General features: G+C 72.9%; 49 protein-coding genes, 2 tRNA genes and 2 pseudogenes (2 of these 53 only partly in view). 31 read left to right on the top strand and 22 right to left on the bottom strand.

The genetic code is table 11. The features are described from left to right. Window positions 1-442 carry the 5' portion of a 5-formyltetrahydrofolate cyclo-ligase gene (locus tag ACVW07_RS07480; RefSeq protein ID WP_456818616.1) on the bottom strand. The gene continues 194 nt to the left of window position 1, outside the view, so the window shows 442 of its 636 coding nt (coding positions 1-442); it begins with the start codon at window positions 440-442; its stop codon lies beyond the left edge, outside the window. A gap of 169 nt (window positions 443-611) precedes the next feature. On the opposite strand from ACVW07_RS07480, the gene ACVW07_RS07475 reads away from it, so the two are divergent. The 5 genes from ACVW07_RS07475 to ACVW07_RS07455 all read left to right on the top strand — a co-directional run bounded on the left by ACVW07_RS07475 (window position 612) and on the right by ACVW07_RS07455 (window position 5663). After that, on the top strand, window positions 612-2000 hold the full coding sequence (locus tag ACVW07_RS07475; RefSeq protein WP_456818615.1) for a UTP--glucose-1-phosphate uridylyltransferase: 1389 nt from the start codon (window positions 612-614) through the stop codon (window positions 1998-2000). A 92-nt stretch (window positions 2001-2092) separates the two neighbouring features. Beyond that, the gene (locus ACVW07_RS07470) at window positions 2093-3328 is read left to right on the top strand and encodes a molybdopterin molybdotransferase MoeA (RefSeq protein WP_456818614.1); all 1236 of its coding nucleotides are present in this window, start codon (window positions 2093-2095) and stop codon (window positions 3326-3328) included. An 84-nt stretch (window positions 3329-3412) separates the two neighbouring features. Beyond that, entirely contained in the window at window positions 3413-4021 is a 609-nt protein-coding gene (locus tag ACVW07_RS07465) for a GNAT family N-acetyltransferase (RefSeq protein ID WP_456818613.1), read from the top strand. A 97-nt stretch (window positions 4022-4118) separates the two neighbouring features. Then, window positions 4119-5474 carry a hypothetical protein gene (locus ACVW07_RS07460; protein ID WP_456818612.1) on the top strand — a complete coding sequence of 452 codons (1356 nt, stop codon included), beginning with the start codon at window positions 4119-4121 and terminating at the stop codon, window positions 5472-5474. Window positions 5475-5590: 116 nt separating this feature from the next. Then, window positions 5591-5663 (top strand) — tRNA-Ala (locus ACVW07_RS07455). A gap of 39 nt (window positions 5664-5702) precedes the next feature. Here the strand turns inward: ACVW07_RS07455 and ACVW07_RS07450 are convergent. Both ACVW07_RS07450 and ACVW07_RS07445 read right to left on the bottom strand, forming a co-directional pair. After that, the gene (locus ACVW07_RS07450) at window positions 5703-6872 is read right to left on the bottom strand and encodes an IS481 family transposase (protein ID WP_456818611.1); all 1170 of its coding nucleotides are present in this window, start codon (window positions 6870-6872) and stop codon (window positions 5703-5705) included. A gap of 122 nt (window positions 6873-6994) precedes the next feature. Then, on the bottom strand, window positions 6995-8170 hold the full coding sequence (locus tag ACVW07_RS07445) for an integrase core domain-containing protein (RefSeq protein WP_456818610.1): 1176 nt from the start codon (window positions 8168-8170) through the stop codon (window positions 6995-6997). Window positions 8171-8223: 53 nt separating this feature from the next. Here ACVW07_RS07445 and ACVW07_RS07440 point away from each other — a divergent pair, with 53 nt between their 5' ends. Beyond that, window positions 8224-9129 carry an HNH endonuclease gene (locus ACVW07_RS07440; RefSeq protein WP_456818609.1) on the top strand — a complete coding sequence of 302 codons (906 nt, stop codon included), beginning with the start codon at window positions 8224-8226 and terminating at the stop codon, window positions 9127-9129. 837 nt (window positions 9130-9966) lie between these two features. Here ACVW07_RS07440 and ACVW07_RS07435 read toward each other — a convergent pair. Then, complete coding sequence (locus ACVW07_RS07435) at window positions 9967-10212, bottom strand: YegP family protein (RefSeq protein WP_456818608.1); 246 nt, start codon at window positions 10210-10212, stop codon at window positions 9967-9969. A gap of 5 nt (window positions 10213-10217) precedes the next feature. Further along, a complete protein-coding gene (locus ACVW07_RS07430; protein WP_456818607.1) occupies window positions 10218-10358 on the bottom strand; it encodes a hypothetical protein in 141 nt (46 codons plus the stop codon). A 326-nt stretch (window positions 10359-10684) separates the two neighbouring features. Here ACVW07_RS07430 and ACVW07_RS07425 point away from each other — a divergent pair, with 326 nt between their 5' ends. Beyond that, window positions 10685-11518, top strand: coding sequence for a PASTA domain-containing protein (locus ACVW07_RS07425; protein WP_456818606.1), 834 nt, complete (start codon window positions 10685-10687; stop codon window positions 11516-11518). 380 nt (window positions 11519-11898) lie between these two features. Here ACVW07_RS07425 and ACVW07_RS07420 read toward each other — a convergent pair whose 3' ends face one another. The 7 genes from ACVW07_RS07420 to ACVW07_RS07390 form a co-directional block, all read right to left on the bottom strand. After that, window positions 11899-12069, bottom strand: a complete 171-nt coding sequence (locus ACVW07_RS07420) for a hypothetical protein (protein ID WP_456818605.1) — start codon at window positions 12067-12069, stop codon at window positions 11899-11901. Further along, window positions 12066-12737, bottom strand: coding sequence for a hypothetical protein (locus tag ACVW07_RS07415; protein WP_456818604.1), 672 nt, complete (start codon window positions 12735-12737; stop codon window positions 12066-12068). Before ACVW07_RS07415 ends, ACVW07_RS07420 begins: the two co-directional genes overlap by 4 nt. A gap of 190 nt (window positions 12738-12927) precedes the next feature. Continuing rightward, window positions 12928-13857 (bottom strand): polyphosphate kinase 2, encoded by a 930-nt coding sequence (gene ppk2 / locus ACVW07_RS07410; protein ID WP_456818038.1) that lies wholly within the window; start codon window positions 13855-13857, stop codon window positions 12928-12930. A 256-nt stretch (window positions 13858-14113) separates the two neighbouring features. After that, window positions 14114-14773 carry a DUF4386 domain-containing protein gene (locus tag ACVW07_RS07405; RefSeq protein ID WP_456818603.1) on the bottom strand — a complete coding sequence of 220 codons (660 nt, stop codon included), beginning with the start codon at window positions 14771-14773 and terminating at the stop codon, window positions 14114-14116. 66 nt (window positions 14774-14839) lie between these two features. Next, window positions 14840-15055, bottom strand: a complete 216-nt coding sequence (locus ACVW07_RS07400; RefSeq protein WP_456818602.1) for a helix-turn-helix transcriptional regulator — start codon at window positions 15053-15055, stop codon at window positions 14840-14842. Beyond that, window positions 15049-15306, bottom strand: coding sequence for a hypothetical protein (locus ACVW07_RS07395; protein ID WP_456818601.1), 258 nt, complete (start codon window positions 15304-15306; stop codon window positions 15049-15051). The genes ACVW07_RS07400 and ACVW07_RS07395 overlap by 7 nt, the downstream gene beginning before the upstream one ends. Before the next feature lie 361 nt (window positions 15307-15667). Continuing rightward, window positions 15668-15943, bottom strand: coding sequence for a GlsB/YeaQ/YmgE family stress response membrane protein (locus ACVW07_RS07390; protein WP_456818600.1), 276 nt, complete (start codon window positions 15941-15943; stop codon window positions 15668-15670). 274 nt (window positions 15944-16217) lie between these two features. Here ACVW07_RS07390 and ACVW07_RS07385 point away from each other — a divergent pair, with 274 nt between their 5' ends. Together ACVW07_RS07385 and ACVW07_RS07380 are read left to right on the top strand one after the other, a co-directional pair. Beyond that, window positions 16218-17138: a bile acid:sodium symporter family protein gene (locus ACVW07_RS07385; RefSeq protein WP_456821048.1), complete on the top strand. Its 921-nt coding sequence runs from the start codon at window positions 16218-16220 to the stop codon at window positions 17136-17138. Window positions 17139-17184: 46 nt separating this feature from the next. Beyond that, entirely contained in the window at window positions 17185-18636 is a 1452-nt protein-coding gene (locus tag ACVW07_RS07380; RefSeq protein ID WP_456818599.1) for a beta-N-acetylhexosaminidase, read from the top strand. A gap of 98 nt (window positions 18637-18734) precedes the next feature. Here ACVW07_RS07380 and ACVW07_RS07375 read toward each other — a convergent pair whose 3' ends face one another. Further along, complete coding sequence (locus ACVW07_RS07375) at window positions 18735-20834, bottom strand: phospholipid carrier-dependent glycosyltransferase (protein ID WP_456818598.1); 2100 nt, start codon at window positions 20832-20834, stop codon at window positions 18735-18737. Window positions 20835-20954: 120 nt separating this feature from the next. Here ACVW07_RS07375 and rsmI point away from each other — a divergent pair, with 120 nt between their 5' ends. Both rsmI and ACVW07_RS07365 read left to right on the top strand, forming a co-directional pair. Beyond that, complete coding sequence (gene rsmI / locus ACVW07_RS07370; RefSeq protein WP_456818597.1) at window positions 20955-21812, top strand: 16S rRNA (cytidine(1402)-2'-O)-methyltransferase; 858 nt, start codon at window positions 20955-20957, stop codon at window positions 21810-21812. A 130-nt stretch (window positions 21813-21942) separates the two neighbouring features. After that, window positions 21943-22368 (top strand): hypothetical protein, encoded by a 426-nt coding sequence (locus ACVW07_RS07365; RefSeq protein ID WP_456818596.1) that lies wholly within the window; start codon window positions 21943-21945, stop codon window positions 22366-22368. 75 nt (window positions 22369-22443) lie between these two features. Here the strand turns inward: ACVW07_RS07365 and ACVW07_RS07360 are convergent, their stop codons facing one another. Beyond that, entirely contained in the window at window positions 22444-23058 is a 615-nt protein-coding gene (locus ACVW07_RS07360) for an isochorismatase family protein (protein ID WP_456818595.1), read from the bottom strand. Window positions 23059-23183: 125 nt separating this feature from the next. Here ACVW07_RS07360 and ACVW07_RS07355 point away from each other — a divergent pair, with 125 nt between their 5' ends. The 12 genes and pseudogenes from ACVW07_RS07355 to ACVW07_RS07300 all read left to right on the top strand — a co-directional run bounded on the left by ACVW07_RS07355 (window position 23184) and on the right by ACVW07_RS07300 (window position 36164). Next, window positions 23184-24377, top strand: a complete 1194-nt coding sequence (locus ACVW07_RS07355) for a PQQ-dependent sugar dehydrogenase (protein WP_456818594.1) — start codon at window positions 23184-23186, stop codon at window positions 24375-24377. 90 nt (window positions 24378-24467) lie between these two features. After that, window positions 24468-24821: a YciI family protein gene (locus tag ACVW07_RS07350; RefSeq protein ID WP_456818593.1), complete on the top strand. Its 354-nt coding sequence runs from the start codon at window positions 24468-24470 to the stop codon at window positions 24819-24821. A gap of 285 nt (window positions 24822-25106) precedes the next feature. Continuing rightward, window positions 25107-25274 (top strand): hypothetical protein, encoded by a 168-nt coding sequence (locus ACVW07_RS07345; protein WP_456818592.1) that lies wholly within the window; start codon window positions 25107-25109, stop codon window positions 25272-25274. Between the two features lies 1 nt (window position 25275). After that, the gene (locus ACVW07_RS07340) at window positions 25276-26145 is read left to right on the top strand and encodes a PH domain-containing protein (protein ID WP_456818591.1); all 870 of its coding nucleotides are present in this window, start codon (window positions 25276-25278) and stop codon (window positions 26143-26145) included. Window positions 26146-26154: 9 nt separating this feature from the next. Beyond that, window positions 26155-27939, top strand: a complete 1785-nt coding sequence (gene metG / locus ACVW07_RS07335) for a methionine--tRNA ligase (RefSeq protein ID WP_456818590.1) — start codon at window positions 26155-26157, stop codon at window positions 27937-27939. Window positions 27940-27946: 7 nt separating this feature from the next. Continuing rightward, on the top strand, window positions 27947-28891 hold the full coding sequence (locus ACVW07_RS07330; protein WP_456818589.1) for a TatD family hydrolase: 945 nt from the start codon (window positions 27947-27949) through the stop codon (window positions 28889-28891). A gap of 208 nt (window positions 28892-29099) precedes the next feature. Beyond that, a complete protein-coding gene (locus ACVW07_RS07325; protein WP_456818588.1) occupies window positions 29100-30299 on the top strand; it encodes an aggregation-promoting factor C-terminal-like domain-containing protein in 1200 nt (399 codons plus the stop codon). 327 nt (window positions 30300-30626) lie between these two features. Then, entirely contained in the window at window positions 30627-31985 is a 1359-nt protein-coding gene (locus ACVW07_RS07320; RefSeq protein WP_456818587.1) for a transglycosylase family protein, read from the top strand. Window positions 31986-32186: 201 nt separating this feature from the next. Further along, window positions 32187-33146 (top strand): annotated as a pseudogene (gene rsmA, locus ACVW07_RS07315) (16S rRNA (adenine(1518)-N(6)/adenine(1519)-N(6))-dimethyltransferase RsmA); the annotation flags it as partial. 188 nt (window positions 33147-33334) lie between these two features. After that, window positions 33335-34270, top strand: coding sequence for a 4-(cytidine 5'-diphospho)-2-C-methyl-D-erythritol kinase (locus ACVW07_RS07310; RefSeq protein WP_456818586.1), 936 nt, complete (start codon window positions 33335-33337; stop codon window positions 34268-34270). Between the two features lie 58 nt (window positions 34271-34328). Then, window positions 34329-34794 (top strand): annotated as a pseudogene (locus tag ACVW07_RS07305) (ATP-binding cassette domain-containing protein); the annotation flags it as partial. A gap of 59 nt (window positions 34795-34853) precedes the next feature. After that, window positions 34854-36164 carry an ABC-F family ATP-binding cassette domain-containing protein gene (locus tag ACVW07_RS07300; protein ID WP_456821047.1) on the top strand — a complete coding sequence of 437 codons (1311 nt, stop codon included), beginning with the start codon at window positions 34854-34856 and terminating at the stop codon, window positions 36162-36164. A gap of 22 nt (window positions 36165-36186) precedes the next feature. Here the strand turns inward: ACVW07_RS07300 and ACVW07_RS07295 are convergent, their stop codons facing one another. Genes ACVW07_RS07295 through ACVW07_RS07285 form a run of 3 tightly spaced genes read right to left on the bottom strand, consistent with a single transcriptional unit; the run spans window position 36187 to window position 38603 of the window. Next, entirely contained in the window at window positions 36187-37395 is a 1209-nt protein-coding gene (locus tag ACVW07_RS07295; RefSeq protein ID WP_456818585.1) for an MFS transporter, read from the bottom strand. A gap of 39 nt (window positions 37396-37434) precedes the next feature. Continuing rightward, the gene (locus tag ACVW07_RS07290; RefSeq protein WP_456818584.1) at window positions 37435-37959 is read right to left on the bottom strand and encodes a MarR family winged helix-turn-helix transcriptional regulator; all 525 of its coding nucleotides are present in this window, start codon (window positions 37957-37959) and stop codon (window positions 37435-37437) included. Between the two features lie 44 nt (window positions 37960-38003). After that, window positions 38004-38603 carry a TetR/AcrR family transcriptional regulator gene (locus ACVW07_RS07285; RefSeq protein WP_456821046.1) on the bottom strand — a complete coding sequence of 200 codons (600 nt, stop codon included), beginning with the start codon at window positions 38601-38603 and terminating at the stop codon, window positions 38004-38006. A gap of 195 nt (window positions 38604-38798) precedes the next feature. On the opposite strand from ACVW07_RS07285, the gene ACVW07_RS07280 reads away from it, so the two are divergent. From ACVW07_RS07280 to pth, 6 genes are all read left to right on the top strand, one after another. Next, a tRNA-Gln gene (locus tag ACVW07_RS07280) sits at window positions 38799-38870 on the top strand. Between the two features lie 238 nt (window positions 38871-39108). Then, window positions 39109-40593, top strand: a complete 1485-nt coding sequence (locus ACVW07_RS07275) for a hypothetical protein (RefSeq protein WP_456818583.1) — start codon at window positions 39109-39111, stop codon at window positions 40591-40593. A 364-nt stretch (window positions 40594-40957) separates the two neighbouring features. Next, window positions 40958-42631: a bifunctional UDP-N-acetylglucosamine diphosphorylase/glucosamine-1-phosphate N-acetyltransferase GlmU gene (gene glmU / locus ACVW07_RS07270; protein WP_456821045.1), complete on the top strand. Its 1674-nt coding sequence runs from the start codon at window positions 40958-40960 to the stop codon at window positions 42629-42631. Beyond that, complete coding sequence (locus tag ACVW07_RS07265) at window positions 42628-43611, top strand: ribose-phosphate diphosphokinase (RefSeq protein WP_456818582.1); 984 nt, start codon at window positions 42628-42630, stop codon at window positions 43609-43611. The genes glmU and ACVW07_RS07265 overlap by 4 nt, the downstream gene beginning before the upstream one ends. 320 nt (window positions 43612-43931) lie before the next feature. After that, the gene (locus ACVW07_RS07260; RefSeq protein ID WP_456818581.1) at window positions 43932-44549 is read left to right on the top strand and encodes a 50S ribosomal protein L25/general stress protein Ctc; all 618 of its coding nucleotides are present in this window, start codon (window positions 43932-43934) and stop codon (window positions 44547-44549) included. A gap of 150 nt (window positions 44550-44699) precedes the next feature. After that, the gene (gene pth, locus ACVW07_RS07255; RefSeq protein ID WP_456818580.1) at window positions 44700-45323 is read left to right on the top strand and encodes an aminoacyl-tRNA hydrolase; all 624 of its coding nucleotides are present in this window, start codon (window positions 44700-44702) and stop codon (window positions 45321-45323) included. A gap of 66 nt (window positions 45324-45389) precedes the next feature. Here the strand turns inward: pth and ACVW07_RS07250 are convergent, their stop codons facing one another. From ACVW07_RS07250 to ACVW07_RS07240, 3 genes are all read right to left on the bottom strand, one after another. After that, window positions 45390-47405, bottom strand: a complete 2016-nt coding sequence (locus ACVW07_RS07250) for a right-handed parallel beta-helix repeat-containing protein (protein ID WP_456818579.1) — start codon at window positions 47403-47405, stop codon at window positions 45390-45392. A 357-nt stretch (window positions 47406-47762) separates the two neighbouring features. Further along, on the bottom strand, window positions 47763-48752 hold the full coding sequence (locus ACVW07_RS07245) for a DUF6492 family protein (protein WP_456818578.1): 990 nt from the start codon (window positions 48750-48752) through the stop codon (window positions 47763-47765). Window positions 48753-48861: 109 nt separating this feature from the next. Continuing rightward, window positions 48862-50472: a right-handed parallel beta-helix repeat-containing protein gene (locus tag ACVW07_RS07240; RefSeq protein WP_456818577.1), complete on the bottom strand. Its 1611-nt coding sequence runs from the start codon at window positions 50470-50472 to the stop codon at window positions 48862-48864. A gap of 274 nt (window positions 50473-50746) precedes the next feature. Here ACVW07_RS07240 and ACVW07_RS07235 point away from each other — a divergent pair, with 274 nt between their 5' ends. After that, entirely contained in the window at window positions 50747-52276 is a 1530-nt protein-coding gene (locus ACVW07_RS07235; RefSeq protein ID WP_456818576.1) for a sugar transferase, read from the top strand. 36 nt (window positions 52277-52312) lie between these two features. Continuing rightward, window positions 52313-54391, top strand: coding sequence for an acyltransferase family protein (locus tag ACVW07_RS07230; protein WP_456818575.1), 2079 nt, complete (start codon window positions 52313-52315; stop codon window positions 54389-54391). A gap of 191 nt (window positions 54392-54582) precedes the next feature. Here the strand turns inward: ACVW07_RS07230 and ACVW07_RS07225 are convergent, their stop codons facing one another. Continuing rightward, window positions 54583-56100, bottom strand: coding sequence for a lipopolysaccharide biosynthesis protein (locus tag ACVW07_RS07225; RefSeq protein ID WP_456818574.1), 1518 nt, complete (start codon window positions 56098-56100; stop codon window positions 54583-54585). Between the two features lie 199 nt (window positions 56101-56299). Continuing rightward, window positions 56300-56758, bottom strand: the 3' portion of a protein-coding gene (locus tag ACVW07_RS07220; protein ID WP_456818573.1) for a glycosyltransferase family 4 protein. It continues 672 nt past the right edge of the window; 459 of the gene's 1131 nt are visible here — the last part of the coding sequence; the start codon falls outside the window, past its right edge; it ends in the stop codon at window positions 56300-56302.

Here is a 56758-nt window from a genome sequence, read left to right as displayed (position 1 = left end):
AGGTGTCGACCGCCAGCGCGGGCGCGACGATGACCTCCGCATCGGCGAGGGCTGCGGCGCCGAGCGTCGGGGTGCCGGGCTCGGGCGGGCGGCCGGGCGCGCGCTCGCGCAGGTCGTCCGGGCCGGCGTACTCCGCCCAGTCCCGACGCAGACCGCTGCCCAGCACGGGGAGCAGCAGCCGGACGCCGCGCGCCGCGAGCGCCTCCAGCAGGGGACCCGTGCCGGGTTCGCTGGGTCGGGCGGCGTACACCGACACGCAGCTCGCGCCCGCCACCGCAGGGATGGACGTCACGACGTCGGCCAGTGCGAGGGCGGCGGCCTCCCGCCGCCGGGTGGACCGTTGCGACCGTGCCTCGCGGATCGCCCGTCGCAGCCGCTCCTTCACGTCCTCGACCTCGTCCCCCTCGGAGACGCGCGGATAGGGCTGGGCGACGCTGCTCATGCGCCCAGTGTCGCAAAGAGTGTGTGGCGGCCACCATGGCCACGGTCTGTGAACGTTCCGCAACATTCTGGTGAGGCACGACAACGTCACCTGCGACGACGGACAAAGGTCACAAGTCGCGTGACGCACACCACTGCGCGTCACGACGACACCGACCTAGCATCGCCGCATGAGCGCATCCGGACTCGCACAGGCCCAGCGCAAGATGACCGAAGGGGAGGTCCACCCCACTGCCATCGACGTGTTCTCCCGGTTCTACGGACTCCTGGAGTCCGGTGAGACGGGGGTGATCCCCGAGACCGACGTCACGCCGCTGACGGACGTCCCGCACCTGACCGATCTCGACGTCCCCGACGACGTCGCCCGCGACGCCCTCGCCGTCACCGCCGTCGTCAAGCTCAACGGCGGTCTCGGCACCTCCATGGGCATGGACCGGGCGAAGTCCCTGCTCCGTGTCCGCGACGACAGCACGTTCCTCGACGTGATCGCCGGCCAGGTCCTCGCGGCACGTGCCGCGACCGGTGCCCGGCTGCCCCTCGTCCTCATGAACAGCTTCCGCACGCGGGACGACACCCTGGCGGCCCTCGCGCGGTACCCGGACCTCGAGGTCGACGGCCTGCCGCTCGACTTCGTGCAGAACCGTGAGCCGAAGCTGCGTGCGGACGACCTGACGCCGGTCGAGTGGCCGGCCGACCCCGACCTCGAGTGGTGCCCGCCCGGGCACGGCGACCTCTACACCGCGCTGCACGCGTCGGGCGTCCTGCAGGCGCTGCTCGACGCGGGCTTCCGGTACGCGACGGTCTCGAACTCCGACAACCTCGGTGCCGCGCCGGACGCCCGGATCGCCGGGTGGTTCGCGCAGTCGGGGGCCCCGTTCGCGGCGGAGGTCGCCCGCCGGACGCCCGCCGACCGCAAGGGTGGCCACCTCGTGGTGCGCGGCTCCGACGGCCGGATCGTGCTGCGCGAGTCGGCGCAGACCCTGCCGGACGACGCGGCGGCCGCGAGCGACATCGACCGCCACCAGTACTTCAACACCAACAACCTGTGGCTCGACCTGCGGGCGCTGGCCGACGAGCTCGCGCGCACCGGCGGCGTGCTGGACCTGCCGCTGATCCGCAACGAGAAGACGGTCGACCCGAGCGACAAGACCTCACCGAAGGTCGTGCAGATCGAGTCCGCCATGGGTGCCGCCATCGAGGTGTTCGACGGCGCCGCGGTGCTCGAGGTGGACCGCTCCCGGTTCCTGCCGGTCAAGACGACGAACGACCTGCTGGTGCTGCGCTCCGACGTGTACCGGCTGGAGGACGACCGCCGCCTCACGGCGCAGGTCGAGGCACCGTTCGTCGACCTCGACGAGGAGCACTACAAGACGATCGCGAAGTTCGACGCCCGCGTCCCGGTGGCCCCGTCGCTGGTCGACGCGACGTCGCTGCGGGTCCGGGGCGACTGGACGTTCGGCGCCGGTGTCGTCGTGGCCGGTGACGCCGTGCTGGACGACCCGGGTGCACCGTCGCTCGTGCCGGACGGCGCGAAGGTGGGGTCCGAAGGGATCGTCTGAGCCGACCCGTCCGGCCCGTCGGCACGGGCCGCGTCCGCACACCTGTGCGTGGCCCGTGCCGCGGACCCCGACGTCCGGGGCAGAATGCGCGCATGAGATCGGTCCAGGACCACCTGGCCGCGGTGCTCGCCGCCGTCGGCCCGGTCGCCCCGCTCGACGTCGTGCTGCCCGACGCGGTCGGCTGCATCCTCGCGTCGGACGTCGTCGCCCGGGCCGACGTGCCGGCCCTGACGCTGGCGGCCCGCGACGGGTACGCGGTCGCGGCGCACGACACCGCGAACGCGGGCTACGCGGGCGACCACTCCTTGCCTGTCGCGCACGACGTGCGTCCGGGCTCCGGACGACCGTTGCGCCTCGTCCCCGGTCAGGCGGTGCGCGTCGCGTCCGGCGCTCCGCTGCCGCTCGGCGCGGACGCCGTGGTGCCGCTGGAGGAGACGGACCGTGGTGCGGCGCGGGTCGCCATGCAGCGTCCCGCCGTGCCGGGCCAGCACGTCCGCCCGGCCGGCAGCGAGGCCCGCGCCGGTGAGGTGGTGCTGGCTGCGGGGACACGTCTCGGCGCACGGCAGCTGGCGCTCGCCGCGGCGCTCGGCCGGGGTCGGCTGCGCGTCCACCCGACACCGCGCGTGGTGCTGATGTCGGTGGGCGACGAGCTGCGGGAGCCGGGGTCCGCCGGGTCGGACGACTCGACGGTGTTCGAGGTCGACGGGCACGCGCTCGAGGCAGCGGTCCGTGATGCGGGCGCCTCTCCCGTCCGGGTCGCGATCCTGCCCGACGACCGCTCGACGCTCCGCGAGGCCCTCGACGACCAGCTCGTCCGCGCCGACCTGCTCGTCGTCACCGGCGGCCTGTCCGAGCTCGCGCACGACACCGTCAAGGACGTGCTCGCGCCGCTCGGCACGGTCAGGCTCGACCAGGTCGCCATGACCCCCGGTCAGCGGCACGGTTTCGGCACCGTGGGCGCGGAGCTCGGCCGGGACCGCACGGTGCCGATCTTCGCGCTACAGGGCAGCCCGGTCGCCGCGCAGGTGTCGTTCGAGGTGTTCGTCCGCCCGGCGCTGCGGGCCATGGCCGGTCACACCGAGCTGTTCCGCCCGTCCGTCGCGGCCGAGGCGACGACCGGCTGGGTCTCGCCGCCGGGGCTGCGTCAGTTCGTGCCCGCCACCGTGCTCGGCTCGCCCGACGACGGCTACCGCCTGACACCGGTCGGTGACCCGTCCGCCCCCACCGTCCGTGACCTGTCCCAGGCCAACGCGCTCGCCGTCGTCGGCGAGCAGGACCTGACCGTGCACCCCGGGCAGGTCGTCCACTGCCTGGTCCTGGAGGGTTGAGGTGGAGCGGACCGGACAGCGCAGGACCGCGTCGCGTCGTGCGCCGGAGCGCGGCCCGGACCGGGCCGTCGGGCTGGAGGGGCGATGGTGAACGGCTGGCCTGCGGTCCTCGTCGAGGGCGACGTGCGGCTGCGTCCGCTGCGACGTCGCGACCAGGACGCGTGGCTGTCGCTGCGGGCCCGCAACGCCGACTGGCTGGAGCCGTGGGACGCGACGAGCCCGGTGCCGGTGCTCGGGCCGCGCCCGACGTTCGCGGCGTTCGTCCGGACGCTGTCGGCACAGGCACGGGCGGGCGCGGCGCTGCCCTTCGCGGTCGACTTCGGCGACGAGCTCGTCGGGCAGCTCACCGTCGCGTCGATCACCTACGGGTCGCTGCGCTCGGCGACCGTCGGGTACTGGGTCTCGGAGCACGTCGCGGGCCACGGGATCATCCCGACGGCCGTCGCGCTCGCCACGGACCACTGCTTCGGCGCGCTCGGGCTGCACCGGGTGGAGATCAACATCCGACCCGAGAACCGGCCGTCGTTGCGGGTCGTCGAGAAGCTGGGGTTCCGCGACGAGGGCGTGCGCGAGCGGTACCTGCACATCCAGGGCCAGTGGTGCGACCACCGGGCGTTCGCGCTCACCGCCGAGGAGCTCCCGCACGGTCTGGTCGCGCGGTGGCGGGAACGACGCGGCGCCGCAGCGGGCTGACGGAGTCCCCGCGGAAGGGGACGACCGGGCGGGTTGCGCCAGCCGACACGCCGCGGCGGTCCCGGATTCGTCGTGCAGCGGCACCTACCGTCGTGACGTGAACGATCTCGCAGGCCCCGTCGCCCTGGCGCTCGTGGGCCTGTGGGTGCTGTACCTGGTGCCGCACAAGCTGCGGTACCGCCAGCAGCTGCTCGAGTCCCGGGCGGACGACCGGTTCTCCGAGGCGTTGCGCGTGGTGGCCGTCACCCGCCGGCGCAACCCTCGGGGACTCCGGGCGCACGCCCGGACCGCGGACTCGACCGACGGGACGGCGACCGGCAGGATGCCAGGTCTGCTGACCCCGGGAAAGGGGCTCCCGGCGCTGACCGCCGGGAGCGCGACAGGAGGCGCCACCGTGGACCGACCGACAGCGACCGAGAGCAGGATCACCGCCGATGCGGCGCGCCGGGCTGCGCAGGCCCGCGCCGCCCGTGCGGCGTCCGTCGCGCGCCGTGCCGCCGCCGCACGCCGCCGAGGCGTCCTCGCGGGGGTGCTGCTCGTCGCCTCCGTTCTCGGCTGGACCGTGATCGGCCTGGTCCCGGCCGTCACGTGGGTCGTGGCGGTGGTCCCGACGCTGCTGCTGACCGGGGTCGTCGTGCTGGGCCGCCGGGCCGTGCTCGCGGGCCGCCGCGCGGACGTCGCCTGGGAAGCGCGCGTGGCCGATGAGCGCCGCACGGGGGGCGCGCCCCGCACGGGGTCCACGAGGGTGGTCACCGGGCCGGCGACAGGCTCGACACCGGTCCGCGCGACGACCGGTGCCACCCCGCGCGTCGCCCGGGGGGACGCGACGACCGGTGCCACCCCGCGCGTCGACGGGCGGGACGCGACGACGTCGACGAGGGGCCGGTCGAGCGCCGCCGCGACCACGGCCGCGACGCACGCGCAGGCCCCGAGGGTGACACCGACGCAGCACACCAGGACCGCGACGGCGTCGGCGACGACGGCCGCAACAGAAGCCCCGCTCGCGATCGTGACCGGCCGCGCGGTGCACCCCTCGGAAGCCAGCACCGAGGTGTTCGCCCGCATCGTCGCCGACCACGGCGAGGCCGAGGCCCCGGCACGGCACGCGTCGACGGGTCCGGTCCCGGTGGTCCGCCAGGCGGCGCGCGCCCAGGACCCGGAGCCCGAGCCGGAGGTCGCCGCGGACCAGGCTCCGGCGTCGCGCACGACGGCCCCTGCGAGCGACGACGCCTGGTCACCCGTCCCGGTACCCCGCCCGACGTACACGATGAAGGCGACCGCGCCCCACCGGGAGCCCGCGCCGCTGGACAACCTCGAGGGCTCGACCGCCGTGCGCGCGGCAGAGCCGGTCGCTCCGAGCCAGACCGCGGACGTCGCCGAGCCGGTCGCCGAGACGACAGGCAGCATCGACCTGAACGCGGTGCTCGCCAAGCGCCGTGCAGCGGGCGGGTGACATCGGCCGGGTCACGTCGGCCGGGCCGCCCTGGACGGTGGCAGTGGGCGGTGCCGTCGGCACCCTCCCGATTTCGTGATGGGCCCAGGCGTGGTGTTAGTCTGTAGCCCGCTTGAGGGGCTGTGGCGCAGTTGGTAGCGCGTCTCGTTCGCAATGAGAAGGTCAGGGGTTCGAATCCCCTCAGCTCCACCGTGTGATGTTGCAAGACATCAGCAAGACCCCGAACCCTCAGGGTTCGGGGTCTTGTTGTTTCTGGGGCTGGTAGTCGCGGGTGGGGTCGATGGTGAGCTCGCGCAGGAGCTCGCCGGTGATGGCGTGCACGATGCGGACCTGGAGGTCGGCGATGAGCATGATCACGGGGGTTCGGGCGTGGGTTCGTCCGATGCCGATGTGGTGCAGCCGGCCGGCGATCCGCAAGGTGAGCTTGCCGTTGTCGTCGATGCGGTCGTGGCGGACGCGCTGGTGGGTCCCGGCGCCGCCGACGGGGTGCGCCTTGGCTTTGGCGGTGTAGGCGGCGGTGGGTGTGCGTCCGTGCAGAGAGCTGTGTGGACGGGCGTTGTTGTAGTGCTCGCGCCAGGTGTCGAGCAGGGTCTGCAGCTGGTTCAGGTCGGCGGCTCGGGGTCGTCCGGTGAGCCACTTCTTGAGGGTCTGCTGGACGCGTTCGACCTTGCCGCAGGTGGTGGGGTGGTTGGGTCGGGAGTTGCGTTGCTCGATGCCGAGGCGGGCCAGCTCTGACTCGAAGGCGTTGCGTCCGCCGCGGCCGCCGGCCAGGCGGGTGGTGAAGACCATCCCGTTGTCGGACAGCACGGCGGCCGGGACGCCGTGCTCGCTGATCGCGGCGCGGAACGTGGTCACGACGTCGTGGCCGCCGACCCGGTGGTGAGCGGTGCAGGCCAGCACGAGCCGGGAGTGGTCGTCGAGGAAGGTCAGGACCTCGGTGTCGGTGCCGTCGGCGAGGCGCACGTGGGTGAAGTCGCTCTGCCAGAGCTGGTTGGGCAGGTCGGCCTCGAAGCGGACGTAGGACGAGCGGGGGCGTTTGGACGGGGTCGGTTCGACCAGGCCGGCGGCCTTGAGGTGCCGCCAGATCGTGGCGGGGGCCACGGTCAGGTCGTGCTGGTGGGTCAGGTGCCAGGCGATGGTGTGCGGGCCGGCGTCCAGGCCGTCGGCGGTCAGCTTGGCGCGCAGGTGGACGATCAGCGCGAGGGTCGCGTCCGGGGTGCGGGTCGGGCTGGTCCGCGGGCGCCGGGAGCGGGCTTCGAACGCGGCTTCCCCGTCCTGGCGGTAGCGGGCCACGAGGCGCGAGACCCAGCTCGGTGAGACCCCGTAGGCCCGGGCGACCTCGGCCTGCGGACGGCCCTCGAGCACGACAGCGGTGATGACCAACTGGGCACGCGACATGCCCGAGCATCCCGGTCGACGTTTCCTATGTCCTGAGACATCCGTTGCCTATGTCCTGAAACAGCACACCCTCAGCTCCACCGTGTGTGATGACGCGGGACATCGTTCATAGATGTCCCGCGTCATCGTTCATAGAGGAGAGCCCGGCCTCGGCCGGGCTCTCGTTCGTTGTTGCGCCAGTAGGTGCGGGTGGGGTCGATGGTGTTGCTGGCCAGGATATCGCCGGTGGTGCGGGCGATGATGGTGGTGGTGGTCTCGTCGATGAGGATCAGGACGGGTGTGCCGCGGTGCGCTGCGCCGACTGCGAGGTGGTGCATGCGGCCGGCGCGGCGCAGCGAGATCTTGCCGTTGGTGCCGACGTGGTCGAACCGCAGTCGGTAGTGCCCGGCGATGGTGGTGCCTGCGGCTCGGGCTCGGGGGCGTGCGTGGTAGGCGGTGTGCGGGGTGGCGTGGTCCAGGGCGCGGTGCGGTTGGGCGGTGTTGTAGAGCTCACGGAACGTGTCGAGCTGGGTTTGCAGGGCGGGGAGGTCTGGGGCGGGTGGTTGCTGGGCGAGCCAGCGTTTGAGGGTGGCGTGGAAGCGTTCGATCTTGCCTTGGGTCTGGGGGTGGTTCGGGTGGCCGTTCTTCTGCTGGATGCCCAGGGCGTGCAGCAGGTACTCGAAGGCGTTGCGGCCGCCGGTGAACCTCGAGGTGTAGACCGACCCGTTGTCGGTGAGTGTCGAGGCGGGTGGGCCGTAGGTGTTGATGCAGGTGGTGAGGCTGTCGACGACGAGGGTGCCGGTCACGCGGGGGTGGGCGGTGCAGGACAGCAGGTAGCGGGAGTGGTCGTCGAGCCAGTTCAGGATCTCGGTGTCGGTGCCGTCGGCCAGGGGCCAGTGTCTGAAGTCGGACTGCCAGGTCTCGTTGGGTTGTTCGGCGGCGAACCGGCGTAGTGAGGATCGGGGTCGTTTGCGGGGCTCGGGGGTGACGAGCCCGGCTGTGGTGATGACGCGGCGGATCGTGGAGATCGCCGGGACGTGCAGCCCTTCGGCGTCGAGACCGGTGCGACTTCGCCCCTGTGCCGTGGTCAGTAGCAGCTCGTCGGCGGCCCTGCCGTCGGCGAGGTCGCGGACGATCGGAAGAACGCGGTTCGCAAGAGGAGGTACTCGCCGCGAGGTGCGGCCCTTGGCCGCCTTGCGTCCGACGCCCTCGGGATCCGATCGACGTACGAGCAGGCCAGGTGTCGGCACTTCGACGAAGTCGGCCACGATGAGCGCGCTGGGCCTCGGCCCAGCGAAGGCCAGCACGTCCTGCCCCACGGTGCGCACGGCAGAAGACATGCCGACCACACGGGTGGTGCGACCGCGCGCCGGTGCAGCTGGGACCGCTGTCCGCCGATGGGACTAGGAGCGCCGGGGTGACGCTAGTCGCCCATACCTGCCCGGAGGACGACTCAGTGCCCGCCTATTACGACTTCACCGACGAAGTGGTCGCCACTTACGGGCCGACGTGTCATCTCTGCGCCGGGCCCATCGACCTGACGATCCGCAATGGCGGCGCTGCCCTGCAGCTCGACCACGTGTGGCCTCAGTCCTACGGTGGCTGCCATCACGTCGCGAACCTGCGCCCCAGCCACCGCACCTGCAATGCGTCGCGGGGTAACCGGATCCTCCTGAACGCACGTCGACCGATCTGCCCGTGCGCCCGGCGGCCGGTCACCGAGAGATCCCGGCAGCCTGGCCCGCCCAAAGCCAAGAGGACGCGCCTGTTCTCAGTCGGAAGAATCGTGTACGCCGTGGCCTGTTGGTGGGCTATCGCCGGCGTCGTAGAACTTGCCGGTGGGAGCGGCGCCGCCGTCACCTTCCTAGTGGGCTTGGCGATGACAGCACTGGTCGCCTCATCCGCAAGGACAGCTCGCGCTATCCGAGCCCAGGATGCTGCGGCTGCAACCGCCAGAGGCAACGCTAGTCGGGCTGGCGACTTCGCTGAACAGCCGACCTTGCGGACGAGCACCACCGTCATCGCCCAGGAACCTGGCCCGCCCAAAACGAAAAGGGTGCGCCTGTTCTCAGCCGGAAGAATCGTGTACGCGGTGACCTGTTGGTGGGCTATCGCGGGCGTCGTAGAACTTGCCGGAGCGCGCGGCGCCGCCGTCACAAGCACCTTCCTCGTGGGCTTGGTGATGACCGCTCTGGTCGCCTCGTCCGCAAGAGCCGCTCGCAATATCCGAACCCAGGACGCCGCTGTGACCCCAAAGGGCAACGCTAGCGGTACTTGAGGGCACCCGCGGGAGGGGTGCCCCCCCTCCGTTTGTGCAGGTCAAGGGATCCGGTTCGGCCTCGGCGCTGTTGCGCGTCAGCGCAGGTCAGGGCCACATGCGCAGATCTCCGGCGTGTCCACCGGTACGTTGACGGCCATGGAGTGGTGGCAAGGGCTCACGGCGTGGATCATCTCGACGTCGCTAGCCGCCGTTGCCGCCATCGGTGTCGTGATCGAGATCGTTCAGCGGGTCGCGGCCGAGCAACCGCGCGGCGGAGTCGTGCTCAAGGAACTCGGGACCATGACCCCCCCGACCTCCCCGGACAGCGCGTGTCGCTGTACAGGATCTCGAAGAGCGGCCGGATCATCGCGCACATCGACTTGCTGGGTTTCCGAGGTGCACGCCAGGTATTCCCGGATGGGCTGACGTACTTGACGCCCACGTCGCTGGACGCCGGCGCACACCACATTCTCGCCGCAGTGGACGTCACTCCGCTCGGGCACCTTGGTCGCCTGGCATCCGGGTGTCGAGCGGGGAGTTCGGCTGCGTCGGATGCCACTGGCACGAGAAGGGCCGGCGGGGGATGAGTTGGATCGGCAGGTGGGCACGCGACGGCGGCTCGGGGAGCGGTGGTGGGTAGCTGGCGTCGGTCCCTACGGGAGCATGGGGGCAGGCTCCGATACTGGCATCGAAGCGCTCACACATTCGACAAGCGCCTTGTCGCGGCGCTCACGGAACCGGCCCCAGGAGCCATGAGCCCGAGCGCCGGCCCGGACCTGCTCTCTCGGGTCCGGCGACGTTGGAGTTCAACGAGGTACCGGTCACCCTCGAGGCACTGACGAGCTACCGCTCATCTCACCCGGGTGACGTCTCGATTACCATCAAGGGGCGTCCGTCGGGGTGCTGGTAGGTGTTCCCGGCGATGATCGGGGCGTCGCTGCCGGGGTCGGAGACCAGTCCGAATGCCCGTCCTGCGCCCTTGAGCGCGGCGCGCTTGCGGCGGTAGCCCTCTGCGGAGTCGGCGAGGACGTGGCCGTTGGTGTGGGTGTCGCGCCAGCGGTAATCGCCGTCGGTGCCTGGGTACAGCTCGAGCGTGTCCATCGTGGTTATGCCCCGGACTCGCCGAGGATCACGCAGTCACGGATGGTGACGCCACCTGCGTTGACGACGAAGTGCACGGTGACCTCGACGTTGGCGGGGATCGTGCCGGGCCGGTTCATGAGCACGTTGCCCTCGATGCGCAGCATGGTGGCGCCCCTCGCTCGGTGTTGGTGGTTCCCCGTCGTTGGCATGGATCGCCCGGTGCGTCCGCTCGTGGATGCCGTGAGCGGGGCCCGGTGCGACCCGTCGAGAGGGGGTTCCCGCCGTTCGACGTCTCGCACCCGGCCCCTACCGGGAGTGACGCAATCGCCTGGGATTTCATCCTCCGACTCCTGAGGCGGTCCGGCCAGTGTGTCGATGTCAAGAGAGACATGCGAGCATCGGGACCACGAGCGGGGCGGGCGTGACAGTGCGGTTTGAGCGCAGTGGAACCAAGCAAATGGGGCGAGCCGACCGTGCGCGCGGCGCGACGATGAGGTCGGTCATCGCCGCCGCTTCGATCGGCGTGGTGATGACGCTCGTGACGGGCTGCGCGGGAGACGGCGCGCCCGCCTCCCCGACCACTGCGATGGCGTCGTCCGTGCGGATCCCCGATGTGGTCGGCATGTCACCAAAGGACGCGCGGACGGCCCTCGAGGATGCCGGACTCAAGTCGACCGTGGCGGGCCAGGGATCGCTGATCGTCGGGCAGAGGCCTGCCGCGGGTGGGGAGGCCCGACTCGGGTACGCGATTCAGCTCGACCGCGGCCTGAGCGCACAGGAGAAGGCGGCAGAGGACGCCGCCGAAGCAGCCGCCACGGCTGCCAAGGCAGAGAAACTCGCGGCAGCCGCCGCGGAGTCTGCCGCGAATGCCGCCGCGGCCCTCGCGGCACAGCACGAGGCGAAGCTTTGTGCGCCCTTCCGTGCGGACCTCGCCAATCCCACATGGAGTCCGGTCAACATCGCCTTTCACGCGGTCAGGAAGCAGAGCGTCTTCCTTCCGAGTTCGGGTACCTCCATGCCGCTGACCGACTTCACCGCAGCGTGCCCGGAGTTCGCGCCCTTCTTTGGAGACATGCAGGCGCGAGTCAACGCGGGGGAGGTGTTCGACGCGGGGACCTACGCGGTCGGCACTGACATTGCAGCGGGCACCTATGTCACCGCTGGGACCAGCGCCAAGGACTGCTACTGGTCCCGCACGACCAGCAGCGGCGACATCGTCGACAACGACTTCGTCGGCTTCGCTCCTGGGGTGATCACGATCACCGTCAAGGCCGGGGAGGGGCTCGAGGTCAACGAGCATTGCGGGATCTGGGTCCGTCAGTAACCGCGCTGCGCGGCCGGGTGTTGACGCTCGGCCACGTCCAGCGGGCTGCTACCGAGGAGTGACGCGACCAACGGCACACCCATGCGAACCAGTCGAGCTCGGAGCCCACTCGCTGCCGCACGCAGATGTAGTGGGAGGACTTCGCGACCGCCCACACCGGGAGCGTCGGGGTCGTGCCGTCGCACAGCTCGGTCGTGACGAGGGCGTTCCGGGGCGGCGCGATCGGCTCGACGTCCTTGGGGTCGGCGTGGTTCATGATCCGGTTCCCGTAGTTCATCGAACAAACTACGAGCGCGAAGACGTGCCCTGCGCGGTGCGCAGGCCAGCCTGCGCCGCCCTCCACGCTGCTTGGTGTGCAGGCGTGGAAGGCGGCCGTCAGGTCAGTCGTTCGCGGTGGGCTGCCGCGCGGTCGCGATGAGCAGGAACACGAGGCCGAACGCGCTCAACACAGCGGCTGGCAACGCATTCCAGTCCCACACGAGTGCGCCGAACGCAGTGACCACGGTGGCTGCACCGCACACGATGCCGGCGACGCGGGCGAACTGCTTCATCGCGCCCAGCACCAGCTCATGGGGATGGCGGTGTAGATCTCGACGTGGAGTCCGACGCCGTTACCGTTCCAGTCGCACGCCTTGATGATCTGACCGGTGAGGCCGAGGGCGACGGCCGCAGCCTTCGCCCACGGCAGAAACGCCGAGGTCGCCTTGACGATGAGGGCGGCTACGGTGTTGACGCCTGCGCCCAGGCTCAGCGCGGTGGTCACCTGGCCGGTGGCGTAGTGGTCAAGGTAGATCGACGCGCCCCACCACTCCATGGTGAACGACCCGTGCGGGCCGCTGCTCCGGATCGTCTTGCCACCGGTGGGGTTGTTCAGCGGGTTCGACAGGACGGACCCGTATGTGGCGTTGGTACGGGCCAGCACGGCGATCACGTCGGCGTACCCGGCGGGGTCGGCGGCGGTCACGGACGCGGGCGCGGTCAGGACGTACACGCCGCCGTCCAGAGTGACGTACGGGTCCCACTTGGAGATGAGCGCAGGGCTCGCGTTCGGGTCAGGCACCACGAAAGATTGCGACTCGGACGGTGCCGACGGCGACGTGATCCGTCCCCCGGCGGCGGGTCCGGCGGCCTGCGCGGCCGTCACGGACAGGGACAGGGTGATCGCGGCGGCGATGGTGCCGGCGACGACGGTACTGATCGAGCGGGTGGGGAATCGCACGTTTCCCCCATGGTCAGAACGGGCCTCAACTGAGGTCAAAGGGACCGTATCGGAACAGGTCACAGCCGTGGGCGCGTTTCCACAGGTGGATTTGTGCCGGATCCGTGATGGCAGTGGGTAGGCCGAGTGTGCGGGAGGACCGCGTTCGCGGCGAGCTCGGCGTGAAGCCGACGGCACGCCCCGCATCGTCTCAGTCGCCGGAGGTGATGCGTCCGCGCTGGACGATGAGCGGGTCGACCTCGCCGATGACGTCCTCGTTCTTGCCGTCGTAGTCGAACTGGCTGAGGAAGTGGCGCATCGCGTTCAGCCGGGCGCGCTTCTTGTCGTTGCTCCGGACCCAGATCCACGGCGCATGGTCGGTGTCGGTCCCGGCGAACATGGCCTCCTTCGCCGCGGAGTACTCCTCCCAGCGGCCGAGCGACTCCAGGTCCATCGGCGACAGCTTCCAGCGGCGGACGGGGTCGATCTGACGGATGGCGAACCGGGTGCGCTGCTCACGCCGGGTGACCGAGAACCAGAACTTCGTCAGGTGGGTCCCGTCGTCGACGATGAGCCTCTCGAAGTCGGGCGCCTGCCGCATGAACGCGGCGTACTCCTCGTCGGAGCAGAAGCCCATCACGCGCTCGACACCCGCCCGGTTGTACCAGGACCGGTCGAACAGCACGATCTCGCCCTGCGTGGGGAAGTGCTGGACGTAGCGCTGGAAGTACCACTGGCCCTGCTCGTTGCTCGTGGGCTTGCCGAGCGCGACGACCCGTGCCGCTCGTGGGTTGAGGTGCTCGACGAAGCGCTTGATCGTCCCACCCTTGCCGGCCGCGTCGCGGCCCTCGAACACGACGATGTGACGCTCGCCGTGGTCCTCGGCCGAGTACTGCAGCTTGAGCAGCTCGATCTGCAGGCGGTACTTCTCCGCCTCGTACTCGTCGCGGTCCATCAGCTCGTCGTAGGGATAGTCGTCGCGCCACGTCTCGACCGCCTTGCCACCCGGGTCGATCAGGACCGGGTCCGCACCCTCGCCCCCGGCAACGCTGTACCCCTCCGCAACCAGGCGGTCGATGTACTCGCGCAGGTTGTCCTCGGCATCGGGCTCGACACCGTCGAGATCGAACGTGGGATCCATCGGATCCTCCTGACCGGCAGGATGGCCGGCCGCGATTGTCGAAGCGTCCGGCCATGATGCCGTCCCGATGTCGCAGGGGCGGACGCTGTGGTGCGGCTTCGCCGACTGGCCGCGCTGCGTATGCCGGGTGTTCACCTGCCCCTCGCGAATCGGTGTGTGAGCACCGAGGGCTCCTCTACCTCAACGGGTGGATGCGCCACGTCGGGGAGGGCCAACAGCAGCTCCTCGAGCAGTTCGACGGCAGCCTCGCAGCGGACTAGGACGCAACCAGGGCACGAGCACTTCCCACGCGCTCAGGCGCGCGCACACCTTTGACCAGCAGCCAGCCGAGGAACGCGAGCTCAGAGATCCCGCCCAGCATGCCGAGGTCCAGGATCACGGAGTCTGCGCCCGGCGCGAGCAGCTCGACGACGATGCCGAGCAGGTAGCCGACGCCACCGATCATGAGCGTGTACCCGAGCAGCCGCGGGACCATCCCCGACCGCACCACCAGGTAGCCGAGCGGGATCAACCAGCCGCCGAAGAACACCTGCGCGACCAGGTACCCGATGCCGTGCAGGTCGAGGAACAGCACGGCCAGCTCGTCGAAGCCTCGCTGCACCGCGAGCGCGGCGCCCGCATGGTTGACCAGGTTCACGCTCTGGAGGGCCACACTGACCGCGTTCATGGTGAGCATGGCGACGGCGGCAGCGCGGTTGACGTGCTCGAACAGGCCGTACAGGACGATGCCGACCAGCAGGAAGCAGGAGAACGCGACCAGGTCGGCGGCGAAGGCGACCTTCATCGCCGCGGCGCCGTCGCGGAGCGCGTCGGCGACGTCGTCGGCCGTCGAGATCGGCGATCGGACGGCGAGCTCGGCGTAGCCGCCGCAGACGGCGACGACGAGGTACAGCAGTCCGGCCACTCGTGCGTTCATCGGGAGTCCCTCTCAGGGCATGGGGGATCGCGAGACCTCCTGGTCTCGTGTGGGTGGTGCGGCGAGTCAGCCCGGGTACTGGAAGACGTCGTCGAGCGGGACGTCGAACACGCGGGCGATCTGGAAGGCCATCTCGAGCGACGGCGAGTAGCGGCCCTGCTCGATCGCGATGACGGTCTGGCGGGTCACGCCGATGCGCTGGGCCAGGTCCGCCTGCGTCATCTCGCCGTGCGTGAAGCGCAGCGTCCGGATCGCGTTGGTGACCTGGGTGGGCTTCACCACGGGGAGAAGTCCCGTCGGTAGGCGGCGAGCCTGGTGGCGGACGAGAGGACCGCGGAGAGGACGAAGCAGAGGTAGAGAACGTTCGCGATCCAGAACCAGTCCCCCTCGACGAGGGCGAGGACCATCGCGGCGAGGGCGCCGGTCATGACGAACCACTGGCCGGTGCGCTCACCCAGGCGGTTGATCTCCTTGTCCCGCTGGTCCGTCCTGTGCCCGTCGCGCCGGTTGGCCAGCCGTTCTTCGTACGGCATCGGCTCTCCAGCCTGAAGGTGAGGACCGGCGTGAGGTGCTGGCCGACGAGCAGGTTCGTGACGAGCGCCCGCACGTGCCGTGGCGTCGGCCTGGCGCGAGCATCCATCGATGCTCCCGTGTAAAGAATTGTTGACACGCACAAAGTATGGTGGACCAGACATCGTGTCAAGAGTTCTTTACATCGCGGGCCCTGAGTGATGCCGCCGGCCCGGACGTCTTCGGACGAGACGGTCAGGGTTCGAAGCCCTCCACCTCCACCGCACGACGAAGGCCGGACCCAGACGGGTCCGGCCTTCGTCGTTCAGTGAGGTCGAGCAGCCGGACGCCGGGGGAGATGCCCGGCTGCTCGGGGTGTGTGGCTCAGAGCAGGCTGCGGCGGCGGCCGCGTCGACCGGCCACGGCGGCCACGAACACCGCAGCGAGGCCGACCTGCAGGAGCAGCTCGATCCAGTCGACGCCGTTCGTGTCCCTGACGCCGATGAGCGAGGCGAGCCAGGTGCCGACCAGCGCCGCCACGATGCCGACGACGATGGTGACCAGGATCGAGATGTTCTGGCGACCGCGCACCACGAGTCGGCCGAGGATGCCGATGATCGCACCGATGATGATCGCGCTGATGATGCCTTCGGGGGTCATGTGTGAACTCCTTGACTGAGAGGGGTTCGATCGGGTACGGCAGAAACGTAGGGGACGAATCCTCAGGCCGCGCGTCGAGAGGGCGGAAACTGGACGTTCGTCACACTTTCGCGGTGCACAAACCGGGCGAGACACGGACAAGCCCGACACCGAAAGCCCACCGAGACGGCGACGGGCACGCCGGTGGCATGATGACGGCGTGCCCGAGGAGCCCCCCACCGGAGCTCGGAGGCCGGCGGCGAGGGTGCTCGCCTGGGTGGACCCGCTCGTCGCGATGATCCTCGCGGTGCTGGTGCTCGGCCTGGTCCTCCCGGCGCGCGGCACGTTCGCCGACGTGGTGGACGTGGTCAGGACCGGCGCGATCGTCCTGCTCTTCTTCCTGTACGGCGCGCGGATGCCGACCGGCGAGGTGTGGGCCGGGCTGCGCCACTGGCGCCTGCAGGGCTCGATGCTCGTGGCGACGTACGTGGTGTTCCCGCTGCTCGGCCTGCTCGCGCAGGTGCTGCCCGACGAGGTCCTCGCACCCGACCTGAAGACGGGCGTGCTGTTCCTGTCGCTCCTGCCGTCCACCGTGCAGTCGTCGGTCGTGTTCACGTCGATCGCCCGCGGCAACGTCGCGGGGGCCATCACCGGTGCGACGATCTCGAACGTGGCGGGTGTCGTCCTGACGCCGCTGCTCGTCGGCGTGCTGATGAGCCGGACCGGAGCGACGACCGGTGGGTCCGTGTCCGGTGTCGTCTGGCTGCTCCTCGTGCCGTTCGCCGCCGGCCAGGCCCTGCAGCCGTGGATCGGGCGGTGGGTGCGGGCGCATGCGCGCCTGACCCGGGTGACCGACCGTGCGACGCTCCTGCTGGTCGCGTACGCGTCCGTGAGCGAGGCGCAGGTCTCGGGCGCCTGGGACCGGGTCACGGTCGGTGCCCTCGTGCTGCTCCTCGTGGTCTGCGCGGTGATGCTCACGGTGATGCTGGTGCTCACATGGACGGGCGGTGGACGGCTCGGGCTCTCCCGGCCCGACCGGGTCGCGCTCCTGATGTGCGGATCGAAGAAGAGCCTCGCGACGGGCCTGCCGATGGCGTCCGTGCTGTTCGCACCGGCGCTCGCCGCCGGTGTCGCGCTGCCCGTCATCGTGTTCCACCAGCTGCAGCTCGCGACGTGCGCGGTGGTCGCACGGCGGCTCGCCCAGGACGTGAAGTAGCGTGCCCCGGGTGCCAGTCGCCCGTCGTCAGCGCCCGAGGAGTCCCGTGCCCGACGAGATCGCCCTCATCCCTCGTCCGGCCTCCCTGGACGTGACCGGTGGCGAGCCGTTCCTGCTCGGCGAGGGCACCACGGTCGTCGTCGAGAGCCGGCCCGAGCTCATCGCCGTGGGCGTGCTGGCGGCGGACCTGCTCGGGCGTGTCACCGAGCACCCGGTCGAGGTGCGCTACACCGGGGGCGAGGCACCCGGCACGGTGTGGCTGCGCATCGTCGAGTCGCTGCCGCCCGGTGACGAGGCGTACCGCGTCGTGGTCCGGCCCGAGCGCGTCACGGTCGACGCCCGCACCCCGGCCGGCCTGGTACGCGGGCTGGTGACGCTGCGGCAGCTCGTGACGCCCCGGCTCTCCGTCCCGGCCGTGCGCATCGAGGACTCGCCGCGGTTCGGCTGGCGGGGGCTGTCGATCGACGTCGCGCGGCACTTCGTCGGAGTCCACGACCTCAAGGTCGTCATCGGGCTCATGGCGCACTACAAGCTCAACGTGCTGCACCTGCACCTCACCGACGACCAGGGCTGGCGGCTGCACCTGCCGTCCCGGCCCCAGCTCACCGAGCGAGCGAGCGGCACCGCCGTGGGCGGCGACCCGGGCGGGTTCTACACGGTCGACGACTTCGCCGACATCGTGGCCTACGCCGGTGCCCGTGGCGTGCGGGTGGTCCCGGAGATCGACGTGCCGGGCCACGTCAACGCGGCGACGCACACCTACGGGGACCTCAACCCGGGCGGCGAGCCGACCGACGCGTACACCGGCATCGACGTCGGCTTCAGCAGGCTGCACGCCCACCTGCCCGCGACCGGCAGGTTCCTCACCGACGTGTTCACGGACGTCGCGGGGATGACGCCCGGTGACTTCGTGCACATCGGAGGCGACGAGGTCCTCACGATGGGCGCGGACGAGTACGCCGAGCTCGTCGGCGTGGCGGCCGCCGCGGTGCGGGCGGCCGGCAAGCAGGTCGTCGGGTGGCAGGAGATCGCGCGCACGACGCTCGAGCCCGGCACCGTCGTCCAGTACTGGGACCAGCGTGCCGACCCGGCGCCGTTGGTCGACGCGGCCGAGGCGGGCGCCCTCTTCCTCATGTCGCCCGGGAACAGGGCCTACCTCGACATGAAGTACGACGCGAGCACCGAGCTCGGGCTGGAGTGGGCCGGGCACATCGAGCTGCGCGACGCCTACGACTGGGAGCCCACGGCCGTCGTCGCGGGGCTCCCGCCGGAGTCCGTGATCGGGGTCGAGGCGGCACTCTGGACCGAGACGCTGCGGGACCTGCCGGAGCTGACCTGGATGCTGCTGCCGCGGCTCGCGGCCATCGCCGAGGTGGCGTGGACCGCCCCCGAGCTGCGGGACTGGGACGGGTTCCGCAGGCGCGTCGCCGTGCACGGCCCGTTCTGGGACCGGTTCGGCTTCGCCTGGTACCGCAGCCCGCAGGTCGACTGGCGCTGAGCGCCCCGACCTGAGCACCTGCGACCTGGTCGCTCGGTGCCCGGTCGAGGGCGCTCAGGTCCGGGTCGCTCAGATCCGGGCCGCTCAGGCCAGGTCGCTCAGATCCAGGTCGCGAGCCACATGTGCGCGTGCCAGAACCAGTACGGGACCACCATGCCCGCCCACAGCGGGTAGAAGAACGCCCCGACGAGGACCGCGAGCGCGACGACCGCGGACACCACCCCGATGGCCCAGCGCCGGGCGCTCGGCTCGAGCTCGTCCTTGGGACCGACCACGAGCGTGAACACGTACACGAGCGTGAGGACGATCCACGGCACGAACGCGACCGAGTAGAACGTGAAGATGGTGCGCTCCGGGTACGCGAACCACGGCAGCCAGCCGGCGACGATGCCCGACAGCACCGCTCCCGCGCGCCAGTCCCTGAACCGGACGAGCCACACGAGCGCGACGAGGATCGCCGCGGTCCCGGCGACCCAGACCACGGGGTTCCCGATCGCGGTGATGGCTTGCGAGCACTGCGTCGCGCCGCAGGCGTCCTGCGCCTGCTGGCCGGACAGGCCGGAGATCTCCGTGGGGTAGTACATCGACGTCGGGCGCCACTGCACCAGCCAGCCGAGCGGGTGCGACGAGTAGCTGTGCGGGGTGGTGAGACCGGTGTGGAACGCCCACATGTCCTGGTGGTACTTCCACAGCGACCGCAGCCCCTCCGGCAGCCACGTCACGCCCTGGCCCGGGTTGTCCGCCGCCCACTGCCGCCCGTACGAGAGCGGGTGCAGCAGCCACGACGACCACGAGGCGACGTAGGTCACGGCGGCGATACCGACCATCGCGACGCCGGCGACGATGCCGTCGCGCCGGATCCCCGCCCAGAACCAGCTGCGCACGCCCACGGTCCGCCGGGCGGTGACGTCCCATGACACCGTCATCAGGCCGAAGACCGCGAGGAAGTAGAGGCCGGACCACTTCGTGCCGATCGACAGGCCGAGCAGGACCGCGGCCGCGAGCCGCCACCACCGCCAGCCCAGCCGGGGCCCGACGCCGAGGTCGTCGCCCGCGTCGAGCACGACCGCTGCACGGTCCGCGAGCCTGCGCCGGGCCTGGTCGCGGTCCAGCAGGAGCGCACCGAACGCGGCGAGCACGAAGAACATCAGGAACGGGTCGAGCAGGCTGACGCGGGACATCACGATCGCCTCGCCGTCGAAGGCGAGCAGCAGACCCGCCACGACACCCCAGGCGGTCGACCGGAACAGCCGCCGCGCGATCCGCACGAGCATCAGCACGGCGAGCGTCCCGCACACCGCCGCCGCGAGCCGCCACGCGGCCGAGCTGCCCACACCGCCGCCGAGCTGGATGCCCAGGCCGATGAGCCACTTGCCGACCTGCGGGTGCACCACGTACTCCGCGGCCGTGCCGAGGCCCGACGCGTCACCCGCCTCGAACGCCGCGTTGGGGTCCGTGGGCCACGTCGCCTCATAGCCGCGCTTGATCAGCGACCAGCCGTCCTTGACGTAGTACGTCTCGTCGAACACCAGCTTGTGCGGTCGGCCCAGGTCCCACAGCCGCAGGACGCCGGCGAGCACCGTGACGCCGAGCGCCCACAGCCAGCCGGTCAGCCGCGCGCGCGGGTCCGCGTCGAGGGTGAGGGCCTCGGCGCCGAGGAGCCGGCGCAGCAGCCGGTCGCGGGTCGGGCCCTCGTCCACGGGCTCGGCCACTGCCTCGTGCTCGGGCGCGGCAGCGTCGGGCGTCGCCGTGTCGGGCGCCGGGTCGGTGGCTTCCCCGCCGGTGAGCTCCGTGGCCGGGACCTCCGCGTCCGTGGTGTTCGCGGCGGGGACCTCCGTGGCGGTGGCCTTCGCGCCGGTGACCTCCGTGGCGGTGACGTCCGCGGCGGGGACCTCTGCCTCGGGGACCTCCGCGTCGGGTACCTCCGCGTCGGGGACCTCAGTGGCGGGTACTTCCGTGGCGGTGGCCTCTGCGTCGGGCACCTCCGCGTCGGGGACCTCCGGGGCGGGGACCTCAGTGAGGGAGGGGGCCTTCGGGTCGTCGGTCGTCGTCGGGGTCGCCGGGTCCGACGCGGCGGACGGCTCGGGAGCCTCCGACACGTCGTCTGTCGGCTCGTGGCGGGGTGCGGGGGGCGGGGTCTCGACGTCGTCGTCGGACGGGGCGGCCAGCACGGCGTCGTCGTCTCGGGTGGGCGGCACGCGGTCATCGTAGGGGCGACGACTGTGTCGGGGGAGTGCTCCGGGCAAGGTCGTCGGGCGTGATCACGCGCCGCCGGGCCGCCGTCAGTGCGGCAGGGGCCGAGGTGGCAGGCTGGCGGGGTGAGCGCCACCGCACCCGGACCGGGCCGACTGGTCCTCGCCGCGACCCCGATCGGCAACGTCGAGGACGCCTCGGCGCACCTGCGGCGGTTGCTCGCGGAGGCCGACGTGGTCGCCGCGGAGGACACCCGGCGCACCCGGGCCCTGGCGGCGCGGATGGGCGTCGAGATCGGCGGTCGCGTGGTCAGCCACCACGAGCACAACGAGGCGGACCGCTCCGCGGAGCTGCTCGAGGTCGTCGCCGGCGGTGGCACGGTCGTGGTCGTCACCGACGCCGGGATGCCCGCGGTGTCTGACCCCGGGTTCCGGGTGGTGACCGCCGCCGTCGCGGCCGGGCTGCCGGTCACGGCCGCGCCGGGGCCCAGCGCGGTCCTCACCGCGCTGGCGCTGTCAGGCCTGCCGACCGACCGGTTCTGCTTCGAGGGGTTCCTGCCCCGTCGCCCGGGCGAGCGGGCGCGGGCGCTCGCGGACCTGGCCGACGAGCGGCGCACGCTGGTGTTCTTCGAGGCTCCGCACCGGCTCGGGGACGTGCTCGACTCCATGGTCGTCGCGTTCGGCGCCGACCGGGCCGCGGCCGTGTGCCGGGAGCTGACCAAGACGTACGAGGAGGTCCGCCGTGGCCCGCTCGCCGAGCTCGTGGTGTGGGCGGCAGACGGGCAGGTGCGCGGCGAGATCGTCGTGGTCGTCGCCGGTGCCGTCCGGGCGACGACCATGAGCACGGCCGACCTCGTCGCCGAGGTGCTCGCTCGCACCGACGCGGGGGAGCGGCTGAAGGAGGCCGTCACCGAGGTGGCCACGGTGGCGGGCGTCCCGAAGCGGGAGCTCTATGCCGCGGCTCTCGCCGCTCGCTCCCGCTGACCGCAGCGGCTCCCGCCGCGGCGCGCCGGTGGGCCCGAGCGGCCGGCAGCGGTCCCGGCACCGGCCGTGCCGGCGACGCCGACGTGGCGACCCCCGGCAAGCGCTGAGAGGATCGACGCGGAGGTGCGCCATGCGTCCTGTCGGGTACTGGCTCAAGGTCGTGGACCGGCTCATCGAGTCCGGGTTCGAGGAGGTGCTCGCCCGGGACGGCCTGACCCGCCGGCACTGGCAGGTGCTCAACGTGGTGCACGCAGGCCCCGCCGACGACGAGGCTGTCGCCCAGGTGCTGTCCGCGTTCGAGCCGTCGTTCGAGGCGCCGGTCGGCCGGGCGGAGCTGGTGCTTCTCACGTCGCGACGCTGGCTGCACCGCGAGCCCGCGGGGTACGTGTTCACCGAGGACGGCGAGGAGCACTTCCGCGTCCTCGGGGAGCGCGTGGCGACGTTCCGTCAGGCCGTCGTCGAGGGGGTCTCCGAGGAGGACTACGCCACGGCGATCGGGGTGCTCGAGCAGGTGGCCCGCAACCTCGGGTGGTCGTCCGACGACCAGGCACCCTGACCGCAGCGCCCGACCATTCCCGGCCGGCCGCGCCGTGACCAGCAGTGTCGGCGCCGCCGCGACGGCCCTGCCCGGTCAGCTGCCCGGCCGGTCCAGGTCGGTCGACGCCACGAGCTCCGCGCCGGACGCGCGCATCTGTGCCCGGGCGGCGGCCCCCTGGTCCGGGGTCACGGCCACGGTGAGATCGGTGAGCACCCGCGTCCGCAGGCCCAGGGCCAGGGCGTCGAGGACCGTCGAGCGGACGCAGTGCGACTCCGCGATCCCGACCACGTCCACGTCGGTGATCCGCGCCTCCGCGAGGATCTGCCCGAGCCCCTGACCGTTCGCGTCGACGCCCTCGAACCCCGAGTACGCGGCGGAGTACTGGCCCTTCTTGACGCTGACATCGGGTCCGAGCTCGGACAGGGCGGGGTGGAGCTCGGCCTCGGCGGTCCCGGCGACGCCGTGCGGCGGCCATGTGTCGACGTAGTCGGGCGCTTCACTGAAGTGGCTGCCCGGGTCGACGTGCCAGTCCTGTGTCGTCACCACCAGCGCGTATCGGTCGTGGTGCGCGGCCGCGTACTGCGCGACACCGAGCGCCACGGCGTTGCCGCCCTCGACCCCGAGCGCGCCGCCCTCGCAGAAGGTCGGCTGCACGTCGACCACGACGAGCGCACGGCGTGGGGCGGCGGTGTCCGGTGCCGTGCTCATGGCGCGCCTCCTCGTGTCCCACGTCCTCCCACCTTCGCACCTCCGACCGCGGGCGCGAGCAGTGCGGGCCCACGGGTCGACCTGTCGCGGTGGCGGTGTGCGGCGCCGGTGTGTTCCGCTGGGCCATGGCAGTCGCGCGGTCGCGCCCGACGGGCTCCCGCGGGGCGCTCGCTCTCGTCGCGGCGGCCGGTGCGCTCACCCTGGCGGCCTGCACGCCCGGCGACGGGTCCGGGGCGACACCGACGTCGACAGCGCGGTCCTCCTGGGGCACGCCCGGAGCTCCGACCGGGCCATCGGGACCGTCCGGCCCGCCGTCGCTGGATGTCACCGACGACCGCGAGATCGTCGGTGGTCTCGACGTGCCGTGGGCCCTCGCGTTCCTGCCGGACGGCGCCGCGGTCGTCACGCTCCGGAACGAGGCCCGGCTCGTCGTCGTCGAGGGTGACGGTGTCGCCACCGCCGTGACAGGGCCGGGCGCGGACCAGCTCCGTCACGAGGTGCAGCCGGACGGCGAGGGCGGGCTGCTGGGGGTGGCGGTGCTCGACGCCGACGCCGATGCCGACTCCGACACCGTCGACCTCGCCCTCTACGCCACGACCGCCGACGACAACCGGGTGCTGCGCGGCACGCTCCAGGGCACCACCCTCGGTGACCTGCGTCCGGTGCTCACGGGCATCCGGAAGGCAGGGAACCACGACGGCGGCCGTCTCGCGGTCGGACCCGACGGCGACCTCTACGTCACCACGGGCGACGCGGGCCACCCTCCGGACGCGCAGGACCCGGACTCGCTGAACGGCAAGATCCTGCGGATCACGCCCGACGGCGACCCGGCTCCCGGGAACCCCGACCCACGGTCGCCGGTGTGGAGCCTGGGCCACCGTAACGTGCAGGGCATCGGGTGGTCGTCGGACGGCCGGATGTTCGCCTCGGAGTTCGGCCAGAACACGTGGGACGAGCTCAACGTGATCGTTCCGGGCGGCAACTACGGCTGGCCCACGGTCGAGGGCACGGGCGGGTCCGGCGAGGGCTTCGTGGACCCGGTCGCCACCTGGGCGACCTCCGACGCGTCGCCGAGCGGGCTGGCCGTGACCGACGAGGGCGTGTACCTCGCAGCCCTCCGCGGTGCACGGCTGTGGCGGGTGCCGCTGCTCCCGGACGGTGTCGGCACGCCGCAGGCGCTGCTCGACGGTGACCACGGGCGGGTGCGTGCCGTCGTCGTGGCACCGGACGGGTCGTTGTGGGTCCTCACGAACAACACCGACGGGCGCGGCGACGTCCGGCCCGGCGACGACTGGATCCTGCGGATCGCGGTCGGCTGACTCCCGTCGGTCAGGTCTGTCGATTGCGGTCACCCTCGCCCGTCGCCAGGGTGATCGGGCGAACGCCCCGAGAACACGAGGAGGACTCCCATGCAGTTCCTGATGCTGGTGTGCACCGACCCCGCCGCCGAGCCGGACGCCCCGGAGGTGCAGTCGATCGAGGACTGGGTCGAGGAGAACGACCGCCTCGGCCGGCGGGTGCTGGGCGACCGGCTCCGGCCGGCGGGGGAGGCCCGGGTGGTCCGGGTCCGCCACGGCGGGACGCTGGTGACGGACGGCCCGTTCGCCGAGCTCGGCGAGCAGATCGCCGGGTTCGACCTCCTCGAGTGCCGTGACCTGGACGAGGCCGTCGAGGTGGCCTCGCGGCACCCGATGGCGAGCGGCGGGCTCGTGGAGCTGCGGCAGCTCTGGCGGGACGAGGACGGCGGCTCCACGACGGCGTAGCGGACGGGAGCGGGCCCGAGCGGGCCGGGACGCGCGGGCGACACGCCGTCCCGGCCCGCCTTTCTCGCGCCACGCGGTGAGCGGTGGCGCACGGAGGTTTGCCGGATCAGTACCCTTTGCCCGGCCGGGGGGTTCCGCACTCCGAGCTGAGAGCTGCGCCGAATGTTCCTCGACCGCCGCCTTGACCGCCGCCTTGACCGCCGCTCCGGACACCGTGCCGGCTATCGCGACGCCCACCGTTACTCCCATCGGCCTGACCGCCGCCGACGTCCCCCCGAGGTGACCATGCCCCCGAAGCTGAAGACCCTCCTGATCTGGATCGTCGCGATCTTCCTCGTCTACGCGATCGTCACGAGCCCTGACCGGGCCGCCGACCTGGTCAAGGCCCTGTGGGACATGATCGCGGGCGCGTTCGCCAGCTTCGGCCGCTTCTTCTCGAGCCTCACCGAGTGACATGAGGACGCAGGACCCGCTCGTCGGGCACCACAGCGTGCGGCGGTACGTGCTGCCCGAGGAGCGGGTGGTGCTCGCCGTCCGGCACCACTGGGCCAAGCTGGTCGAGCCGGTCGCGACGACCCTGGTCGCGTTCGTGCTGATCGCCTGGCTCGTGGACACCGCGACGGGCGCCGTCGGCGACGCGGCCGAGTGGATCTGGTGGTTCTGGCTGGTGGTGGCGGTCCGGCTCGGCTGGCGGCTGCTGGAGTGGCGGACCGAGTGGTTCGTGGCGACGGACAAGCGGATGCTCCTGCTGCACGGCCTGGTCACCCGCAACGTCGCGATGATGCCCCTGGGCAAGGTCACCGACATGAGCTACTCGCGGTCCGTCCTGGGCAGGCTGCTGGGCTACGGGGAGTTCATCCTCGAGTCCGCCGGGCAGGACCAGGCGATGCGCCGGATCACGTGGGTCGCCCACCCCGACGTCACCTACCGGGACCTGTGCGCGATCATCTTCACGCCGCCCGAGGCCGGCCCCCCGGCACCAGCTCGCCCCACCGGCCCCCCGGTCGCTGCTCGCCCCACCCGCCCCGGCTCGCCGGGAGCGTCCGGCCCTGCGCAGGGCTCGCCGCCGGCAGGCCGGCCGGTGGACTGGCCGCGCCGCCCTGGTGGGCACCCCACGGAGGGCGGACCGTTCGCCCCGGACGACACCCAGCCGCTCCCGGTCCGGGTGGTGCCCGGCCGGCCCGCCGACCAGGCGACGGGCGACCCCGGCTGGTTCGTCTCGGACCCGCCGGCCACGTTCGTGCCGGTGGACGGCCCGGGGGACCCCGACGGGACGGCGGGACAGGGCGGACAGCCCGACCGGGGGCGCGGACCGCTCACCTAGGATCGGGCCATGTCCCGCATCCTGTCCGCCGTCGCGTGGCCCTACGCGAACGGCCCCCGCCACATCGGTCACGTCGCCGGCTTCGGCGTCCCCTCGGACGTCTTCTCCCGCTACATGCGGATGGCGGGCCACGACGTCCTCATGGTGTCGGGCACGGACGAGCACGGGACGCCGATCCTGGTGCAGGCCGAGAAGGAGGGCGTGACGCCGCAGGCGCTCGCGGACCGGTACAACCGGGTCATCGTCGAGGACCTCGCGCAGCTGGGCCTGTCGTACGACCTGTTCACGCGGACCACGACGCGCAACCACTACGCGGTGGTCCAGGAGATGTTCCGCACGGTCCACAAGAACGGGTACATGGTCGAGCAGCAGGCCATGGGCGCCATCAGCCCGAGCACGGGACGCACGCTGCCGGACCGCTACATCGAGGGCACGTGCCCCATCTGCGGCTACGACGGCGCGCGCGGGGACCAGTGCGACAACTGCGGCAACCAGCTCGACGCGATCAGCCTCGTCAACCCCCGGAGCCGGATCAACGGCGAGACGCCGAAGTTCGTGGAGTCGACGCACTTCTTCCTCGACCTGCCGGCGTTCGCCCAGGCGCTCGAGGCGTGGCTCAGCACGCGCGAGGGCTGGCGGCCCAACGTCCTCAACTTCAGCCTCAACCTCATCGACGACATGCGGCCGCGCGCCATGACGCGGGACATCGACTGGGGCATCCCGGTCCCGCTGCCCGGCTGGGAGGAGAACCCGGGCAAGCGGCTCTACGTGTGGTTCGACGCGGTGATCGGGTACCTGTCGGCCAGCATCGAGTGGGCCCGGCGCACGGGTGACCCCGAGGCGTGGCGGCCGTTCTGGAACGACCCGGAGGCCCTGTCGTACTACTTCATGGGCAAGGACAACATCACGTTCCACTCGCAGATCTGGCCGGCGGAGCTCATGGGCTACGACGGGCGCGGGAACAAGGGTGGCGCGCCCGGCCCGTACGGGAACCTGCAGCTGCCCACCGAGGTGGTGTCGAGCGAGTACCTCAACGTGGGCGGCCAGCAGTTCAGCTCGTCGCGCGGCGTCGTCATCTACGTGCGGGACATGCTGTCCCGCTACCAGCCCGACGCGCTGCGCTACTACCTGTCGATCGCGGGCCCGGAGACGCAGGACGTCGACTTCACGTGGGCGGAGTTCAAGCGGCGCACCAACGACGAGCTCGTCGCGGGCTGGGGCAACCTCGTCAACCGCACGGCGAACCTCATCGCCAAGAACTTCGGCGAGATCCCGGCCCCGGCGGAGCGCCTGCCGGTCGACGACGCGCTGCTCGCGGCGTCGACCGAGGGGTTCACGAAGGTCGGCGACCTGCTCGGCGGGCACCGCAACCGGGCTGCCGTCGGTGAGGCGATGCGCGTGGTGCAGGAGGCGAACCGCTACATCTCCGAGACCGAGCCCTGGAAGCTCACCACGGACCGTGACCGCCTCGGCACCGTCCTGCACACGGCCGCCCAGGTGATCTCCGACGCGAACACGATGCTCGCCCCGTTCCTGCCGTTCGCCGCGCAGTCCGTGCACGAGACCCTGGGCGGCACGGGCACGTTCGCACCGCAGCCCCGGATCGACGAGGTCACGGACCTCGACGACGACTCGCGCCACTACCCCGTCATCACCGGGGACTACCGCGACGGCGCCCGCTGGGCGTCCGTGCCGGTGGTGCCGGGCACGCCGGTGGCCAAGCCGACGCCGGTGTTCACCAAGCTCGACGACGCGATCGTCGAGCAGGAGATCGCCCGCGTCGAGCAGGGCTGACGGGCGGGTGGCACGGTCCCGCAGCCGGGAGCGCGGCTGGCCCGCGCCGCCCGAACCGCTGCCGTCGCCGGTCGTCGACAACCACACCCACCTCGAGTCGGTGCTCGGCTGGGTCGCGTCCGGCTGGGGCGGCGGGCCGGAGACGGCCGGCGACGCGTCGCCGACCCTCGACGACCACCTGGCCCGGGCCGCCGCGGCCGGCGTGACCCGCCTGGTGCAGGTCGGCTGCGACCTCGACGCGGTGGCGTGGACCGACGAGGTCGTGCGCGCCCGCCCCGAGCTCCTCGGCGCCGTCGCGATCCACCCCAACGAGGCGGTGCTGCACGCCGGCGTGCGGGAGGTCGCACCCGACGGCCTCGACCCCGACCCGCAGCCCAGGCACGCGACGAGCCTGGACGACGCGATGACACGGGTGGCGGACGTCGCCCGGGCGAACCCCCGGGTGCGCGCGATCGGCGAGACGGGCCTGGACTTCTTCCGGGCGGGACCACGCGGCCGCGAGGTGCAGCGTGAGGCGTTCCGGGCGCACGTGGCGCTCGCGAAGGAGCTGGGCCTCGCGCTGCAGATCCACGACCGGGACGCCCACCAGGACGTGGTCGACGTGCTGCTGCACGACGGCGCACCGGACCGCACGGTGTTCCACTGCTTCTCGGGCGACGCCGACCTCGCCCGCACCGCGGCCCGGCACGGCTGGTTCTGCTCGTTCGCCGGCCCGGTGTCGTTCGGACCCAACGACGACCTGCGGGCCGCCCTGCGGGAGGTCCCGCCCGAGCTGCTCCTGGTCGAGACTGACGCGCCGTACCTCACGGTGCACCCGTACCGCGGCCGCCCCAACGCCCCCTACCTGCTGCCCGGGACGGTCCGGGTGGTCGCCGAGGTCACGGACCGGTCGCTGGAGTCGGTCTGCACGGGCCTGACGGCGACGTCCGAGCGCGTGTACGGGACGTGGTGAACGTGCCGCCGGGAGGGCCGGACGGTGGACGCCCGCTACCCGCCCGGGTCACGGATCGGTTACCGTCGGACGAGCGTCCACCACGGGCGCCGGCGAGCGGTGCACCTGCACCCGCCCGCAGCCCGTCCCTCGGCCCGGTCCCGGCGCTCGTCGTGCTGGTCGGACCGGTCGGGTGCCCGGTACCGACGACCCACCGGAAGGACCACGCGTGAGTCCCGACCACGAGCGCGCGGCCACCGGTCGCCCCGTGGGTCGTGGCCGTGTGGCCCGTCTCGCCGCGCAGGCGCTCGTCCTCACGCTCGTCGTGGGCGCCACCAGCGCGTTCGCGGTGCTGCACAAGAACGTGACGATCGACGTGGACGGCCGGCCGCGCCAGGTGCTGGCCTTCGGGCGGACCGTGGCCGACGTGCTGGCGGGCACCGGGGTGGAGGTCGGTGACCGGGACCTGGTGGCGCCGGGCCTCGACCAGACCGTCCAGCGTGGTGGCCAGATCGTCGTCCGCCACGGGCACGAGCTGTCGGTCGAGGTCGACGGCGAGGCGCGCACCGTGTGGACCACCGCCCTGACGGTCGGCGAGGCCGTCGACGGGCTGGGGCTGCGGGACGGTGAGGTGCGGCTGTCCGCGTCCCGCTCGGCCAGCCTCGGCCGCGACATGCTGCGCGTGTCGACGCTCAAGACGATCCACCTGGTGGTGGACGGCGAGGTCATCGACGGCGTGAGCAGCGCGGACACGGTCCGCGACGCGCTCCGCGACATCGGTCTGGTGCTCGAGGAGGGCGACCAGGTCTCCGTCCCCCTCGCTGCGACCGCGGTGGACGGCCTCGTCGTCCTCGTCACGCGAGCCAGCACCGGCGGCGAGACGGTGACCGAGGCGATGCCGTTCGAGACCGAGGAGGTCGAGGACGCCGGCCTCGTGAAGGGCAACAAGGTCATCGCGACCAAGGGCAAGGCGGGCGTCCGCACCACCACGTACCAGCTGCAGGTGGTCGGCGGAGTCGTCGTCGGCCGGACGCCGGTGGCCTCGATCGTCACGACGGCGCCCGTGACCCAGGTGGTCAAGGTCGGTACCGCGGACCTGCCGGACCCCACGGTCGTCGCCGTCGAGCCCGGCAGCGCGCAGGAGATCGGCAAGCAGCTCGCCGCACAGCGCGGATGGGGCGACGACCAGTTCGCCTGCCTGCTCGACCTGTGGAACCAGGAGAGCGGCTGGCGGGTCAACGCCGAGAACAGGTCGTCGGGTGCCTACGGCATCCCCCAGGCGCTGCCGGGCTCCAAGATGGCGTCCGTGGGCGCCGACTGGCAGACCAACCCGGCCACGCAGATCACGTGGGGCCTCAACTACATCGGCGGCCGGTACGGCGACCCGTGCGGCGCGTGGGCGCACCACGAGTCGCACGGCTGGTACTGACCTCTCCCGCTGTCGCGCGCGGCGTCTCCGAGCGCCGGAGCGGGTGATGTGACGAAGATCCTGGTCCACCGTCCATCTTGCTCGACACGCGGCGCGACCTGCGCCGACACCACCATGAACCGCGCGCGACAGCTCGGAGCAGCCCGCCGAGGGGTTGGAAAAGTCGTCACGATCCGGTTACGGTCGCGTGTCGCTGTAGCCCGTTCGTGTGGTCGCACCCTCCGGTGCAGGCCGGTCCGGGTCGGCGGCGGGCGACCACCAGAGTCGCCGTGACGGCCGGATCGGGGATCCGGGACCGACGGGTGACGCCCTGCGGGGTGTCCGACCGTGCACCAGGACCACGCACGCCGCCGGGTGCCCTCGCGGGCACACCTCGCCCCCGTGCCCGGGCACCTCGACGGCTGGAGCCTCGTGCCCTTCTCGAACCGCACCCGGAACCCCTTCGCGCGCACCCGCGCCGCGTCCCTCGCCCCCGGTGAGGGGACGCCCCCCGAGCAGGCCGCCCAGTCGGGCATGGCCCGCTCCTCCGCAGCGAAGGGCCACGGGTCCGGACGAGGACGCGTCGTGCCCGTCGTCGCCGCTGCCACGGTGCTCGTCCTCGCCGGCGGCACCGCCGCCTTCGCGAGGGCTCAGAAGTCCGTCACGCTCGACGTGGACGGCAGGATCTCCCACGTGACCACGTTCGCCGGCAGCGTGGACGGGCTCCTCGACGACCAGGGCGTGCCCCTGGGCGCCCGCGACGATGTGAGCACGACGGGCCGCCTCACCGAGGGCGCCGAGATCGTCGTGCGCCACGCCCACCAGGTCACGGTGTCCCTCGACGGGGTCGAGCAGGTCGTGTGGACCACGGCGCTCACCGCCGACGAGGCGCTCGACACCTTCGCGAGCCGCGCGGGCACCGTCGCGCTCGTCGCCTCGCGTTCCGCCGCGGGCGGCCGGCCCGAGATGGCCCTCGACCTCACGCTGCACGGTCCCGCGGACATCCTCGTGGACGGCACCGTGCTCCCCGCGCCCGACGCGGACGCCCGCGTCGCGCAGCTGCTCGGCGAGCTGGGCGTGACACTGTCGCCGCTCGACCGGGTCAGCGTCCGGCACGGCGAGAACGGCCGCGTGCAGGTCGTCGTCAACCGCGTCGTCGTGCAGGACGTGACGTCCACGCTGCCCGTCGAGTTCGCGAGCAGCACGCAGGACGACCCCGAGCGGTACACCGACCAGCGCCGCACGCTCACCGTCGGCGTCCCCGGTGTCCGCACCGTCGTCGAGACCGTCACGACGGTCGACGGCGTCGAGACGAGCCGCACCCCGGTCTCGGACCAGATCACCCAGGCGCCCGTCGACGAGGTGATCGGCGTGGGAACCAAGGCGCGCCCCGTCGCGGCGAAGGCGGCGCCGAAGGCCGCGTCGGGCGGCACGTCGACGACCCCGGTCACCGCGAGCGGCGACGCCGACAGCCTCAACTGGGCCGCGCTGGCGGCCTGCGAGTCCGGCGGCAACCCGGGCTCGGTGTCGGGCAGCGGCAAGTACTTCGGGCTCTACCAGTTCTCCGTGTCCACGTGGGCGGCCGTCGGCGGCAGCGGTCTGCCGTCGGACGCCTCGGCCGAGGAGCAGACCGCCCGCGCCAAGGCGTTGTACGACCGCTCCGGTGCCGGTCAGTGGCCCCACTGCGGCCCGAACCTGTTCAGCTGACCCCAGCCGCCTCCGCGCCCGCCCACCGCTCGTCGGTCGGCGGGCGCGGTCGTGCCCGAGCGTCTGCCCGTCTCCAGGGACGGCGCCGCCCGGGCCCCGGCCCTCCCTGAGCGCCGGCCCGGCCCGAGCGCCGGCCCGGCCCGAGCGCCGGCCCGGCACACCCGTCCTGGGCGTGCGGCGCCACCACCTAGGCTCGTGCGCATGTCGACCACCGCCCTCCTGGGGCCCGCGGAGATCCGTGAGCTCGCCGAGCGCGCGGGCGTGCGACCGACCAAGCAGCTCGGGCAGAACTTCGTGCTCGACGCGGGGACGGTCCGCAAGATCGTGCGGCAGGCGGACGTCGCGGCGGGTGAGCTGGTCGTCGAGGTCGGACCGGGCCTCGGGTCGCTCACGCTGGGCCTTCTCGAGGCCGACGCCGACGTGGTCGCGGTCGAGATCGACCCGGTGCTCGCGCGCCTCCTGCCGACGACCGTCGCCCGGCACGTGCCCGGCCTCACCGTGGCCGAGGCCGACGGGCACGCCGTCCTGCGCGACGCCGCCGGCCGCGACCGGCTGACGGTCGTGACTGCCGACGCGCTCGACGTGCACCGGCTGCCGGGCCCGGCCCCGGTCGCCCTCGTCGCGAACCTCCCGTACAACGTGTCGGTCCCGGTGCTGCTGACCTTCCTGGAACGGTTCGGGTCGCTGGAGCGGGCGCTGGTCATGGTGCAGGCGGAGGTGGCCGACCGGCTCGCCGCACCGCCGGGCAGCCGCACCTACGGCATCCCCTCGGCGAAGACCGCCTGGTACGCCGCCGCCCGGCGCACCGCCACGGTCGGGCGGACGGTGTTCTGGCCCGTCCCCAACGTCGACTCCGCGCTCGTGCGGCTCGACCGCCGCCAGCCGCCCACCACCACGGCGACCCGGCAGGAGGTCTTCGCCGTCGTCGACGCGGCGTTCGCGCAGCGGCGCAAGATGCTCCGGCCCGCGCTGGCCGCCCTCGCCGGCTCCGCGGACGCCGCGGAGCGCGCGCTGCGGGCGGCCGGCGTGGACCCGCAGGCGCGCGGTGAGCGCGTCGACGTCGACGGCTTCGCGCGTATCGCCGAGCAGCTCGCCACAGCGCAGGCCGGTGCGAGGTCGGTGGCGGGGCCGGACATGGCCGGGCCGGGCGCGACCGAGCCGAACGTGGCGGGGCCGGACGGGGCGGGGCCGGATGCGACCGTGCCGGACGGGGCGGGGCCGGATGCGACCGTGCCGGACGGGGCGGGGCCGGATGCGACCGTGCCGGACGGGGCCGGGCCGGATGCGGCCGTGCCGGACCGGGCCGCGTCGGACGGGCCTGCCGCAGGTCGACCTGGCAGGCTGGACCTGTGACGTTGACCCCCGTGGCCCCGCTGCCCGAGCACGAGGTCAGGGTCCGTGCGCCCGGAAAGCTCAACCTGTCGCTCCGTGTCGGCCCTCGTGAGCCGGACGGGTACCACCCGGTCCTCACCGTCTTCCAGGCCGTGTCGGTGTTCGAGGAGGTCGTCGCCACCCCGTCGGACCACCGTGAGCTCACGGTGAGCGGCCCGCAGTCCGAGCTCGTGCCGACGGACACGTCGAACCTGGCGCTGCGCGCCGCCGCCCTGCTGGCCCAGCGCGCAGGGATCGACGAGGGCGTCCACCTGCACCTGCACAAGGGCGTCCCGGTGGCGGGCGGCATGGCGGGCGGCTCGGCGGACGCCGCGGCGGCGCTCGTCGCCTGCGACGCCCTGTGGCGCACCGGGCTGGGCCGTGAGGACCTGTTGGAGCTGGCCGCCGAGCTCGGCTCGGACGTCCCGTTCTCGTTCGTCGGCCACACCGCGATCGGGTCGGGTCGTGGTCACCTGCTCACGCCGGCGCTGAGCCGGGGCGAGTTCCACTGGGCCTTCGCCGTGCAGGACCGCGGGCTGTCCACGGCGGCCGTGTACTCCGCGTTCGACGAGCTGGCGGCCGCCGGCGACCCGCCGGACCCGGAGGGCGACGTGCCGCTGATGCAGGCGCTGCGGGCCGGGGACCCCCGCGCGCTCGGGGCGGCGCTGCACAACGACCTCCAGCTCGCGGCCCTCGAGCTCGACCCCGGCCTCGCCGAGCCGCTGGCCGTGGCGCAGGACGCGGGGGCGCTCGGCGTGGTGGTCTCCGGGTCGGGGCCGACGGTCGCGGCGCTCGCCCGCAGCCGCCAGCACGCGCTGGTGCTCGCCGCGGCGTTCACCGCGTCCGGGGTCGCCGACCGCGTGCTGACCGCGGCGGGGCCGGTGTCAGGTGCCCGGGTGGTCGCCGCGGAGTAGGCGCAGCGACGGGCGCGGGAGCGGGGTGAGCGCGCGCCCGCGGTAGCCTGACGCCCTCATGGCTCACCTTCTCGGCGCTGACCGCGTCACGCTCACGCTGGGCACCCGCACCCTCCTCGACGAGGTCAGCCTCGGGATCGACGACGGCGTCCGGCTCGGCGTCGTCGGCCCCAACGGTGCGGGGAAGTCCACGCTCCTGCGGGTCCTGGCAGGGCTCCAGGAGGTCGACGACGGACGCGTCACGCGCGCCGGCGGCGTCCGGGTCGCGGTCCTCGAGCAGCGGGACGACCTCGCCGTCGGGACGGTGCTCGACGCGGTGCACGGCGACCTCGACGAGCACGAGTGGGCCACCCACCCCGGCATCCGCTCCATCCACGCCGGTCTCCTGGCCGACGTCGACCTCGCCGCGGACGTGAGCACCCTGTCGGGCGGGCAGCGGCGGCGCGTCGCGCTCGCGGCCCTGCTGGTGCGGGACGACGAGGTGCTCGTGCTCGACGAGCCGACGAACCACCTGGACGTCGAGGGTGTCGCGTGGCTCGCCGCCCACCTCGTCGAGCGGTACGCCCGGGGCTCGGGCGCCCTCGTGGTGGTGACGCACGACCGCTGGTTCCTCGACGCGGTGTGCACGCGCACGTGGGAGGTGCACGACGGCGTCGTCGACCAGTACGACGGCGGGTACGCGGCCTACGTGCTGGCCCGGGCGGAGCGCGCCCGCACCGCGTCGACCATGGAGGAGAAGCGGCAGAACCTGCTCCGCAAGGAGCTCGCGTGGCTGCGCCGTGGCGCCCCGGCCCGGACGTCCAAGCCGAAGTTCCGGATCGACGCCGCCAACGCGCTCATCGAGGACGAGCCCGCGCCCCGCGACCAGCTCGCGCTCACGCGGATGGCCACGGCGCGGCTCGGCAAGGACGTGCTCGACGTCGAGGACGTGACGCTCGCCTTCCCGGCGCACGACGGTTCGGGCTCTCGGGTGCTGCTCGACGACGTCACGTGGCGGCTCGGCCCGGGGGACCGGATCGGCCTGGTCGGCGTCAACGGCGCGGGCAAGACGTCGCTCCTGGGCCTGCTCGCCGGGCGGGTCCTGCCGACGTCGGGACGGGTCAAGCGCGGCAAGACCGTGCAGGTGGCCGAGCTGCGGCAGGACGTGGAGGACCTCGACGAGCTCGCGGACCTGCGGGTGGTCGAGGTCGTCGAGCGCGAGAAGCGGTCCGTGGTGGTGGGCGGCAAGGAGCTGACCGCCTCCCAGCTCGTGGAACGACTCGGGTTCACGCGCGACCGGGCCAGGACCCCCGTCCGCGACCTGTCGGGCGGTGAGCGGCGCCGCCTGCAGCTCCTGCGCCTGCTCGTCGGCGAGCCGAACGTCCTGCTGCTGGACGAGCCGACCAACGACCTCGACACCGACACGCTCGCCGCGCTCGAGGACCTCCTCGACGGCTGGCCGGGCACGCTCGTCGTGGTGTCGCACGACCGGTACCTGCTGGAACGGGTCTGCGACCGTCAGCTCGCGCTGCTCGGTGACGGCGCGGTCCGCGACCTGCCCGGCGGTGTCGAGCAGTACCTGGACCTCCGCCGAGCGGCGATCGCGGACGCCGCCGCGGGCCCGTCGGCCGGTCGTGCGCCGTCGGCAGGCGTCCCTGCCGACGTACCGGCGGCCCAGGGCAGCGGCGCGGCGGCGTCCCCGGCCGACGTCCGGGCGGCCCGCAAGGACATCGCCCGCATCGAGCGCCGGCTGTCCCGCATCGCGGAGCTCGAGTCGTCGCTGCACGCGCGGATGGCCGAGAAGGCCACCGACCACGAGGCGGTCCTCGCCCTCGACGCGGAGCTGCGGACGCTCGCGGCGGAGAAGGACGGCCTGGAGGCCCAGTGGCTCGACGCCGCGGAGATCGCGGGCTGAGCGGCCCGCCGGCCGTGGTCGCTCAGCCGTCCTGGACGCCCCGGACCCGCGCCAGGGCGAGCTGCGCGGCGACCGACATGGCGAGCACCGCCCCGAGCACCACGAGCAGGGGCGCGGTCCACCCACCCGAGGCGGTGTGCACCGCCCCGAGCACGCTCGGCCCGAGCGCCGCGCACCCGTAGCCGAACGTCTGGATCGCCGCGGACATCCGTCGAGCGCCCGCCTGCGACCCTGCCGTGGTCGCCACGACCGTGAAGATCACCGCGAAGTTGCCGCCCTGCGCGACCCCGGCGCACGTGCACCACAGCGGCCACCAGCCCGGGGCGACGAGCAGCCCGACGGGTAGCAGGGTCCACCCGACGGAGATCGCCAGGGCGACCGCCCGGACCGGCACCCGCCGTCCGAGCGCGAGCGGCACGCCGACGCCGCCGACCATCCCGAACAGCTGGAACAGCGCGGCCGCACCCCCGGACGCCGTGGGGGCGAGGCCGAGCTCGTCGTGCAGCACCGACGGCAGCCACGCGCTCACGGCGTAGTAGCCGAACGCCTGGCCGGCGAACGCGACGGCCAGCAGCCACGTGACGGACCTGCGCAGGACGTCCGGCCGGTCGTGGCCAGGAGGACCGCCGGCGGGGCGGACCGGCTCGCGTGGCGAGCGTCGCCACCCGTACGCCCGCAGCCAGACCGCGAGCGCCGCGACCGCCAGCAGGCCCCAGGAGGCGAGCGCCCACCGCCAGCCCACCAGGTCGGCGAGGGGTGCGGTGAGCGTCGTGGTGAGGACGCTGCCGCCGTTGAGCGCGGCCGTGTACAGGCCGGTGACGCGGGCGACGTGCCCGGGGAAGTCCCGACCGATCACCACCGGCACGGCGACGTTCCCCGCGGTGATCGCCACGCCGATCAGCACGGTCCCGACGATCGCGGTGGTGAACCCGCCCGACGAGCGGAGCACGGTACCGACCAGCACGGTGGCCAGCGACGCGGCGACGACCAGGGCGGTGCCGAGCCGCGCGAGCAGCACGGACACCAGTGGCGTGGCGAGCGCGAAGCACAGCACCGGGACCCCGGTGAGCAGCCCGGCACCGGCCGCCGACAGCCCGAGGTCGGCGCGCAGGGGTTCGACGACGGGCGCCAGCGCCGTGATCGGCGCCCGCAGGTTCAGGGCGTAGAGCAGGACTGCGGAGAGCAGCAGGCCTCGCGCGGCCGGTCCGACCAGCGGGCGTGCAGAGCTCATCGCCTGCTCACCGCGCGCTCATCGCCGATCCATCGCCCCTCAGGAGGCGTCGAAGGGAGCGACGACCGCACGGAGCAGGTCGGCCAGCCGTCCCCGGTCGGCCTCCGAGAGGTCGCCGAGCAGGCTGCGCTCGACGTCGAGGAGGTCGGCGAACGCGGCGTCGACCCTCGCCAGACCGGCCTCCGTGAGCTGGACGAGCACGCCGCGGCGGTCGTCCGGGGAGGGCTGCCGCTCCACGAGCCCGTGCTCGACGAGCCGGTCGATCCGGTTCGTCATGGTGCCGCTCGTCACGAGCGTCTGCGTCAGCAGCGCGCCGGGGGACAAGCGGTACGGCGCCCCGGCCCGGCGCAGCGCGGAGAGCACGTCGAACTCCCACGTCTCGAGGTCGTGCCGCGCGAAGGCGCTCCGGCGGGCGAGGTCGAGGTGGCGTGCGAGCCGGCTCACCCGGGAGAGCACGGTGAGCGGCCGCACGTCGAGGTCCGGCCGCTCCCGCTCCCACGCGAGCACGATCCGGTCGACCTCGTCGCGCGCCCCCGGCTCTGCGGGAACGGTGCCTGGCGCCATGTCGCGAGATTACTCGACGTCGACAGACCGCTCCGGGACCTCGGTCAGGTCTGCTTCGCCAGCGTCGGTCGGCGCTCCAGCCCGGACAGCCCGTTCCACGCCAGGTTGACGAGGTGCGCGGCGACGTCCGCCTTGCGTGGGCTGCGTGCGTCGAGCCACCACTGGCCCGTCAGCGCGACCATCCCGACGAGCATCTGCGCGTAGATCGGGGCCGCCCGCGGGTCGAGGCCCTGCTTCTTGAACTGGTCGGCGAGCAGGTGCTCCACCTGGGTCGCGACGTCGCCGATGAGGCTGGAGAAGGTCCCGGTGGCCTGGGCGACGGGGGAGTCGCGGACGAGGATGCGGAAGCCGTCTTCGGACGTCTCGATATAGCTGAGCAGCGCGAGCGTGGTCCGCTCGACGAGCAGCTTGGGGTGGCCCCCGACCTCCAGGGCGCCCGTGAGCGCCCCGGTCAGGGCCTGGATCTCACGGTCGACGACGACAGCGTAGACGCCCTCCTTGCCGCCGAAGTGCTCGTAGACGACCGGCTTGGAGACCTCCGCGCGGGCCGCGATCTCCTCCACGCTCGTGCCGTCGAACCCTTTCTCGGCGAACAGCTTGCGGGAGACGTCGAGCAGCTGGGCGCGCCGCTGCGTGCCCGTCATGCGCGAACGGGGTACGCGCTTGGTCTCCGGCGTCACGGGGCCATCATGCCGTGCGTCTCCTCGGGGGTCCTGGTCCCGTCCGCCCCGGTGGACGCGCCGGCGGGCCGCGAGCCGGCCACGACGGCCACGGCGGGGCGGCGCCCGCCTTCGCGCGGGCCTGGCAGACTGGTCCGCCGACGGCGGGACGACCGCCGGTCCGCCCTGGTGTAACGGCAGCACGCCGGCCTTTGGAGCCGTGCAGTCCAGGTTCGAATCCTGGGGGCGGAGCAGGCCGTCGGCGCGCACCGGGCCGCGCCCCGGGCGGCGGGTCGCCCCGTCGCCGGAGGTGCCGCAGCTGTACTGGACAAATGTCCCAAGTGCCCGATGCGGGCGGGTATGTCAGCCTGTGAGGGACATGACACGATTGCCCGGGGCTCGGGTCGACGGTGCATGACGCGAGGATCTCGCACCGCCCCGATCTGCGGGTGTGGGCGGAAGAAGGCCGCCCGTCGAGCGGGGGCGCATCATGAGATCCACCATCAAGGCCTGCATCGCAGCGTGCATCACGGTCATTCTCGGCATCGTCATCGCGACGTGGGCCGCCGCGGCCCCGCCGTCGGACTCGACGGCACCGTCCGATCCGGAGGCTGCGGCGTTCACGTCCGTGCCACCGTCGGACCCGACGTACCCGTCGGACCCCACGTACCCCCCGGACCCCACGTATCCGCCGTATCCCACGTACCCCCCGCACCCGACGGACCCACCGACCCCGACGCCGACACCCACCCCGACGCCGACCGTCCCTGTCGTGCCGGTCCCGGCGTTGTTCGCCGCGGAGCCGACGCCGCCGACGTGCACGGAAGCGGGGTCGTTCGACTTCGGGGGCAGTTTCCCGAACGTGAGCGTGACGGTCTCGCCGGCGTACGACGGGCCGGGCACCTACCAGCTGACGGTCACCGCGTTGAACGGTGCGACGTTCCCGGACGGCACCACCGTCAAGACGCGGGTGATCACCGTGCAGGGCGCCCTGGGCTTCCAGTCCACCGACGCGGCGGCCCCGTGCTACCTGGTGCCCACGCCGACGCCCACCCCGACGCCGACACCCACACCCACACCGACGCCCACCCCCACACCGACCCCGACGCCTACGCCGACGCCGACCGTCCCTGTCGTGCCGGTCCCGGCGTTGTTCGCCGCGGAGCCGACGCCGCCGACGTGTACGGAAGCCGGGTCGTTCGACTTCGGGGGCAGCTTCCCGAACGTGAGCGTGACGGTCTCGCCGGCGTACGACGGGCCGGGCACCTACCAGCTGACGGTCACCGCGTTGAACGGTGCGACGTTCCCGGACGGCACCACCGTCAAGACGCGGGTGATCACCGTGCAGGGCGCCCTGGGCTTCCAGTCCACCGACGCGGCGGCTCCGTGCTACCTGGCGCCCCCGCCGACGCCGACCCCGACCACCACGCCGACCCCGACTCCGACGCCGCTGAACGTCGGCCTCCTCACGCCGACCTGCAACGGTGACGTGCCGATGCTGCGGTACGACATCACCGTGCCGGGCTCGACCGCCACGACGGCGACGATCACCTGGCTCAACCCGGGTGGGGCCGACGTGGTCTACGCGGACCAGCCGCTGGCGGGGACGGTCAGCTGGCCCGGCGCGGTCGCGGTGAACGGCCGCGGCGTCGACTGGCCGGGATGGCGGCAGCTGGCCGACGGCACGTGGGTGGAGGGTGACGAGTTCGACTGGGTGCGCCCGTCCGTGCAGGTGCTGTTCCAGGTGGACCCCCAGTCCGCCACGGTGACGGTCGCCTATCCGCCGTCCAGCCCGAGCTGCCTGACCAACCCTCCGGCGGGCGAGCAGCTGGCGGCGACGGCGGCCGGAGGCCTGTCGGCGACCGGGGCGGACACCGGGCCGACGCTCGCGATGGCGGCCGGGTCGATCGCCCTCGGCGCCGTCCTGCTCGGCGGCCTGTTCTGGCTGCGACGTCGTCAGCCGGGCGTCGAGTGACGGCACGTCACTCGTCCGGAGCCCCGGGCACCGCAGCGGTGCCCGGGTAGCGGCCGGGCCGGCCCCACCGTCCACCGGGGCCGGCCCGGCCGTCCTTTTCCATGGGCCCGACCGTCCTGCGGGACGGTCGGGCCCGAACGGCCTGACGGCCCTGCCGAACCGTCCGGACTGTGCCGTCCGACCGGCCCGACCGTGCGGACGGGACCGTCCGCCAGGTCCGGACGGAGGTGCCTCGGGGGCCGGGCGTGCGCCGCCGGTGGGGCGGGCGGTGGCGTGGGAGGCCGTTCCCACGACGGTAGAGTGCACGGTGCGCACGGTCCGCCGCTCGGAGCACACCGGGCAGATCCGCGAGGAGCACCCGCAGGTGACGTACCCCCGCCCCGCCGCCGTCATCGTCCTCGCCGCAGGTGAAGGTACGCGGATGCGCTCGGCCACCCCCAAGGTCCTGCACACGCTGGCCGGCAGGAGCATGCTCGGCCACGCCCTGGCGTCGGCGCGCGCTCTCGACCCCGCCCGCGTGGTCGTGGTCGTCCGGCACGAGCGTGCGGCCGTCGCGGCGCACGTCGCCGAGATCGACCCTCGGGCGCTCCTGGCCGACCAGGACGAGATCCCCGGCACCGGCCGGGCGGTCCAGGTGGCGATGACGGCGCTCGACGCCGCCGCCCAGGCCGACGTGGCCGGTGCCGCCGAAGGGACGCCGGGCGCCGGTACCGCGGCGGGTGCGCTGCTCGCCGGCGCGGTCGTCGTGGTCGCCGGCGACGTGCCCCTGCTGGACGCGGGCACTCTCGGCGAGCTGCTCGTGGCGCACCACGCGGACGGCAACGCGGTGACGGTGCTCACCACCGAGGTGGACGACGCCACGGGGTACGGCCGCATCCTGCGCCAGGAGGGCACGGGCGACGTGCTGGGCATCGTCGAGGAGAAGGACGCCTCGGAGCACCAGCGCGCGATCCGCGAGATCAACTCCTCGATCTACGTGTTCGACGCAGCTGTGCTGCGGGCGGCCCTGGGCCGGCTCGGCCGGGACAACGCGCAGGGCGAGGTCTACCTCACCGACGTCCTCGCCATCGCCCGGACCGACGGGGGGCACGTGCGAGCCCTGCGGACGGACGACCCGCTGGTCGTCGAGGGCGTGAACGACCGCGTGCAGCTCGCCCGGCTGCGCGCCGAGCTCAACCGTCGGCTCCTCGAGGACTGGATGCGCGACGGTGTCACGGTCGTCGACCCCGCCACCACGTGGGTGGACGTCGACGTGGAGCTCGAGCGCGACGTGACGCTCCTGCCCGGTACGCAGCTGCACGGCGCGACCGTGGTGCGCGAGGGCGCGACCGTCGGCCCGGACACCACGCTGACGGACGTGGAGGTGGGTCCGCGGGCGAGCGTGGTCCGCACGCACGGCACCCTCGCGGTCGTCGGCCGTGGGGCGAGCGTCGGCCCGTTCGCCTACCTGCGCCCGGGCACCGTGCTGGGCGACGACGGCAAGATCGGCACCTTCGTCGAGACCAAGAACGCGCAGATCGGCACCGGCTCCAAGGTCCCGCACCTCTCCTACGTCGGCGACGCGACGATCGGCGAGCACACCAACATCGGCGCGGCGTCCGTGACCGTCAACTACGACGGCGTGAACAAGCACCACACCACCATCGGCTCCTACGCACGGACCGGTGCCGACAACATGTTCGTGGCGCCCGTCACGATCGGGGACGGCGCATACACCGGGGCCGGCAGCGTCATCCGCCGGGACGTGCCGGCGGGCGCCCTCGGCGTCAGCGCCGGGGCGCAGCGCAACATCGAGGGCTGGGTCGCCCGCGCCCGCGCCGGCACCCCGGCCGCCGAGGCCGCCCGCCGGGCGCTCGCGGACGACGACACCGCCGACCTGTCGCCGCAGGCCCGCGCCGAGCGCGAGCGCGCCACCCGCGCCGCGGCCGGCGTGCCCCAGACCCCACCGCCGCACCTGCCCGACCAACCCGCACGCCTCGCGGAGCCCACCACCCCGTCGGCGGCTGCCGGCACGAGCACGAAGGACTCCACGCGATGACCGGGATCGTCTCCTCCGACGGCGAGAAGCGACTGGTCCTGGTCTCGGGCCGGGCACACACCGAGCTCGCGGCGAACGTGGCCGGTGCGCTGGGCATCGAGCTGGTGCCGACCACGGCGTACGACTTCGCCAACGGCGAGATCTACACGCGGTTCGGGGAGTCGGTGCGCGGCTCGGACGCGTTCGTCCTGCAGTCGCACGCGTCGCCGATCAACCAGTGGATCATGGAGCAGCTGCTCATGGTCGACGCGCTCAAGCGGGCCTCCGCCAAGACGATCACCGTGGTCGCACCGTTCTACGGGTATGCGCGCCAGGACAAGAAGCACCGCGGCCGTGAGCCGATCTCGGCCCGGCTGCTGGCGGACCTGTTCAAGACCGCCGGGGCCGACCGCATGATGAGCGTCGACCTGCACACCGCACAGATCCAGGGCTTCTTCGACGGCCCCGTGGACCACCTGTGGGCGATGCCCACGCTCATCGACTACGTCCGCACCCGTGTCGACACGTCGAACGTCACGGTCGTCTCGCCGGACGCCGGGCGCATCCGCGTCGCCGAGCAGTGGGCCAACAAGCTCGGCGGCGGCCCGCTGGCGTTCGTGCACAAGTCCCGGGACATCCGCAGCCCCAACAAGACGATCGCGAACCGTGTGGTCGGCGACGTCGAGGGCCGCTCCTGCGTGCTGGTCGACGACCTCATCGACACCGCCGGCACCATCTCGGGTGCCGTGCGGGTGCTCATGGAGGCCGGGGCGAAGGACGTCATCGTCGCGGCGACGCACGGCGTGCTGTCCGAGCCCGCGGTCGAGCGCCTGCAGGCCTGCGGTGCGCGCGAGATCGTCGTGACCGACACCCTGCCGATCGAGGACGAGAAGCGGTTCCCGCAGCTCATGGTGCTGTCGATCGCCCCCCTGATCGCCCGTGCGATCCGTGAGGTGTTCGACGACGGCTCGGTCACGTCGCTCTTCGACGGCCAGGCCTGACGACGGCTCCCGGCTCGGGTGCCCCGCCGCAGGGTCCGTCCGAGTACACCGGGGTTGGGGGAGTGCCCCCGCACCGGGTAAGATCGTCAGGTTGCCTCGGCGAGGGACGACGGATGGTCCACCGGACGCACGATCTCCGGCGGGCCGCCCTAGCTCCGTGATCGACTGGGCGGTATGCCTCCGCGTGCCCGTCCTGCGCCCCGCGTCGAGGCCACCGTCATCGTCACCACCACATCTTCCGTGCCGTCGTCCTGGCGACGGCCACACCACCATCGCCCGTCCGCGCGTCGTCGTGCGGACGCCTGCACCTGGGAGTCACCGTGTCCGACGTCAAGCTCACCGCCACCGCCCGTTCCGAGTTCGGCAAGGGCGCCGCGCGCCGCCTGCGCCGCGCGGACCAGATCCCCGCCGTCCTGTACGGGCACGGCACGGACCCGCTGCACGTCTCGCTCCCGGGCCACGACACGATGCTGGCGCTCAAGCACGCCAACGCCCTCTTCGAGATCGACCTCGAGGGCAAGGTCACGCTCGCGATCGTCAAGGACGTCCAGCGCGAGCCGGTCAAGAACGTCATCGAGCACGTCGACCTGCAGATCGTCCGCAAGGGCGAGAAGGTCTTCGTCGACGTCCAGGTGCGCGTCACCGGCGAGTCGGCCCCCGGCACCATCCACGTCGTCGAGACGCAGACGCTGTCCCTCGAGGCCGAGGCGACCAACCTGCCGTCCGAGCTCGAGGTCTCCATCGACGGCCTCACCGGCGGGTCGCAGGTCCACGCCGGCGACGTCACGCTCCCCGAGGGCGCCGTGCTGGCCACGGACCCCGAGATCGTCGTCGTCACGGTCTCCGTCCCGCACGCCAGCGCCGACGACCTCGCCGCCGACGAGGCCGCCTCGGAGCTGGCCGCGGCGCAGTCCGCTGCCGCCCACTCGGAGGACTGAGCCGCAGCCGGCGCGCCGGCCCGGTCCCACCCAGGAGGTGCGGACCGCTCCGGCGCCTGAGCCATCCTCAGCAGGGTCGGCGCCCGGTACCGTTCACGCGGTACCGGGCGCCGTCTGCGTCCCACCCCGACCTGACCCCGGAGGGCCTCCATGACCGACGGACCCTGGCTCGTCGTCGGGCTCGGCAACCCGGGCCCGCAGTACGCGGGCAACCGGCACAACGTCGGCCAGATGGTGCTCGACGAGCTGGCCCGCCGCACCGGCGCGTCGTTCGGCGGCGGCAGGTCCGGTGGGCTGCTGCACCGCCGCCCGCAGGCCGCGGTGGCCGAGGCGCGTCTCGGGGTGCTGCCCGGTGGTGCGCCGGGTCCGCGGGTGGTCCTGGCCAAGCCGTCGACCTACATGAACGTCTCCGGTGGTCCGGTCGCGGCGCTGGCGAAGTACTACGACGTGCCGCTCGACCGGATCGTCCTGGTGCACGACGAGCTCGATATCCCGTTCGCCGACGTGCGTCTCAAGCGCGGCGGCGGCGAGGGCGGTCACAACGGCCTGCGCGACACGTCGAAGGCGCTGGGCACGAAGGACTACCTGCGGGTGCGTGTCGGCATCGGCCGCCCGCCGGGTCGGATGGACGCGGCGGACTTCGTGCTCAAGGACTTCGCGAAGCCCGAGGCGAAGGACCTGCCGTGGCTCCTCGACCGCGCGGCCGACGCCGTCGAGGCAGTCCTGGTCGACGGTCTCGAGGCGGCCCAGCTCCGCTTCCACACCAAGGCCTGAGGTCCCCTCGGCGAACGACGGAGCGCCCGCCCGGGGTTCCCCGGACGGGCGCTCGGACGGCTGCGGTCAGGAGCCGCGGTGGACGGTCACGGCCGAGCCGTCCGTGTACGTGTTGCCGGCGAGGCTGAGCACCGCCGCGGTCGTGCTCGGTGCGATGATCGCGCAGTCGTCGACCCGCGTGTCACGGCCGAACACGTTGTTCTTGAACACGAGGCCGGTCGCCGGCCCGCGGCCCTGCTCGGCGATGTTGACGCTGCAGCCGCCGCCGTCGATCCAGTTGCCGGACACGTTCACGTCCGAGATGGGCCCCAGGCCGGGCGAGTACATGAGCGCGGCGTTGTAGGCGCCGGAGATCGTGTTCCCGACCACGTCGATGTTGTTGCCCTTCTGGATCTGGATGCCGTCGTCGTGCGTGCCGTTGGTCTGGTCTGGCGCGACGTCGTAGTGCAGGTTGTCGTGCAGCCAGGACGACTCGATCCGGAAGTTGTCCCCGATGACCCGCACGGTGTCGACGACGTCATGGATGTCGGTGTTGCGCACGGTGATGTTGAAACCGCGCACGCCGTCGATCCAGTACGACGGTGCGGCGGCGAACACCTCGGAGTTCTCGATGGTCAGCGAGCCGCTCGCCGCGTCCTGGACCACCAGGCTGCGCCCCTGGGAGACGGCGTAGCCGCGCACCACCGAGTTGCGGATCGTCACGTTGGCCGCGGACACCTGCACGAACCCGCGGATGTCGAGCGAGTCGATCACGGTGCCCGGCGTGGTGATCCGCAGGTCGCCGTCGTGCACGGTGAGCTGCGTGCCGTCGGGCACGCCGGTGTTCGACGCGCCGGGCTTGCCGCTGCTCGGCGCCTGGCTCGGCGCCTGCGTCGGCGGCACGGTGGCCGGAGGCTGCGTGGTGGTGGTCGGCTTCGGTGTGGCGGAGGCCGTGGCCGTGGCCGTGGGCTTCACGGTCGGCGTCGGCGTCGGCGTCGGTGTCGGCGTGGCGGACGCCGTCGGCTTCACGGTCGGCGTCGGCGTGGCGGTCCCGGTGCCGGTGCTCGACGGCGCGACGACCCAGCCGAGGACCTCGGGGAGGACCCGCGTGCTGGCCCCGCTGTTGACGAGCGTCACGGCACGGTTGCTGCTGCCTCCGAGCGCGACGACGGCGTCGCCGTACGCGACGGGGCCCGGGGACGCGGTGAGCAGCGACGTGGCTCGGCAGCCGTCCGATGGGGCGGTACCGGGGCACACCGAGACGACGGTCGGACGCCAGGCGCCCGAGGCGCGGACGCGCAGGTGCACGGCGGTGGCGCCGGCGGGCGGCGTCAGCATCAGCGTGGTGGCGCTGTTCGGGCCGAGCACGGTCGGCGAGACCGTCGCGGCGGTCGAGGGGTCCTGCAGCCGGCCGCCGGACGGGTTGGTCGACGCACGGACGTAGAACCCGTCGACGTCGACGCTCAGCGTGACGGTGCCGCCGAGGTTGAAGAGCTGGACCTGGTTGCCTGCAGCCCCCCCGAGCGGGACGACCACGGAGGCCTGCCGGGCACGTCGGGGGTGCGGGTTGATCGCCGTGGTGCCCGAGCAGCTCGCCGAGGCACCGGCGGCGCAGGCGGCGACGTTCGTCGAGGTCGCGCCCGCGGCGGTGGTCAGGCGCAGGGCGACCGCGGTCGCGCCGGCGGGGACGGACGGGATCGTGACGACCGTCGTGCCGCGGTCGGTGAGGGTCGTGCCGGTCGCCACCCGCCGGGGATCCTGCGGCGTGTACAGCGAGCTGTCGGCCGACGAGGTCTTCGCGGTGTCCACCGTGTAGCCCCGCAGGTCCGCGTAGACCTTCACGGACGCGGTGGTGGTGATGGAGACGCGCGGGTCGGCGGCCGTGACCGGGACGGACACGGTCAGCGTGCCGAGCTCGTCGGTCGAGGTCTTGAGGGGGGTGCCGGTGCAGGTCCGAGCGGTCCCCGGGCACACGGACACGGTGGCGGCGCTGGCGCCTGCCGACGCGGTCACCTGCAGGGAGGCCGCGATGGTCCCCGTGGGGACGCCCGCGAGGGTGACGGTGGTCGAGCCGCCCCTGTCGAGCGACGTGCCCTTGAGCACCCGCTCCAGGGTCGACGGGACGGAACGCGGTGACCGGTGCAGAGCTGGCGTTCGTCGCGACGAGGCCGGTGAGGACGACGGCGAGGCCGCTGGTGAGCGCGACGAGTGCGGACAGGTGACGGCGGCGGCGCACGGAGTGTCGTCCTCGCATGGGGCCTCCAGAGAGAGAAGGGAGCACGTGGGACATATCGGCACCGGGCGGCGCGGGACATGAGCCGGTACGTGCCGCCACCATAGGAGATTTCACCCGAACGGCGGAGCGCCGGGTGGCGCGGACCCCCTGAGGCCCATCGATGACCCGCTCTGACCTGCACAGGCGCAAATTGAACGTTTGTCCCGGATGCTGAGACGATCGGGTCAGCGGCCCAGGCGCGCGGCGACGGACCGGCGCCCACGGCGAGCCAGCGTGAGGGCCCGCGGCGGGAGATCGCGGACCTGCTGGCGGCGGCGTTGCCGGTCGTGGTCGCGGTGCAGCGCCACGAGGAGGTCGACCCCGGCCGCACGATCCGGCACGAGCCCTCGCTCCGCCCAGAACCCTGCCAGGACCTCGCGCGCCTCGCCATCCAGAAGGGGGATCGCGTCCCGGTGCACGCCGAAGATCGGCGAGCCCGCCGCCGACGCGACGACCGCGCGGACACCGTCCGGTGTGGCCGACCGTGGCCACACCACCGGGTTCACCGCGTCGGTGAGCTCGTACAGACCGTCCAGGGTGCCGTCCCGGCGCACGAGCCATCCGGCGTAGAGGAAGAACTCGGTCAGCTCCTGCGACACGAACTCCCGGGCGAACGGGCGCCCCGCACGTTGCTCCACGTCGGCGATCATCGCCCGGACGACGGCCGCGTCGAGCGTGAACGGGGTCACGGTCGCGGCGAACCGGTCGACGTGGTCGGCCGGGTCGAGGCCCAGGTAGGCGAGGACGCGCTCGAGGGAGCCTCGCAGCGGGTGCTCGCGGTACCCGTAGCCCCGCACGCGGATTCGGCCGTCCGGCGCCTCGAAGAACGACGGGGCCGGCGGCGCGACCACGTGGTTCTTCGCGTCGAGGGTGACGTACCGGGGCGTCTCGACGAGCCTGGCGACGGCCAGCTTGAGCACCTGCTGGCTGCGCCAGCCCGAGACGGTCGGGAGCTCGCACACGTCGGCCGGCCGCAGGATCCGCACCCGCGACGCCCACGGGCCGTACTCGTCGAGCAGCGCCTGCGGCGAGCGCAGGCCGCGTCGGGTGTTGTCGAGGACCACGACCTCGTGGGCCAGCTCGGAGGGCACGTGCACGGCGAACGAGCGCGCCTGCAGGTGCAGGAGCGCGAGCTCCGCCTCGAACACGGGGGTCACGAAGGTCAGTGGCTCCACGGGTGCCCTCTCGCCGGGTCTCGGTCCGGGCGGAGCATATCGGGCGTGCCGGGACGACGACGGGCCCGCCCTCGCACGAGGCGAGGACGGGCCCGGGGTGAGGTGCCGGTCAGCCCCTCTTGACGACGACCGGGTTGCCGTCGGTGTGGAGGTTGTTCACGTACGTGGTCTTCGCGGTCGTGGTGGCGGGCGAGATCACGGCGCAGTTCTTGCGGCTGTCCATCGCGAACGTGTTGTTCGTGAACGACAGGCCGGCGATGGCGCCCTTGCCGGACTCGGCGATGTTGATGGTGCAGGTGCCGCCGCCGAAGAAGTTCTTGTCGACGGTGACGTTCGAGACGATGCCGGACCCCTGCGTGAACATCATGGCCGCGTTGTACGCGCCCTCGATGCGGTTGCCGACGAAGGTCATGTTGGTGCCCTTGACGACCTGGATGTTGTCGTCGTGCGTGCCGTCGGTGTGCGACGGGTCGTCGGCGTAGTGCAGCGTGTCGTGCAGCCAGGACGACTCGAGGGTCACGTTGTCGCCGTACACGTGCATCGTGTCGATGACGTCGTGGATGTTGAGGCGCTTCGCGGTGATGTTGCTGCCGCGCAGGCCGTCCACGTACCAGCTCGGCGTCGCGTTGAAGAGCTCGGAGTCCACGATGGTCAGGGAGCCGGACTCCGCCGTGACGAGGCCCTGGGCCCGTGTCGTCGGGACGCCTCGGACCACCGAGTTCTTGATCGTGACGTCCTTCGCCTTGACCTTGACGAACCCGCGGATGTCCAGGCTGTCGATGACGGTGCCGGGCGTGGTGATGACGAGGTCGCCGTTGTGGACGGTCAGCTTGGTGCCGACCGGCACGCCGGTGTTCGTCGCGTCGGGCATCACGGTGCCGGGCTCGGGGACCTGACGGTCCAGCACGCGCGGTGCGGCGCTGGGGCCGGCCCAGAGGTCGGAGTAGCGGGCGACGGTCTGGCCGGCGAGCGCCGGGGTGTACGTCGTGAAGGCGACGCCGCCGTCCCGCTGCAGGGCTGCCGTCGTGTCGGTGGTGGACAGCGTCCAGTCGGCGGGCTCGGCGGTGCCGACGGCCCAGACCTTGGCACGCAGCGCGGTCGTGCCCGTGCCGGTCACCTGGAAGCGGACCTGCAGGTCCTTGCCGGGGGTGAGGGACAGGGGCGCGGTGGACGTGGCGACGGTCTTGGCCGCGGTGCCGTCGACCCGCAGGATCGAGGCCACGGTCGTCCCGTCCGCCGCGACGCGGAGCTTCACGCGGTACCCGGAGGTGGTGTCGATCGCGCGGCCCACGACGTACAGGTCGGACGTGCCGCCGGCCGGCTTCGACGCCAGCCCGACGCGTGCCTGCACCTCGGTGTCCGTGGTGGGGGCGGTGGCGAGCAGCGACGTGTAGTTGCCGCCGGTGCTCGGCATGGTCATGGTGCCGTAGCCGCCCCCGACGGTGAACGCGGCAGCGCTGCCGGCGTGCGTCCACGTCCCGGCCTGGGCGTCGGCGCCCCAGCCGCCGGTCGACGTGCGCCCGAACGCGTCGAGCAGGTAGGGCTGGAGGCTCGCGTCGACGCCGGGGGACATCGCTGTCGCGGCCTCGGGGGAGCCCCACGCCGATGCGGGGGTGGTGCCGACGGCGATGAAGCCGACGACGAGGGCGCCCGAGCCTGCTGCGACGAGCATGCGGCGGGCGGGGGTGCGGTGGCCGTGGTGACGGCGCGCTGAAGACACGGATGTTCCTCCTGTTGGGGGTTTCTCTGTGCGGACCGCCCCCTGGCCCCTGCGGGACCGGCGTGTCGGTGGCGTCGTGTGCCTCCGAACCGCACGTCCCAACTATGCATCGGTGTATACACGCATACATAGGCACAAGGTCCCGCACAGGTGACCATCCGCCCATGTGAGGAAGCACCCGGGTGAAATCGGGCAAGTAGGGACGGAAGGGGACGAACCGCGGGCTAGCCTCCGCATATCCGTGCAGTTCATGTCGGCGTCGCTTGGGGGACACATGACGCTCACCGCAGACCGAGGAGGTCTCGAGCCGACCGCCGAGCGCGACCGTCGGGCGCGCTCCCGCGAGCCCCGCAGGTCCTGGGCGTCGCCGCAGCCGTTCCTCGCGCGGGCGACGCCGTACAACGGGCCGGCTCAGCGGGCGCACCGGTGGTCCGCGCGCTCGCGCCGCTACCGCGCGCTCATCGCGGTCACGGACGCGCTGGCCGCCGGCCTCGTCGCCCTCGCGCTCCTCCTCCCGCGCCTGGGCGTGGGACCGGCCGCGTTCCGCTGGTCGCTGGTCGCCGCTGTGATGTTCCCGCTGTGCGTCGCCCTCGCGCGCGGCTACGAGACCAAGCGGCTCGGCGTCGGTGTCGAGGAGTTCCAGTCGGTCGTGGCCGGCGGCACGGCCGTGGCCGGACTCGTCGTGGTCCTCGCGTTCAGCTTCAACGCCGACCCGCCCCGCGTCACCGTCTTCCTGGGCGTCCCCCTCGCCACCGCGCTGGCCTCCGGGCTCCGCTACATCGTGCGCAAGCGCCTCCACCACCGCCGCGAGCACGGGCTCGACATGCAGCGCACGCTCGTCACGGGCTCGGTCGCGAGCGCGTCCCGCGCGGCGTACGAGCTGTCCGCCGCGGCCTACGAGGGCTACGACGTGGTGGGCCTGTGCCTGCCCTCCGCCGACGACGAGGCGCCGCTCGCCGACGTGCCCGTCCTCGGCGGGATTGCGGACACCGCGCAGGTGGTCGCCGACTTCGCCGTGGACGTCGTCATCGTCACGGGCAGCGTCCTCAGCGGTGACGGCCTCCGCCGGCTCGGCTGGGCGCTGGACCGCGCCGGCGCCGAGATGGTCGTGATGCCCGACCTCGTCGAGGTGGCCAGCCCCCGCCTGACCCTGCGACCGACCGGCTCGCTGCCGCTGCTCGAGGTCGAGATCGCGCCGCCGCGCACCCGCATGCTCGCCAAGGTCGCCATGGACTACGCGATCGCGCCGCTCGTCGCCCTCGTGTTCCTCCCGTTCGTCGCCGTCCTCGCGCTCGCGGTCCGCCTGACGACCCCCGGTCCCGCCTTCTACCGGAACACCCGCGTCGGCGTCGACGGCCGTACGTTCACCATGTGGAAGCTGCGCACGATGTACGTGGACGCCGACCAGCGGCGTGCCGCGCTCGCTGCGGACAGCGACGGCAACGGCGTCCTGTTCAAGATGCGCGACGACCCCCGGGTCACGCCTCTCGGCCGGGTGCTCCGCAGGTACTCTCTGGACGAGCTGCCGCAGCTGTGGAACGTGCTGCACGGCGACATGTCCCTGGTCGGCCCCCGACCGCCCCTCACCAGCGAGGTCGACGTGTACGAGGACCGCGTCCACCGGCGCCTGCGCGTGAAGCCCGGCCTCACCGGTCTCTGGCAGGTCAGCGGCCGCTCCGACCTGGACTGGACGGAGTCCGTCCGGCTCGACCTGCGGTACGCCGACAACTGGTCCGTCGGGATGGACCTCATGATCCTGTGGAAGACCGCCCGCGCGATCGTCCGACCGAGCGGCGCGTACTGACCCGTGACCGTCGAGGCGCCGTCGACACCCGCACCCGTGCCCGTGCCTGACCCGCCGGGTCCGTCGGGCACGTCGTCCTCGCTGCGGTCACGCGCCGCCCGCGGGGCAGTGCGTCCGGAGATCCAGGCGCTCCGCGCGGCCGCCGTGCTCCTCGTGCTGGCCTACCACGTCGCCCCGCGGGGACTGCCCGGTGGGTACGTGGGCGTCGACGTGTTCTTCGTGATCTCCGGCTTCCTCATCACCGCGCACATCGTCAAGCCGCTGCGGCGCGGCACCTTCACCGTCGGTGGCTTCTACGCCCGGCGGGCCGTCCGGCTGCTGCCCGCCTCGATGCTCGTCCTGGCCTTCACGCTCCTGACCACCTGGGTCTTCGTGCCCCGCAGCCTCTGGCCGCAGTTCGGCCGGCAGATCGCGGCGAGCGCGCTGTACGTCGAGAACTGGCTGCTCGCCGGCAACGCGACCAACTACTCCGCACCCGCCGCCGACGTCAGCCCCGTCCAGCACTTCTGGTCCCTGTCCGCGGAGGAGCAGTTCTACCTCGCGTGGCCCGCGCTGCTCGTCGTCGGCAGCCTGATCGCGGCCCGCACCCCCCGGTGGCGGCGCGCGTACCTCGCGGTGCTGGCGCCGCTGGCCCTGGCGTCGCTGGCGTGGTCGGTCCTCGCCACCGCGAGCGAGTCGGCCTCCGCCTACTTCGTCACCACCACACGGGCCTGGGAGTTCGCCGCCGGCGGCATCCTCTGGCTCGTCGCCCACCGAGCCGCCGCGCTGCCCGACGCGGCGAAGGCCGGCGCGAGCTGGGCAGGCGTCGCGCTGATCGGCGTGGCCGCCTTCGCGTTCTCGTCCCGCACCCCGTTCCCCGGCTGGGCCGCCGCCGTGCCCGTGCTCGGCGCCCTCCTCGTCATCGCCGCCGGCCTGCCACGGGCGCGCTGGTCACCGTCGGCGCTGATGCGCTGGGGCCCGGTGCAGGCGGTCGGGGACATGTCGTACTCCTTGTACCTGTGGCACTGGCCGCTCATCGTGCTGCTGCCGTACGTCGTCGGGCGGCAGCTCGGCCTCCCGGGGCGGGTCGTCGCCGTCCTCGTCGCGGTCCCGCTCGCCTACCTCACGCGGCGCTTCGTCGAGGTCACCGTGCTCGACCGCTACCGGCCGTCGGGCGGGTCGGCCTGGGCCCGTCGGTCCACCGTCGGGATCGCCGTGGTCGCGGGCATGGCGCTCCTCGCGGTGCCGGCGGTGGCGATGAGCGCGAGCGTCCGGCACCAGCAGACGGCCGCGTGGACAGCGCTGCGGGCCGTGGTCGCGGACCCCCCGGCATGCTTCGGCGCCGCCGCCGTCGACGGCACCGCGTGCGACACGGCCGCGACGGGCACGGTGTACCCGGCGCCGGTGATCGGCGACGACGACGACTTCGGCCGCGTCCACGCGGGCTGCCAGGTGAGCGGTGACACGGTCACCGCGACGCCGTGCACGTTCGGCGACCCGGACGGCACCGTCCAGGTGGCCCTCGTCGGCGACTCGCACGCGGCCCAGTGGCAGCCGGCCCTCGCCGCCGTGGCCGAGCAGCGCGGATGGCGGCTCACCACGTACCTGCGGTCGGGGTGCCCGGTGACGGCGACGCCGCCCGAGGACCGGAGCGCCGCGTGCCGTGCCTGGGAGCAGGACGTCATCGACACCGTCCAGGCTGCCGACTTCGACTACGTCTTCACCTCGGCGCTCTCCGCGACGCGCTACGGAGCGGGGGACGGCGCCGACGGTCTGGCCACCGCCTGGGGCCGCATGGCGCAGTCCGGCGCCCGGGTCGTGGCGCTCCGGGACAACCCGGACCCGACCGCCGCGGGCGTCGAGAGCACCCCGGCGTGCGTGGAGGACAGGTCCGCCGCGTCGTGCGCCACGCCGCAGGACGTGAGCCTCCTGACGGATCCGCAGGTCGCCGCCGTCGAGCAGACCCCCGGTGCCGCGCTCGTCGACCTCACCCGGTACTTCTGCCAGGCGGGCACCTGCCCGGCGGTCATCGGCGACGTCCTCGTCTACCACCAGGACCAGCACGTGACGATGACCTACATGCGGACCCTGGCGCCGATGTTGTCGGCCGCGATCGACGAGGCCGTCGGACGCTGACCACTGCACCGGGCTCGGCGACGCTGCGTCGGGCTCAGCGACACTGCGTCGGGCTCAGCGACACTGCGGTCGGATTCCGACACTGTGCGGTCGGGGTCCGACACTGGGGTCTGGCTCCCAACGCTGCGCTCAGGCTCCGACGCTGCGGTCCGCCAGCCGACCCGACCGGGGGACCACCGAGGAACGGCCGGTCAGGTCACCGCGTCGACCGGTGCGGGGCGGCGACCGGAGCGGGCGAGGACGACGACGTCGGCGACCTCGCGCACGTCGCGCCGGATCGCCGGGATCACGAGCCACACGACGCCGAAGGCCGCGAGGGAGGCGGCCACGGCGGCGGACAGCGACGCCCACGAGCCGCTGACGAGAGTCGACGCCTCCCAGCCGATCGCCGCGCACGCGCCGAACACGACGATCGTGCGCAGGGCGCCGCGCAGCAGCACGCCGAGCTGCACCGGCGTGTGCCGGGACAGCCACCACAGGGATAGCGGCCACTCGAGCAGGAAGCCGACCGCATACCCGGCGGCGACGCCGACGACGCCCCACGTGCTGCCGACGACCACGCACGTGATCCGGACGACGGCGGACAGGAGCGTGTAGCGCAGCAGCACGCCCGTCAGCCCGGTCGCGAGGTACACCCAGTAGCCGACGTAGGCGAGCGTCTGGAACATCCCCGCCGCGGCGAGCAGGCGGATCAGCGGGATGACACCGGTCCACTGCGGGCCCAGGAGGATGTCGGTGAGCGGCTCGGCCGCCGCGACGACGAGGCTCAGCCCGGCGACCAGCGTGTACGCGAGGGCCAGCTGGCCGCGCCGCACGAACTCGGCGAACCGGGCGGGCTCACCGCGCAGCCGGCTCAGCACGGGCAGCGCCACCGTCGTGCTCGGTGACCGGAGCTGGGTGAGCGGCTGCATGAGCAGCGAGAACGCCCGGTTGTAGAGGCCCAGGCTGACGGACCCGAACCGCACGCCGATGGTGAGCGAGTCCACGTTGTTGCTGGCGTAGCCGACGAGCTGCGTGCCCAGCAGGTGCCAGCCGAACGTCAGCAGGCCGCGCATCGGCACGTGCCGCCGGGGCAGGCCCGGGAGCCAACGGCCCGCGACGACGACGCCGACCAGGAGGATGACGCTCACGGTGAGCTGTTGCACGACGAGGGCCCGGTAGCCGACACCGTTCAGGGCCAGCACGACGGCGATCGCGAGCGCGACAGCGGGGCCCGCGATGTCGATCGACGCCAGCCGGGCGAACCGCATGTGCCGCGTCAGGCCGGCGCGGTACTGCGTGGCGAGACCGTTGAGCAGGAACGTGAAGGACAGCACGCGCGCGATGCCGACGAGGTCCGGCTCGTCGTACAGGTTTGCCAGCAGCGGCGCTGCGAGGAACACGGCGAGGGTGAGGCAGGCGCCGATCGCCGTGTTGAGCCAGAAGAGGTTGTCGCGCTGGTGCCGGCTCAGCGTCGCCGCCTGGATGGCCGCCGAGGACAGACCGAAGTCGCGGAACAGGTCGCCGACGCCGACCACCGTCAGGACCATTGCGAGGAGCCCGTAGTCGTGCGGCGAGAGCAGGTGCGCCAGGACGACGACGCCGCCGATCTGGATGGTCATGCGCACGGCCTGCCCACCGACCGTCACCATCGCGCCACGTGCGGTCGTGCGACCGAGGCCGGCGATGGGTGCGACGGTGTCGGGGGACTCCGGGACAGGTTCGGTCATGACGCGCTCACCCGTCGATCGGGTGTGCGGGCACGACGGCACGGACACCGGTCTCCGGTGCCTGGCGGTCGGTCCACAGGGCGAGTGCGCGCACCGAGTCCCCTCTCCTGGTGCAGGCCGGGGCGGCCCACCCTCGACCGGACGAATCTACCCAAACACCGTGGGCTCCCCGGTTCGGCATCCGGGTGAACTTGGCCGGTCAGCCTGTGACCTCGTCGATCACGCGCAGCAGCCGCTCGGAGTACTTCTCGGTCGAGAAGCGGTCGTGGGCGTCGACCTCGCCGGCGCGGGCGAGCGTGTCCCGGGCGGCGTCGTCGCGCAGCAGGCCCGCGACCGCCGCAGCGAGCGCGACGGGGTCGTCGGGGGCCACGAGCAGCCCGGTGCGGCCGTCGAGCACGACCTCGGCGAGTCCCTGCGTCCGGGACGCCACGACGGGTCGCCGCGCAAGCATGGCCTCGACGGCGGTGTTGCCGAACGGCTCGACCCGGGACGGCACGAGGACCACGTCGCTGGCCGCGAGCAGGTCCCAGGTCGGGTGGACGTACCCGAGCAGCTCGACCCGTCCGGCGAGGTCGGGCCGCGAGGCGCGCTCCGTGAGCTGCTCCACGAACCACTCGTAGCCCGCGAACGCGGTGCCCGCCACGGACAGCTGCACGTC

Source organism: Cellulomonas sp. URHB0016, assembly GCF_054057935.1.
Note: the sequence above shows the minus strand (reverse complement) of the source record. Positions and strands in the feature narration are given on the sequence as shown.

What these genes read in the sequence shown, in the direction of transcription:
- ACVW07_RS07475 (WP_456818615.1), top strand. Translation starts at nt 612, where the DNA reads ATGAGCGCATCCGGACTCGCACAGGCCCAGCGCAAGATGACCGAAGGG.
- ACVW07_RS07275 (WP_456818583.1), top strand. Translation starts at nt 39,109, where the DNA reads ATGAGATCCACCATCAAGGCCTGCATCGCAGCGTGCATCACGGTCATT.
- ACVW07_RS07450 (WP_456818611.1), bottom strand. Translation starts at nt 6,872, where the DNA reads ATGTCGCGTGCCCAGTTGGTCATCACCGCTGTCGTGCTCGAGGGCCGT.
- ACVW07_RS07395 (WP_456818601.1), bottom strand. Translation starts at nt 15,306, where the DNA reads ATGCCGTACGAAGAACGGCTGGCCAACCGGCGCGACGGGCACAGGACG.
- ACVW07_RS07390 (WP_456818600.1), bottom strand. Translation starts at nt 15,943, where the DNA reads ATGACCCCCGAAGGCATCATCAGCGCGATCATCATCGGTGCGATCATC.
- ACVW07_RS07235 (WP_456818576.1), top strand. Translation starts at nt 50,747, where the DNA reads ATGACGCTCACCGCAGACCGAGGAGGTCTCGAGCCGACCGCCGAGCGC.
- ACVW07_RS07340 (WP_456818591.1), top strand. Translation starts at nt 25,276, where the DNA reads ATGAGGACGCAGGACCCGCTCGTCGGGCACCACAGCGTGCGGCGGTAC.
- ACVW07_RS07385 (WP_456821048.1), top strand. Translation starts at nt 16,218, where the DNA reads ATGATCCTCGCGGTGCTGGTGCTCGGCCTGGTCCTCCCGGCGCGCGGC.
- ACVW07_RS07290 (WP_456818584.1), bottom strand. Translation starts at nt 37,959, where the DNA reads ATGGCGCCAGGCACCGTTCCCGCAGAGCCGGGGGCGCGCGACGAGGTC.
- ACVW07_RS07470 (WP_456818614.1), top strand. Translation starts at nt 2,093, where the DNA reads ATGAGATCGGTCCAGGACCACCTGGCCGCGGTGCTCGCCGCCGTCGGC.
- ACVW07_RS07425 (WP_456818606.1), top strand. Translation starts at nt 10,685, where the DNA reads ATGAGGTCGGTCATCGCCGCCGCTTCGATCGGCGTGGTGATGACGCTC.
- ppk2 (WP_456818038.1), bottom strand. Translation starts at nt 13,857, where the DNA reads ATGGATCCCACGTTCGATCTCGACGGTGTCGAGCCCGATGCCGAGGAC.
- ACVW07_RS07265 (WP_456818582.1), top strand. Translation starts at nt 42,628, where the DNA reads ATGACCGGGATCGTCTCCTCCGACGGCGAGAAGCGACTGGTCCTGGTC.
- ACVW07_RS07435 (WP_456818608.1), bottom strand. Translation starts at nt 10,212, where the DNA reads ATGGACACGCTCGAGCTGTACCCAGGCACCGACGGCGATTACCGCTGG.
- ACVW07_RS07465 (WP_456818613.1), top strand. Translation starts at nt 3,413, where the DNA reads ATGGTGAACGGCTGGCCTGCGGTCCTCGTCGAGGGCGACGTGCGGCTG.
- ACVW07_RS07365 (WP_456818596.1), top strand. Translation starts at nt 21,943, where the DNA reads ATGCGTCCTGTCGGGTACTGGCTCAAGGTCGTGGACCGGCTCATCGAG.
- ACVW07_RS07405 (WP_456818603.1), bottom strand. Translation starts at nt 14,773, where the DNA reads ATGAACGCACGAGTGGCCGGACTGCTGTACCTCGTCGTCGCCGTCTGC.
- ACVW07_RS07345 (WP_456818592.1), top strand. Translation starts at nt 25,107, where the DNA reads ATGCCCCCGAAGCTGAAGACCCTCCTGATCTGGATCGTCGCGATCTTC.
- ACVW07_RS07225 (WP_456818574.1), bottom strand. Translation starts at nt 56,100, where the DNA reads ATGACCGAACCTGTCCCGGAGTCCCCCGACACCGTCGCACCCATCGCC.
- ACVW07_RS07350 (WP_456818593.1), top strand. Translation starts at nt 24,468, where the DNA reads ATGCAGTTCCTGATGCTGGTGTGCACCGACCCCGCCGCCGAGCCGGAC.
- ACVW07_RS07420 (WP_456818605.1), bottom strand. Translation starts at nt 12,069, where the DNA reads ATGAAGCAGTTCGCCCGCGTCGCCGGCATCGTGTGCGGTGCAGCCACC.
- metG (WP_456818590.1), top strand. Translation starts at nt 26,155, where the DNA reads ATGTCCCGCATCCTGTCCGCCGTCGCGTGGCCCTACGCGAACGGCCCC.
- ACVW07_RS07295 (WP_456818585.1), bottom strand. Translation starts at nt 37,395, where the DNA reads ATGAGCTCTGCACGCCCGCTGGTCGGACCGGCCGCGCGAGGCCTGCTG.
- ACVW07_RS07285 (WP_456821046.1), bottom strand. Translation starts at nt 38,603, where the DNA reads ATGACGGGCACGCAGCGGCGCGCCCAGCTGCTCGACGTCTCCCGCAAG.
- pth (WP_456818580.1), top strand. Translation starts at nt 44,700, where the DNA reads ATGACCGACGGACCCTGGCTCGTCGTCGGGCTCGGCAACCCGGGCCCG.
- ACVW07_RS07355 (WP_456818594.1), top strand. Translation starts at nt 23,184, where the DNA reads ATGGCAGTCGCGCGGTCGCGCCCGACGGGCTCCCGCGGGGCGCTCGCT.
- ACVW07_RS07430 (WP_456818607.1), bottom strand. Translation starts at nt 10,358, where the DNA reads ATGCTGCGCATCGAGGGCAACGTGCTCATGAACCGGCCCGGCACGATC.
- ACVW07_RS07360 (WP_456818595.1), bottom strand. Translation starts at nt 23,058, where the DNA reads ATGAGCACGGCACCGGACACCGCCGCCCCACGCCGTGCGCTCGTCGTG.